Annotated in this window: 48 protein-coding genes and 10 pseudogenes (1 of these 58 cut by a window edge); 41 read left to right on the forward strand and 17 right to left on the reverse strand. The window is 59.9% G+C overall.

What is annotated here, in order from left to right:
* Positions 1-100: 100 nt before the first annotated feature.
* Positions 101-1,120, forward strand: a pseudogene (locus KHO23_RS24215) (tyrosine-type recombinase/integrase); the annotation flags it as partial.
* A 690-nt stretch (positions 1,121-1,810) separates the two neighbouring features.
* Complete coding sequence (locus KHO23_RS24220) at positions 1,811-2,395, forward strand: DUF7713 domain-containing protein (RefSeq protein WP_093644103.1); 585 nt, start codon at positions 1,811-1,813, stop codon at positions 2,393-2,395.
* 437 nt (positions 2,396-2,832) lie between these two features.
* Here the strand turns inward: KHO23_RS24220 and KHO23_RS24225 are convergent.
* Positions 2,833-3,465 (reverse strand): annotated as a pseudogene (locus tag KHO23_RS24225) (ISNCY family transposase); the annotation flags it as partial.
* A gap of 438 nt (positions 3,466-3,903) precedes the next feature.
* On the opposite strand from KHO23_RS24225, the gene KHO23_RS24230 reads away from it, so the two are divergent.
* Positions 3,904-5,469 (forward strand): integrase, encoded by a 1,566-nt coding sequence (locus KHO23_RS24230; RefSeq protein WP_211613883.1) that lies wholly within the window; start codon positions 3,904-3,906, stop codon positions 5,467-5,469.
* A gap of 539 nt (positions 5,470-6,008) precedes the next feature.
* Here the strand turns inward: KHO23_RS24230 and KHO23_RS24235 are convergent.
* Positions 6,009-6,998, reverse strand: a pseudogene (locus KHO23_RS24235) (IS256 family transposase); the annotation flags it as partial.
* 54 nt (positions 6,999-7,052) lie between these two features.
* Positions 7,053-7,439 (reverse strand): annotated as a pseudogene (locus tag KHO23_RS24240) (ISKra4-like element ISBusp5 family transposase); the annotation flags it as partial.
* A gap of 476 nt (positions 7,440-7,915) precedes the next feature.
* Between KHO23_RS24240 and KHO23_RS24245 the strand changes: the two are divergent.
* The 4 genes from KHO23_RS24245 to KHO23_RS24260 all read left to right on the forward strand — a co-directional run bounded on the left by KHO23_RS24245 (position 7,916) and on the right by KHO23_RS24260 (position 11,794).
* Positions 7,916-9,268 carry an MFS transporter gene (locus KHO23_RS24245; RefSeq protein WP_211613885.1) on the forward strand — a complete coding sequence of 451 codons (1,353 nt, stop codon included), beginning with the start codon at positions 7,916-7,918 and terminating at the stop codon, positions 9,266-9,268.
* A 33-nt stretch (positions 9,269-9,301) separates the two neighbouring features.
* A complete protein-coding gene (locus tag KHO23_RS24250; RefSeq protein ID WP_236066971.1) occupies positions 9,302-9,961 on the forward strand; it encodes an RraA family protein in 660 nt (219 codons plus the stop codon).
* Positions 9,962-10,068: 107 nt separating this feature from the next.
* Entirely contained in the window at positions 10,069-10,845 is a 777-nt protein-coding gene (locus KHO23_RS24255) for a class II aldolase/adducin family protein (protein WP_211613889.1), read from the forward strand.
* 22 nt (positions 10,846-10,867) lie between these two features.
* On the forward strand, positions 10,868-11,794 hold the full coding sequence (locus KHO23_RS24260) for a 2-hydroxyacid dehydrogenase (RefSeq protein ID WP_211613891.1): 927 nt from the start codon (positions 10,868-10,870) through the stop codon (positions 11,792-11,794).
* A gap of 21 nt (positions 11,795-11,815) precedes the next feature.
* On the opposite strand, the gene KHO23_RS24265 is transcribed toward KHO23_RS24260, so the two are convergent.
* On the reverse strand, positions 11,816-12,769 hold the full coding sequence (locus KHO23_RS24265) for a LysR family transcriptional regulator (RefSeq protein ID WP_236066972.1): 954 nt from the start codon (positions 12,767-12,769) through the stop codon (positions 11,816-11,818).
* A 141-nt stretch (positions 12,770-12,910) separates the two neighbouring features.
* Here KHO23_RS24265 and KHO23_RS24270 point away from each other — a divergent pair, with 141 nt between their 5' ends.
* The 3 genes and pseudogenes from KHO23_RS24270 (at position 12,911) to KHO23_RS24280 (ending at position 16,476) form a co-directional block, all read left to right on the forward strand.
* A complete protein-coding gene (locus KHO23_RS24270; protein ID WP_211613893.1) occupies positions 12,911-14,143 on the forward strand; it encodes a Zn-dependent hydrolase in 1,233 nt (410 codons plus the stop codon).
* Entirely contained in the window at positions 14,140-15,042 is a 903-nt protein-coding gene (locus tag KHO23_RS24275; RefSeq protein ID WP_211613895.1) for an HpcH/HpaI aldolase/citrate lyase family protein, read from the forward strand. The genes KHO23_RS24270 and KHO23_RS24275 overlap by 4 nt, the downstream gene beginning before the upstream one ends.
* Positions 15,043-15,164: 122 nt before the next feature.
* Positions 15,165-16,476 (forward strand): annotated as a pseudogene (locus tag KHO23_RS24280) (MFS transporter).
* Positions 16,477-17,067: 591 nt separating this feature from the next.
* Here the strand turns inward: KHO23_RS24280 and KHO23_RS24285 are convergent.
* Entirely contained in the window at positions 17,068-17,499 is a 432-nt protein-coding gene (locus KHO23_RS24285) for an Lrp/AsnC family transcriptional regulator (protein ID WP_211613896.1), read from the reverse strand.
* 195 nt (positions 17,500-17,694) lie between these two features.
* On the opposite strand from KHO23_RS24285, the gene KHO23_RS24290 reads away from it, so the two are divergent.
* From KHO23_RS24290 to KHO23_RS24310, 5 genes and pseudogenes are all read left to right on the forward strand, one after another.
* Positions 17,695-18,771, forward strand: a complete 1,077-nt coding sequence (locus KHO23_RS24290; protein WP_211613897.1) for an ornithine cyclodeaminase — start codon at positions 17,695-17,697, stop codon at positions 18,769-18,771.
* Between the two features lie 58 nt (positions 18,772-18,829).
* Positions 18,830-19,759, forward strand: a complete 930-nt coding sequence (gene ctlX, locus KHO23_RS24295; RefSeq protein WP_211613898.1) for a citrulline utilization hydrolase CtlX — start codon at positions 18,830-18,832, stop codon at positions 19,757-19,759.
* A gap of 67 nt (positions 19,760-19,826) precedes the next feature.
* Positions 19,827-20,980: pseudogene (locus tag KHO23_RS24300) on the forward strand (branched-chain amino acid ABC transporter substrate-binding protein).
* A gap of 186 nt (positions 20,981-21,166) precedes the next feature.
* The gene (locus KHO23_RS24305; protein ID WP_211613899.1) at positions 21,167-21,541 is read left to right on the forward strand and encodes a hypothetical protein; all 375 of its coding nucleotides are present in this window, start codon (positions 21,167-21,169) and stop codon (positions 21,539-21,541) included.
* The gene (locus tag KHO23_RS24310) at positions 21,538-22,266 is read left to right on the forward strand and encodes a hypothetical protein (protein ID WP_211613900.1); all 729 of its coding nucleotides are present in this window, start codon (positions 21,538-21,540) and stop codon (positions 22,264-22,266) included. Before KHO23_RS24305 ends, KHO23_RS24310 begins: the two co-directional genes overlap by 4 nt.
* A gap of 42 nt (positions 22,267-22,308) precedes the next feature.
* Here KHO23_RS24310 and KHO23_RS24315 read toward each other — a convergent pair whose 3' ends face one another.
* The 6 genes from KHO23_RS24315 to KHO23_RS24340 form a co-directional block, all read right to left on the reverse strand.
* Entirely contained in the window at positions 22,309-22,542 is a 234-nt protein-coding gene (locus tag KHO23_RS24315) for a hypothetical protein (RefSeq protein ID WP_211613901.1), read from the reverse strand.
* Between the two features lie 532 nt (positions 22,543-23,074).
* Positions 23,075-24,055: an IS110 family RNA-guided transposase gene (locus KHO23_RS24320; protein ID WP_211613904.1), complete on the reverse strand. Its 981-nt coding sequence runs from the start codon at positions 24,053-24,055 to the stop codon at positions 23,075-23,077.
* A 215-nt stretch (positions 24,056-24,270) separates the two neighbouring features.
* A complete protein-coding gene (locus KHO23_RS24325; RefSeq protein WP_211613906.1) occupies positions 24,271-24,525 on the reverse strand; it encodes a hypothetical protein in 255 nt (84 codons plus the stop codon).
* An 89-nt stretch (positions 24,526-24,614) separates the two neighbouring features.
* The gene (gene catA, locus KHO23_RS24330) at positions 24,615-25,550 is read right to left on the reverse strand and encodes a catechol 1,2-dioxygenase (protein ID WP_211613908.1); all 936 of its coding nucleotides are present in this window, start codon (positions 25,548-25,550) and stop codon (positions 24,615-24,617) included.
* Between the two features lie 77 nt (positions 25,551-25,627).
* Positions 25,628-25,918: a muconolactone Delta-isomerase gene (gene catC / locus KHO23_RS24335; RefSeq protein WP_211613910.1), complete on the reverse strand. Its 291-nt coding sequence runs from the start codon at positions 25,916-25,918 to the stop codon at positions 25,628-25,630.
* 28 nt (positions 25,919-25,946) lie between these two features.
* Complete coding sequence (locus KHO23_RS24340) at positions 25,947-27,083, reverse strand: muconate/chloromuconate family cycloisomerase (RefSeq protein WP_211613912.1); 1,137 nt, start codon at positions 27,081-27,083, stop codon at positions 25,947-25,949.
* 444 nt (positions 27,084-27,527) lie between these two features.
* Here KHO23_RS24340 and KHO23_RS24345 point away from each other — a divergent pair, with 444 nt between their 5' ends.
* The 4 genes from KHO23_RS24345 to KHO23_RS24360 are packed head-to-tail and all read left to right on the forward strand — an operon-like array spanning position 27,528 to position 31,386.
* A complete protein-coding gene (locus KHO23_RS24345; protein ID WP_236066973.1) occupies positions 27,528-28,883 on the forward strand; it encodes an MFS transporter in 1,356 nt (451 codons plus the stop codon).
* A gap of 34 nt (positions 28,884-28,917) precedes the next feature.
* Complete coding sequence (locus KHO23_RS24350) at positions 28,918-30,135, forward strand: acyl-CoA dehydrogenase family protein (protein WP_211613916.1); 1,218 nt, start codon at positions 28,918-28,920, stop codon at positions 30,133-30,135.
* Between the two features lie 19 nt (positions 30,136-30,154).
* On the forward strand, positions 30,155-30,679 hold the full coding sequence (locus KHO23_RS24355) for a flavin reductase (protein WP_211613918.1): 525 nt from the start codon (positions 30,155-30,157) through the stop codon (positions 30,677-30,679).
* 2 nt (positions 30,680-30,681) lie between these two features.
* Positions 30,682-31,386: an EthD domain-containing protein gene (locus tag KHO23_RS24360; RefSeq protein WP_211613920.1), complete on the forward strand. Its 705-nt coding sequence runs from the start codon at positions 30,682-30,684 to the stop codon at positions 31,384-31,386.
* Positions 31,387-31,491: 105 nt separating this feature from the next.
* Here KHO23_RS24360 and KHO23_RS24365 read toward each other — a convergent pair whose 3' ends face one another.
* Positions 31,492-32,811: an IS701 family transposase gene (locus KHO23_RS24365; RefSeq protein WP_211613922.1), complete on the reverse strand. Its 1,320-nt coding sequence runs from the start codon at positions 32,809-32,811 to the stop codon at positions 31,492-31,494.
* A 397-nt stretch (positions 32,812-33,208) separates the two neighbouring features.
* On the opposite strand from KHO23_RS24365, the gene KHO23_RS24370 reads away from it, so the two are divergent.
* From KHO23_RS24370 to KHO23_RS24380, 4 genes and pseudogenes are all read left to right on the forward strand, one after another.
* Positions 33,209-34,129 carry a LysR family transcriptional regulator gene (locus KHO23_RS24370; RefSeq protein WP_201085391.1) on the forward strand — a complete coding sequence of 307 codons (921 nt, stop codon included), beginning with the start codon at positions 33,209-33,211 and terminating at the stop codon, positions 34,127-34,129.
* Positions 34,130-34,270: 141 nt separating this feature from the next.
* Positions 34,271-34,417, forward strand: a pseudogene (locus KHO23_RS35680) (MFS transporter); the annotation flags it as partial.
* Positions 34,418-34,543: 126 nt separating this feature from the next.
* Positions 34,544-34,754: pseudogene (locus tag KHO23_RS35685) on the forward strand (MFS transporter); the annotation flags it as partial.
* 222 nt (positions 34,755-34,976) lie between these two features.
* Entirely contained in the window at positions 34,977-35,948 is a 972-nt protein-coding gene (locus KHO23_RS24380; RefSeq protein WP_211613924.1) for a PDR/VanB family oxidoreductase, read from the forward strand.
* 18 nt (positions 35,949-35,966) lie between these two features.
* Here KHO23_RS24380 and KHO23_RS24385 read toward each other — a convergent pair whose 3' ends face one another.
* Positions 35,967-36,887, reverse strand: a complete 921-nt coding sequence (locus tag KHO23_RS24385; RefSeq protein ID WP_211613926.1) for a LysR family transcriptional regulator — start codon at positions 36,885-36,887, stop codon at positions 35,967-35,969.
* 168 nt (positions 36,888-37,055) lie between these two features.
* Here KHO23_RS24385 and KHO23_RS24390 point away from each other — a divergent pair, with 168 nt between their 5' ends.
* From KHO23_RS24390 to KHO23_RS24425, 8 genes and pseudogenes are all read left to right on the forward strand, one after another.
* Positions 37,056-38,339, forward strand: a complete 1,284-nt coding sequence (locus tag KHO23_RS24390) for an aromatic ring-hydroxylating oxygenase subunit alpha (RefSeq protein ID WP_211613928.1) — start codon at positions 37,056-37,058, stop codon at positions 38,337-38,339.
* Positions 38,336-38,836 (forward strand): aromatic-ring-hydroxylating dioxygenase subunit beta, encoded by a 501-nt coding sequence (locus tag KHO23_RS24395; RefSeq protein WP_211613929.1) that lies wholly within the window; start codon positions 38,336-38,338, stop codon positions 38,834-38,836. The genes KHO23_RS24390 and KHO23_RS24395 overlap by 4 nt, the downstream gene beginning before the upstream one ends.
* A 62-nt stretch (positions 38,837-38,898) precedes the next feature.
* On the forward strand, positions 38,899-39,273 hold the full coding sequence (locus KHO23_RS24400; protein WP_211613930.1) for a tautomerase family protein: 375 nt from the start codon (positions 38,899-38,901) through the stop codon (positions 39,271-39,273).
* Between the two features lie 60 nt (positions 39,274-39,333).
* Complete coding sequence (locus tag KHO23_RS24405) at positions 39,334-39,714, forward strand: hypothetical protein (protein WP_211613931.1); 381 nt, start codon at positions 39,334-39,336, stop codon at positions 39,712-39,714.
* Between the two features lie 4 nt (positions 39,715-39,718).
* Positions 39,719-40,234 (forward strand): nuclear transport factor 2 family protein, encoded by a 516-nt coding sequence (locus KHO23_RS24410; protein ID WP_211613932.1) that lies wholly within the window; start codon positions 39,719-39,721, stop codon positions 40,232-40,234.
* Entirely contained in the window at positions 40,231-41,391 is a 1,161-nt protein-coding gene (locus tag KHO23_RS24415) for an amidase (RefSeq protein WP_211613933.1), read from the forward strand. The genes KHO23_RS24410 and KHO23_RS24415 overlap by 4 nt, the downstream gene beginning before the upstream one ends.
* A gap of 29 nt (positions 41,392-41,420) precedes the next feature.
* Positions 41,421-42,164 (forward strand): SDR family NAD(P)-dependent oxidoreductase, encoded by a 744-nt coding sequence (locus KHO23_RS24420; protein ID WP_211613934.1) that lies wholly within the window; start codon positions 41,421-41,423, stop codon positions 42,162-42,164.
* 206 nt (positions 42,165-42,370) lie between these two features.
* Positions 42,371-43,549: pseudogene (locus KHO23_RS24425) on the forward strand (IS3 family transposase).
* A gap of 55 nt (positions 43,550-43,604) precedes the next feature.
* Here KHO23_RS24425 and KHO23_RS24430 read toward each other — a convergent pair.
* The gene (locus KHO23_RS24430; protein ID WP_211613935.1) at positions 43,605-44,489 is read right to left on the reverse strand and encodes a LysR family transcriptional regulator; all 885 of its coding nucleotides are present in this window, start codon (positions 44,487-44,489) and stop codon (positions 43,605-43,607) included.
* A gap of 283 nt (positions 44,490-44,772) precedes the next feature.
* Between KHO23_RS24430 and KHO23_RS24435 the strand changes: the two genes are divergently transcribed.
* From KHO23_RS24435 to KHO23_RS24470, 8 genes are all read left to right on the forward strand, one after another.
* Complete coding sequence (locus KHO23_RS24435; RefSeq protein ID WP_236066984.1) at positions 44,773-45,627, forward strand: transporter substrate-binding domain-containing protein; 855 nt, start codon at positions 44,773-44,775, stop codon at positions 45,625-45,627.
* 220 nt (positions 45,628-45,847) lie between these two features.
* Positions 45,848-46,576: an amino acid ABC transporter permease gene (locus KHO23_RS24440; protein ID WP_211613939.1), complete on the forward strand. Its 729-nt coding sequence runs from the start codon at positions 45,848-45,850 to the stop codon at positions 46,574-46,576.
* Between the two features lie 9 nt (positions 46,577-46,585).
* On the forward strand, positions 46,586-47,269 hold the full coding sequence (locus tag KHO23_RS24445) for an ABC transporter permease subunit (protein ID WP_211613941.1): 684 nt from the start codon (positions 46,586-46,588) through the stop codon (positions 47,267-47,269).
* Positions 47,266-48,000, forward strand: a complete 735-nt coding sequence (locus KHO23_RS24450) for an amino acid ABC transporter ATP-binding protein (RefSeq protein WP_054042205.1) — start codon at positions 47,266-47,268, stop codon at positions 47,998-48,000. The genes KHO23_RS24445 and KHO23_RS24450 overlap by 4 nt, the downstream gene beginning before the upstream one ends.
* Before the next feature lie 187 nt (positions 48,001-48,187).
* Positions 48,188-49,384 carry a pyridoxal phosphate-dependent aminotransferase gene (locus tag KHO23_RS24455; RefSeq protein WP_236066974.1) on the forward strand — a complete coding sequence of 399 codons (1,197 nt, stop codon included), beginning with the start codon at positions 48,188-48,190 and terminating at the stop codon, positions 49,382-49,384.
* 99 nt (positions 49,385-49,483) lie between these two features.
* Entirely contained in the window at positions 49,484-50,269 is a 786-nt protein-coding gene (locus KHO23_RS24460) for an SDR family oxidoreductase (RefSeq protein ID WP_211613944.1), read from the forward strand.
* Between the two features lie 20 nt (positions 50,270-50,289).
* On the forward strand, positions 50,290-50,988 hold the full coding sequence (locus tag KHO23_RS24465; protein ID WP_236066975.1) for an RraA family protein: 699 nt from the start codon (positions 50,290-50,292) through the stop codon (positions 50,986-50,988).
* A gap of 472 nt (positions 50,989-51,460) precedes the next feature.
* Complete coding sequence (locus KHO23_RS24470; protein WP_211613945.1) at positions 51,461-51,664, forward strand: hypothetical protein; 204 nt, start codon at positions 51,461-51,463, stop codon at positions 51,662-51,664.
* A 33-nt stretch (positions 51,665-51,697) separates the two neighbouring features.
* Here the strand turns inward: KHO23_RS24470 and KHO23_RS24475 are convergent, their stop codons facing one another.
* Positions 51,698-52,597: an NADP-dependent oxidoreductase gene (locus KHO23_RS24475; protein WP_328821999.1), complete on the reverse strand. Its 900-nt coding sequence runs from the start codon at positions 52,595-52,597 to the stop codon at positions 51,698-51,700.
* A gap of 528 nt (positions 52,598-53,125) precedes the next feature.
* Positions 53,126-53,324, reverse strand: a pseudogene (locus tag KHO23_RS35575) (acyl-CoA dehydrogenase); the annotation flags it as partial.
* A gap of 192 nt (positions 53,325-53,516) precedes the next feature.
* On the opposite strand from KHO23_RS35575, the gene KHO23_RS35145 reads away from it, so the two are divergent.
* Positions 53,517-53,774, forward strand: a complete 258-nt coding sequence (locus KHO23_RS35145) for a hypothetical protein (protein WP_236066976.1) — start codon at positions 53,517-53,519, stop codon at positions 53,772-53,774.
* A 438-nt stretch (positions 53,775-54,212) separates the two neighbouring features.
* Here the strand turns inward: KHO23_RS35145 and KHO23_RS24485 are convergent, their stop codons facing one another.
* Positions 54,213-55,460, reverse strand: a complete 1,248-nt coding sequence (locus KHO23_RS24485) for an MFS transporter (protein WP_236066977.1) — start codon at positions 55,458-55,460, stop codon at positions 54,213-54,215.
* A gap of 638 nt (positions 55,461-56,098) precedes the next feature.
* On the opposite strand from KHO23_RS24485, the gene KHO23_RS24490 reads away from it, so the two are divergent.
* Positions 56,099-57,358: the 5' portion of an amidohydrolase gene (locus KHO23_RS24490; RefSeq protein WP_211613948.1), read on the forward strand. Its footprint extends 207 nt past the window's final position; 1,260 of the gene's 1,467 nt are visible here — the first part of the coding sequence; it begins with the start codon at positions 56,099-56,101; the stop codon falls past the right edge of the window.

Below are 57,358 nucleotides of genomic sequence, written 5' to 3' on the forward strand. Positions count from 1 at the left end.
TGGTCGTTCGTCTTGCTGTCATCGTGCAGATCCTCTGCTGTGTTTGTGCGGGTGTCCGCTTTAACACAGCCTGCGAGTATTAGAGAATCGTTACCGACTTGCGCATAAGGCATGGCTTGCGTTGCACGAATCCCCGGCCACGCAGCGCGCCTACCGTAAGGAAGCCGAACGGCTGATCCTCTGGGCCATTGTTGCCCGCGGCAAGGCCCTGTCGTCGCTGACCACGCGGGATGCAACTGACTACAGGGCATTTCTGCGCAGACCCACCCCGCGCGAGCGCTGGGTTGGACCGCCGCGGCCGCGCACATCAACAGACTGGAGACCGTTTGTCGACAACCTCTCGGCGCGTTCGATTGCGCACGCGCTTGCCGTGCTCAGCGCCATGTTCCGCTGGCTGGTGGAGCAGCGCTATGTTGTGGCCAACCCCTTTGCCGGCATCAAGGTGCGCGGCAGCAAGCGCGCCATCGCCGTGGAAACCGCGCACGCCTTCACCGAAGGAGAATGGCTGCTCACACGCACCATCGCCAACGGGCTTGAGTGGTCGTACGGCTGGCAGGCAGCCGCAGCGCAGCGACTTCGTTTCATGCTGGATTTCGGTTACGCGACGGGACTGCGGATCAGCGAGTTGGCCAATGCGACTCTGCGAAACGTCGAGGTCGACGCCGCAGGTGATCACTGGCTTCACGTCACCGGCAAAGGCGGCAAGCCAGCCAGGGTGACCTTGACACCGCTCGCTCGCGCGGCGCTGGACCGGTATCTGCAGGAGCGGGGCCTGGCGGTAAGCCGGGCGCGCTGGAACCCAGTCACGCCGCTGATCGGTAGCCTGGACGACGGCGATGCCGGCATCAAGCCTCTGCGGTTGTGGGAAGTCATGCGCAGGTTTTTCCGGCAAGCGGCGCAGATTATTGAAAACGACCATCCGCCGCTCGCCGAGAAACTCCGTCAGGCTACGCCGCACTGGATGCGGCACACGCATGCCACTCACGCTATCGCCAAGGGCGTCGAACTCAGCGCCGTCCGCGACAACCTTCGTCACGCATCGATCTCGACCACGTCGATTTACTTGCATGCTGACGATGTAAAGCGGGCGAGGCAGTTTGCGCAGGCCTTTACTGACTGATTCCGTTATTCCAAAACCAACGGAAACCTCGTCACCCTTATAACCTCAAGGCTTATGATCGCAATTCGACCGAATCTTGGTCAGGGGCCTTATTGAGCGGTCGTGCTTTTCTGCTTGGATTGCAGACGCATGACCGCGTTCGCGGCCCGATCCGTAAGTGTGGAACTTCGCTGGGCGTCAGCCGCGGTGCGTTGCTGTCAATCGCTTCTAATTTACCAGAGCACGCTCGGCGGCAGACCGCCCGGCGGCAGTAGAGACGACGGATGTGGGGTGCACGGTTGGGGCTCGCCCTTTGTAGACTCGGGTTTGGTGTTGTGTGTTGTGAGCTGATTCCAGACCGTTAGTTGCATTTACAAATCATGGGAACCGTTGCATTTCTCTACGAGAAAGACAGCCAGCGACCTTTCAACGGCATCAGTCCCTGGCATTCGCGAGTGACGTACCGATACCTTGATTGTTCGCGCCGGTTGCAGCACTCGAGGCGTAGATCCGGGATGCGACCGCGTCATCCGACAGATCTCACGAAATCACCCGGGCAAGTTCGTCGTGCAACTCTTTTCCGGGCGGCACGCCATTCTGAAGGCTGCGCTGTCGCGCATCAAATCATCTTTGAGCGGCCCGACGCGCGACCTGGCGCACATGCGACAATGATGCAACGTCCTTGCGGGACGATACTGTGATGGTGCATTGATGACCGAGCAAACCTGCGTCCGTTGCGGCGCGAGAACGCCACCGTACGATGCCGTGAATGCCGCGTCATCAGACGGCACCTACCGCCTGCTCTGTAGCCGGTGTTTCAACGAGGACATGGCGCAGTGGGCTGACATTGTCGGCTTCGAACATCCGCAGTTCACGCCGGTTCGTCTGCTCGACATGGATGGCGGCTCGCACGAATTCCACTTCCGCAGCCTTCTGCTCGGGGACCAGCTCTCGCTTGAAGCGTTCGAACTTGCCGGCAACGACGAATCAGAAGGATACCGGTTCCAGATTCTCGACGAGCCGCGATCAGATCCCTTCGTGCTGCTCGGAAAGCTTGTGCAGAAGATGATGCGCGCATTGGCAACGAAACACCTACGCGAGGACGCTGATGGCCTGCAGGTCGCTGACACAATGGTCAGAGGCCGTATCGAGTGGAATGGGGTCGAAGACGTCCGCCAACCGTGTGTCGTCATAGATGGCCGGCGTGTGGAATGGAACGATTTCGGTGCGATCCTGATGGCCTTCGAAGGATGGCAATTCAGACTCGAACTACTCGATCCGAGTGACGAGGCATGATTCCGGAGATATCGTCCAGCCCTACTCTGCAGGAGCACCGCAGCGAGGATGTCCGTCGTTCACCGTGCCGACGATTCGCCGCTAGCAGGCTGCCCCTGACTGGTCGTTCAATGACGCAACGGGGGAGCAGACGGTTGCCCGGTGACAGTCATCCCCATGCTGGTGCCGAACAGCGAGGATGCTCGTCGTACTCGCCTCCTCAACCTCGAACAGAACAGGTGAAGGGAATTGCCCAAGGACGTTGGCAGATTTTCACAACGCGTCCGGCGCGCTCCGCGGAACAGCATATACCCTGTCGAGGCTTTTTTGAAATGTCGGGGTCTGGGCTAATTAGAGATGTCTGATCTCAGGGGTTGGTGTGGAGTCTGTCTTTCACGGGTTTCAACTCATGCGGTGTTGAAGGACTGCTTATGAATGGGCAGGGCGTGTCAGTCCGTTCAGTGTGCCCTTGCAGACCGACGGCCTGGTTTTGATGCTGCCTTTGGCTGTTTTGTGTGTTGCGTGGCGAGCTGCAGGATCGTTTCATTCAGATCGGTCTGCGTGAATGCGCGCGGCTTCTTCGTGCCGGGCGAGGCTGCCGGTTTGCGTACCGCCGCACCGCGATTCGTGCGTGACGGCGAGCCCGATACACGACGGTTATCGCGTTGGGCCTGCATCGCCTGCGCGACCTGCAGCGTATAACCGAGCCGCTTGTGCTCAACGACCGCCCCCTGGTCGATCTCCGCGAGCTTGTCGTACGGCACACAGGGCAGCGCCACGCCACCGGCACGCAGTTCGATGCGACCGTCCGGGTACTCCCAGACGTCGATGTAGTGGCCGATCAGCCGGCGCGTAGCCGGTGTGTCCTCCAGCAGCCAGATCATGAGGTCATTCAGCACCGTCAGCGATTCCGACACCTTGCGCATCACCCGCCAGGTCAGGATCGCGTCGAGATCCTCATCGTCACGCAGCGGCCGGTGCGCGTCGAACGTGCTCCGCGGCGGCTTCGCGAAGTGCGCGTTGTAGGCGGCCATGAAGGCGGGCGCCCAGGCATTTGCCGCTTCCATGGTCTGGATGCCGCGCAGCCGCAGCGCGCAGCAGCTCTTTTTCGCCGTTCAGCGTGATCATGTCGAATGCGTCGGTTTGGCTTCTAGGGGCTCGCGCCGGGAGCGTCTCTCGCGCGCAGCGCAGCACTATAATTGTCCGGTGAACACAGCGGTGACGGCGTGCGCTTGCAAGGGAGCCGGTCAAGGCTTCTGAGGGAGTTACCTTGGGGCGGCGCTAATGGCGGCGGTAGTGGCATGACAACCGATTTTCCCCGTCTCGATCGGTCCCCTAATCCGTCTCGTTCATGGAAGAAACTGTACGTGACGAACGAAAAAAAGCCCCACATCACGTGCGGGGCTTTTAAGAACTGGGGGCTTGAGCCGTTCGGATTAAGCAATCTGAGATTGCAGCCTCCGATTGGGTCGCGCCCCACTAGACTGTAGACCAGCATTTCTGCTGACCGAATTACAATATTAATACGCATGCTCAACCTTGTCAATCCCGCCCAGCGGATCGCTTTTGCACGATTGCACGAGTTCTTCTCGGAACAAAAACACTGGTACCGGTCGCTTTGGGGTATCGGCACAGTGCTGGCCATGGACGAACTGTTTGAAGCGTGCACGGTCATGAAGCAAGGCCATCTCAGCGAAGGATCTGTCAAACGAATCGCCTCGTCATTGCAAAAACGCTGCGCGTTACACCCCGGCTTCACGACTGCCGAGAAGCAGTTACTCAACGAACAGGTACGGCAGGTTCCTCGCGCGGATGGTGTTGCGCACTTCACCATTCGTGAACTGGGCCAGCGTATCTCCTCAGATTATCTATCGCGCTGGGCAACTGCAGTCGCCGGAAACAATTTCCGCGCTGAGCACTTTGCCCGTCACGTCGGCGCGCATCTACTGGATGCGGGATTCTCCTCCCAATTTTTCCACGACTGGATCGCAAACCGGCGCGATGCTCCCGAGTCGATCACCCTGGCGGAACTCTGCGAGGAGTTGCAAGACGTGATCCGGTCAAGCCCGCCGCGACCCTTCGAAGTGTTGATCGCGGTCAAAAGTATGCCGCGGCTGAACGACGTTACGCACACACCATGGTTGAAGGCCGCCGCCGTAACGGAATGGCTGAGACAGAATGGCTTCGAGACGAGAGGCGTGCGAGCGGCGGCGGCGTTGATCGTGACGGTCACGGCAAGAGATGAGGTCGGTGCCGCACATACAGCACGTAATGAATCAGATCGCTACTCGGCTCGAGCGCTGCTGGCGACGGGCAAGCCGCTCGATCTCCTTCCCAGTCTCTGGGTGCGAGGCGGCTCAAAGGAGTTCCCGATGAGAGCCAATTCGCGCGGCGTCGCGGTGAGCGAACTGTTCCGCGGCGATCGGATTTTCGCGAGCGATGTCGGTCAAGACGTCGATGCTGCGCTTGAGTTACTCGCACATCTTGAAGACAGTTCCCCACCCGCCGCGATCGCCGGTGGGTGGGGAGCGATCGAGGGCTTGCTCGCTGATCCCAGCGACAGGGCTTCGGCAGCCGACAATCTGGCGACCCTCGTGACCTGCTCATTTCCCCGCGCAGAACTCACCGCACTTTCGCGGCGGGCGGAGAGAATCTTCCCCAACGAATGCGCCGAGCTGACTGGTATCGAAACCAACCGCGAACGTTCCCGCTTGCTGGCGCAGATGATCCTTGAGAATCGCATGCCTGTGATGCCTTCTGTGGCCGATCAGGCCGCCGTTGCTCGGATGAAAAAGTTGCTCTCGAATCCAAATTCAGAACTGCAGACCATCAAAGATCTTATTGCTGAGTCGTTTCATCGCCTTTATCGGCAACGCAATCTCATCCTTCATGGCGGCCGGATGGATAGTGTTGCGCTTCATGCCAGCCTGCGCACGGTAGCCAAGCTTGCCGGAGCTGGCATGGACCGGATCACTCACGGTCATTATGAACAAAAGCTCAGACCGCTTGAACTGGTCGCAAAGGCAAATATGGCACTCGCGGTAATTGACAAGGCCTCGCCTCTCGACTGCGTCGACTTGCTGGAAGCGACGTGAACGCCTCGCTGCACAGCGCCATCGGGAATACAAATCGCATTACGACGAAACGACAACATCAGGTCGAAGCGGGCCTGTCTCAACAACCGCTCGATGTCAAAAGGTCTTCTGGCCCAACAACGTGGAAGTCGCCACACATTTTTTTTCAAAGGACGCCAATCATAGAAGTGTGGTGCGCCTCAATACCCACGACAGTCATGTCGAGATCGCCTACTCAATCGAACGTCACGACCATACCATTGTCATTGATGCCGTCGTGAATGGCACGCTGTCCAAGGTGCCCTTCTCCACCACCCCTATGGCAATGCCTATTGCGGAGGGCTCGAGGACGCAACGGCAGGAGCCAAACGTGCGGGCGAATGGCTCGCTATGGATTTGCTGGGATGGGAGTACGCTATTTGGCGCTGGAGGTCGTATGAGTTTCGGTTCTTACGTCGAGGATAGCCTGCTACTGCACGTCCGCCTAGATCCACGTTGGCGGCGATCCGTCAAACAAAAGCAGTGGATTGTCGCGAAAAGAAGGGAATCACGCGATCCTAGGCCCGACGCCAGGCGGCTACTACCGTCGGGAATCGCTTACCCCATTCGCCCTGTTCGAACGCGTCCAGTTCGGCTTGTGCGGCTTCAGCCCCTGCGGCTGTGTAGATCGGTTTGATGGCAGCCGCCAGCCCCCTTCGATCCTTCCAGCTCGCGTAGTCCAGCGAGTTGCGGATCAGGTGCACGATGCACGTCTGCAGGGTGGTGGCTGGAAACACCGCACCCAGCGCTTCAGGCATGCCCTTCAGTCCGTCGGTGACCGCGATCAGGATGTCCTGCACGCCACGCACCTTCAGGTCGCTGAACACCTTCATCCAGAACTTCGCGCCTTCCGTATTCTCGATCCACAGTCCCAAGATGTCCCGTGTGCCGTCAGGCAGGATGCCCAGCGCCAGATAGATCGCCTTGTTGCGCACCAGTCCTTCCTCGCGGATCTTCACGCGCAGTGCGTCGAAGAACACCACCGGGTACATCGGCTCGAGCGGGCGTGCCTGCCAGGCACCCACCTCGTCCATCACCGCATCGGTCACCGTGCTGATGAATTCCGGTGACACTTGCGTACCGTACTGCTCGGCCAGAAACCCCTGGATCTCGCACACCGTCATGCCGCGCGCGTACATCGCGATGATCTTGTCGTCAAAGCCCGTAAAACGCCGCTCGTGCTTCGGAATCAGGATCGGGGAAAAGCTGCCGTCGCGGTCGCGCGGTATCTCCAGGCGTAGCGGACCGTCGTCGGTCAGCACCGTCTTGCCGCTCTTGCCGTTGCGCTGGTTGGTCGCATCTTCGGGCCGCACGGCGCCGGCCGGATAGCCCAGATGGTGTCCAAGTTCAGCACCCAGTGCGCGCTCGATCAGTGCCTTCTTGAACGCGGCTGAAGCGGCGTGCACCGCCTCGGCCGTCATCGGCCCCTTCACGAACTGGTCAATCAATTCCTTCGGAATCGACGGCAACGCCGTCTGGGCTTCGGTGGCCGTCTTCGGTTTGCGTGGCATACATGCTCCTTGAGCTACATGTTATGCCTTACACACAAAATTTATGACAGGCCCCAGTTCACCGGTACTTGCCTCCGTCAGGTAGTTCTTGAGCGGAGAAACATATCTTGCGCCGTCAGCTCCGCAATTGCAGGCCTTCCATCGTTCGTGGCAATAGTAAACTTTCCCAGCGCGGTCTTCAGCTCCGAGCAATGATTATCATGCAGGCGACGCTGGACGCAGCAATCCACACACGATCTACGCAAGGTGAAAAAAACGTTCGATCTGCTCGACGACGAATTCCTGCTGCACACAATTGAGCAAAGACTTGCCTTCACTGAGTGACAGTCCCACGTCTCCGGGCGTCTAGTCTTCGATGGGCCTGTGCAACCGCATGACCTCAACCCGCTTTACCACACTCCCATCGCCGTTATCGAACTCAAGAACGATCGTGCATCGCATGGTGGCTCCTAGTCTCGTCGTTAGGGATACGATACCCCGCTGTGCGCTCGTCTCCCAGGCTTTTTAACGGCTTCCACCAGCAGCATGACCGGTTCACGCACTGCGTGATAGGCGAATCGATGGAAATCCTGAAGCCCCGTAACGCACCTCCTTTGAACGCTGACCTAACATTTGGCCATCCACTACGCACGTACAACGTTACCGAAGCCGCCGTATTCAGTCCTGGTAGCCCTGACAGCAGCGGCTACAACGAGATTCGTTTCTTGTTCACATCGCATTTGTGGGGAACAGTTCGGCGGACAGCGCGGACGACGCAATCCCCCCTCATTCACTGCCGGCGATTATTCGTGGCGTTAATACAAAGGATTAGAAAACAGACTTTTACTTATTGTTTTTGGCTTCCGATAAAGGCACCAGGCCATGCGCACAATGGCTGCGTTCATCCACCGAAACCGCCATGCCTCAAGGAGAAACCCATGACGCCCTATCGCCCCGCGGACACGCCACCACCGCCAGACGGAACCCAAACCAACATGAAAAAGATCGCGGTAGCGAGTGTGATCGGCACGACCGTCGAATGGTATGACCTGTTCGTTTTCGCCACCGCCTCGGCACTCGTCTTCAACAAGGTGTTCTTTCCCGGCTTTGTCCCGCTGGTCGGCACCTTGCTGGCGTTCGGCACGTTCGCCTCCGCCTACCTCGCGCGCATTGTCGGGGCCGCCCTGTTCGGCCATTTTGGCGACCGCCTCGGACGCAAGGCGATGCTGCTGGTCTCGCTCATCATCATGGGCATCGCAACGTTCTCGATTGGCCTGCTGCCGAACTACACATCGATCGGCATCTGGGCACCCATTCTGCTGCTCGCCTTGCGCGTCATTCAGGGACTCGCGCTCGGTGGCGAGTGGGGCGGCGCCGTGCTGATGGCGGTGGAACACGCACCCGCCGGCAAGCGTGGACTGTATGGCTCGTGGGTGCAGATCGGCGTGCCTGCCGGCACCCTGATCGCCAATCTGGCCTTTCTGTTCTGCAACGCCACACTCTCAAACGACGCACTGCTCTCCTGGGGTTGGCGCATTCCGTTCCTGGCGAGCGCATTGCTCGTGGGGGTCGGGCTTTATATCCGTCTGAACACATCGGAAACGCCGTCGTTCCGCGAGATCAAGGAAGCCGACGCGCAGGTCAAGTTGCCGATCGCCGAAGTCCTAACCCGATACTGGAAGCAGGTTCTGCTCGGCGGCATCGCGACGATGTCGACGGGAACCTCATTCAACCTGATCGTCGCTTTCGGGCTCACCTATGGGACGCAGACACTGGGCTTCTCACGGAACGCGATGCTTTCTATCGCGCTGATTGCCTGCGCGCTCTGCATCGTATTGCTGCCGGCCTTCGGCAAGCTATCCGATATCGTGGGCCGCAAACCGGTGATCATCGGCGGCATCGTCACGGAAGCTTTACTCGCCTTCCCGCTTTTCTGGCTGCTGGATACGCGCGAGTTTCCGTTCGCGCTGCTCGGCTATCTGCTGATGATGACCGCCTTCGCCGCGAACTATGGACCCATCGCAACTTTCCTCGCGGAGTTGTTCGGCACCGAGGTTCGCTACTCCGGGCTGTCGGTGAGCTATATGTTGTCGGGGCTGCTCGGCAGCGCGGCCACGCCGATTGTCACCACCGCGTTGTTGTCGGCTACGGGACGCGGTTCGTCGGTGGCGTGGTACATGGTGGGGTCTGCTGCTGTTTCGGTGCTCGCGCTCGTGCTACTCGCCGAGACGCTTCGCCGCGATATCTCGTCTGCGTCGCGCGCCAATGCCGCTACGGCGAGCCTTTCGTGAAGGTCTGATATGGGAACGGAAAAGATGTCTCTTATGCCAGCCACACCCGATTCATCCCTACTGCGCAGCCTCGAGGCCGTCAGCTTCCCCACGCTTGGACATTTTCTGGAAAACGGCTTCGCGGATCATCGCCTTCGCGCGATGGTCCCCAACGTGAAGATAATCGGGCGCGCGGTGACGCTCAAGCTGCTGTCGCCCGACGCGATCCCCGTGAACCGCGCGCTGTCGCAACTCAAACCCGGCGACGTACTGGTGATCGACATGAGCGGTAACCATACGCATGCGCCGGTCGGTGCGGTCACCGCATGCGCTGCGCTCAACGCCGGCGCGAAGGGTGTCATAGTCGACGGCGTGGTGACCGATCTCATCGAATTACGCAGCGCGGGGCTGCCGGTGTTCGCGCGCGGAACGTCGTTGCTGACGAGCAAAAAACGCGACACGATGTCGAGTCTGTTCAACGAATCAGTGGTGTGCGGCGGGGTCGTGGTGCGTCCAGGCGACATCGTGCTGGCCGACGACAACGGCGTGCTATTCGCCGAAGCGCCGGCCCTCGCCGCCGTGATCGATCTGGCGCTGTCGTCCGACCTCGCGGAGCCCGCCATACTGGCTCGGCTTAACGCAAGGGAGCCGCTTCACGAGGTCCTCCAGTGCTTCATGCCGGCAAATATTCGCGGCGCTAATGATCAGCATTAGAACAAGGAAATTGACGGACACTGACGCGCTAACGAACACTACGCGCACTACAGCAAGTGAGAACCTGGGAGACTTCTGAAATGCAATGCACGCCCACACCCGATCGCATGAGCGACAAACCGGCGCCGCAGGGTGCCGAACAACAGGTACGGGAGGAACTAGCGGCGCTCTACCGGCTGGCCGCTCACTTCCGCATGACCGACATGATCGACACGCACATCACGGCGCGCCTGCCCGGTTCGCCTGGCGAGCCGCCGGCGTTTCTGATCAACCGCTATGGCGTGCTGTTTCACGAGATGCGCGCGTCGGACCTCGTGAAGATCGATCATCTCGGCAACGTCATCGACGAGCGGGCGCACAGCGAGCCGGCGCTGTTCCGTGTGAACGCCGCCGGGTTCACGATTCATTCAGCCATCCACGCGGCACGCGACGATCTGCATTTCGTGATCCACACGCACACCGCCGCCGGAACGGCCGTATCGGCCCAGGAGCAGGGGCTGCTGCCGATCAGTCAGCATGCGTTGAAGTTCTACGGCAAGCTCGCCTATCACGATTACGAAGGCATCGCGCTCGAACTCGGCGAGCGCGAGCGACTGGTGCGCGATCTCGGTTCCTGCAAGGCGATGATCCTGCGCAATCACGGGCTGCTTGCGGCAGGCGCCACGGCAGCCGAAGCGTTCCACGAGATCTATTTTCTCGAGCGGGCCTGTCAGGCACAAATCCAGGCGCTGGCCGGCGGCAGCGCGCTGCGCATCCCGCCGCGAGAAGTGTGCGAGTTGACCGTGAGCCAGTTCGCTCGCGATGACTCCGCGGGAATTTCGGAGTTGGCGTGGCGCGCGGCGTTACGGTTGATCGACGACCCGCAATCCGACTATCGCAGCTAGGCCCGGTTTCCGATTCGATGCAATGACCAAATTAGTTCTGATGAGCCGTGACTACGACATGTCACACCTGGTGCAGCCGATTCTGCGCGCCGCCCCTGAATTCGATGTCGTGATGCACGGCGAGCGATCCGCTGCCGATGCTGACATCGCCGTGTGCTGGAACCCGCCGGCCGGCGCGCTGGCGGCGCTGCCGAAATTGCGGCTCGTGCACAGCATCGCCGCGGGCGTCGACAACATTCTGTCCGACCCTGCCCTGCCCGCCGTGCCGCTGTGCCGGGTCGTCGATCCGCAACACGCACGCGGAATGAGCGAATTCGTCACGTGGGGGGTGCTGCACTTTCATCGTCAACTCGACCGTGTGCTCGCCAATCAGCGTCTTAACCGCTGGTTCCGCGACGACCAGCGTGACGCTTCCGAATGCTCCATTGGCATCATGGGACTCGGAGAAATCGGCAGCCGCGTCGCGACGGATTTGCTGCGCTTCGGCTTCGCGGTGCGCGGCTGGGCGCGCAAGCCGCGCGAACTGCCGGGCGTGACGACCTTCGCCAGTCCACAGGAATTCAAGCCATTCCTTCAGGGGACAGACATCCTCGTGTGTCTCCTGCCGCTCACGCACGAAACCCGCTTGATTCTCAACGCGAACACGTTCGAACACTTGCGGCCTGGCGCGAAGCTGATTCACGTCGGTCGCGGCGAACATCTGGTGCCCGCGGACCTGATCGCGGCGCTGACGAGCGGGCAGATCGGCGGAGCGATCGTCGACGTGTTTCCGACCGAACCGTTACCGCCCGAAGATCATTTATGGCGCGCGCCCAATCTGATCGTGACGCCGCACATGGCGTCGGTGGCAAGCTCGGAAACGATCGGTACGCAAGTGGCGCACAACGCGCGCAGGCTGATCCGTGGCGAACCGCTGCAGAACGTGGTGGACGTGACGCGCGGCTATTGAGCGAGGCTGTTGAGCGCGGCGTTAGAGGCCAGTACTTTCCGCCTGACCGTCGATGAACACATTCAGAGCATCGATAAACGCGGCTTCAGCAGCGCTCAACTTACGGTCCTGTGACCACAGCATGTAGATATCGAGGTCAGCCACACCTTCATCCGGTGGCAGCCGCTGAAGGCGCCCTTGAGCGATATCATCGCGCACAACGTGTTCCGGCAGGCAGCCGATACCGAAGCCCGCGAAGATGAAACGCCTCACCTCGGTCATGCTCGACGATGAGCCGACCACGCGCCCCGTGAAGCCCATCTCATCACGAAAGAACGTGAGCGGCGACAGGTGGTCGCCCACTTTGTCGCCGGTGAAGGAGACGAACTTCTCGCCCGCGAGGTCGGCGACCCGAAGGTCGTCGCGCCCAAAGAGCGGATGATGACGTCCGCAGAAAAGCGCATACCGTTGACGCAAAAACACACGGCTGTCGACCCGTTTGGGTAACGCGCGGCGCGGCGTCAGTCCGAGCGTTGCGGACTTTTGCTGGAGGCTGTTCACCACATCGGCGCTGCGCATTTCCTGGCTTTCGAGCTCGATACGCGGATACGTGCGATGGAACTCGGCGAGAAACGTGTCGTAAGCCGGAAAATCGATTCCGCTGACGGTACTCACGCGCACCATGCCGGAGATATCGTGTTCGCGATCCGCCTCGGCAAGCGACAGCCGCGAGATCGTGCCGTACACGTCTTCAGCAATCTGCTTCACTTCGATGCCGGCCTGCGTGACCTCGATACGCGGACCGTGGCGATTCACGAGGCGCAGTCCCAACTGCTCCTCCAGCCGGCGCAAGGCCTGGCTCACAGCGGGCTGCGTCAAATGCAGCTTCGCCGCCGCGCGACTCACGCTGCCTTCTTTCGCGATGGCAAGAAAAGTCCGCAGCAGATTCCAGTCAAGGCGGTCGTTCAGGTAGGTGTCCGGGCGGTCTTTGCTCACGATGAGCCTCACTGGTTTCATCATCCGCTAAAATTATACTTAGGATTAGAATTAGAAATTAGACTTATCATTTTTGATTACGGATAAAGGCATCACGACGAACCCGACGCGGTCAGTACGCCGCGACTTCAGGAGTGTGTGATGCTAAAGATCAATGGTGAGCGGCTCTGGACGAGCCTGATGAAGATGGCCGCTGTCGGCGCCACGGCAGGCGGCGGTGTCCGGCGCCTCGCATTGACCGAACAGGACGCGGCAGGCCGGGCGCTTTTCTCGCAGTGGTGCGTCGAGGCGGGGTTGACGTTGTCCGTCGATCAGGTCGGCAATCTCTTTGCGCGGCGCGCCGGCAAACGGAACGACGCCGCGCCCGTAGCAAGCGGAAGCCACCTTGACACGCAGCCCGAGGGCGGCCGCTTCGACGGGGTCTATGGCGTGCTCGCCGCGCTCGAAGTCGTCCGCACGCTGAACGATGCGAACATTCAAACCGACAAGCCCATCGAAATCGTCGTGTGGACCAACGAGGAAGGCGCGCGCTTCACGCCGGCCATGCTCGGTTCAGCGGCCTTCACAGGCGTCATGCAGCTCGCCCAGGCGTTGAACACGCGTGACGCAGCAGGCACATCGGTCGAGCAGGCATTGCAAGCGACAGGCTATGCCGGCGCGCGCGCCGTGCCCGGCATCGTCTTCGACGCCTACTTCGAAGCGCATATCGAACAGGGTCCGGTGCTCGAGGAAAGTGGCGTGCCGATCGGCGTCGTCACCGGCGGCCAGGCGATTCGCTGGCTCGATGTTCGTGTGCGTGGGCAGGCCGCGCACGCAGGCACGACGCCGATGCAGTACCGTCGCGATGCGCTGTTCGCGAGCGCGGAAATGGCGGCGGAACTGGAGAGCATCGCGACAGATTTCTTCCCACAAGGCCTTGCCACCGTCGGCGAGCTGCACATACGCAATGCATCGCGCAACACGATCGCGGCGGACCTAGCGTTCACGGTGGATCTGCGCCACCCCGACGATGCGATGATCGAAAAAATGGAAGCCGCGCTGTGCGAGCGGTTCGACACCATCGCGAGAAGGCGGCGCCTGACTGTCGAGGTAGGGCAGCATTGGGTCAGCCCGGCTACGCCCTTCGATCCGCACTGCATTGCGGCTGTCAGCAACGCGGTAGAGATGCTGGACTATCCGCATCAACGCATCGTCAGCGGGGCCGGTCATGATGCGATCCATCTCGCGAAGCATTGTCCGACCGCGATGATTTTTATTCCCTGCGTTGACGGCCTGAGCCATAACGAAGCCGAAGACGCTTTGCCGGCAGACGTCACGCGTGGCACGGATGTGCTGCTTCACGCGATGCTGGCACGCGCTGGGCAGGCCGTATGAGCGCGCATCAAACGCCGCGTCCGCCGGGCATCCGGCGCACGTGGCTCTTTGTACCCGGCAACCATACCGAGGCCCACGCGGTCGCGCTGCAAAGCGGTGCGGATGCAATCGTCGCCGACCTCGAGGAGATGACTTCGCCGCAAGACCGGCCGCAGGCACGCGAACGCATCGTCACGCTATTGCGCGAGGCGGCTCGCACCGGCACGGTCGGCTCGGTACGGATCAACAAACTGGAGCGCGACGGCCATGCCGATCTCGAAGGCGTCATGCCCGGCACCCCACGGGCGATTTTTCTGCCACACGCGGAGAGCGCGGCTCAACTGGCCGCGCTCGACGATGCGCTGGCCGTCATCGAGCACAAGCTGGGCATTCCGGATGGCTCGACGGAGGTTGTTCCAGTTATCGAATCCGCGAAGGGCCTGGTCCATCTGGGAGCGCTACTTCAGGTGGGTGCACGGATAAAGTGCTGCATGCTCGCGGTCGAAGACCTGGCGGCGAATCTCGGCGCGCGCCGCACTCCGGGCGGTAACGAACTGCTTTACGCACGCAGCCGCTTTCTGATCGAGTGTATTGCCGCCGGCTGCGTGCCGATCGATCTTCCTTGTACGTACCAGTCGGCGCAGGTGCTTGGGCAGGACCTCGAGATCTCCACGCAACTCGGATTCGCATCGAAAAGCGTCGTGTTTGCTGAACACGTGCCCGCGATTCACCACGCGCTGACGCCATCCGCGGAAGACGTGCAGGCAGCGCGCGCGCTCGTCGACGCGCATGCAGCACAGCAGGCGAATCCGCCCCCTGCCGGATCGGCATGGATCGACTACCCGGAGCGCAATAACGCGCAACGGCTGATCGCGCGTGACACGCTGCTCCGCGCCTTTGACGAAAGCGGCAACGCATAAGCGGGGCGAACATTAGCCGCCTTGATAGTGAAGATTAAAAATGCGAATTTTGCGGGCGTATTTCGGCGACCGATAAAGACGGCAGTCAAGCCAACGCTGCTCGTCCATCAACGGGATTCCCCATGTCCCATTCTGAACAGACTCATCAGCCGGTGCGCGCCGCCACCGCGGCTTTTATCGGCACAGCCGTCGAATTCTACGACTACTACACCTATGCGACCGCCGCCGCGCTCGTTCTCGGCGAGGTGTTCTTCCCGAGCAGCAATCACTTTCTCAGTACGATGGGTTCGTTCGGCACTTTCTTTGTGGGCTTCATTGCGCGCCCATTGAGTGGCGCGGGTATTCGGGCATCTCGGCGACAAACTGGGCCGCAAGAAGATGGTGCTGCTCACCATGTTTCTGATGGGGATCGCCACGACCGGCATCGGCTTGCTGCCCGGCTACAGCAGTATCGGCATCTGGGCGCCCATCTCGCTCGTGCTGTTGCGGATTCTCCAGGGCATTGCCGTGGGCGGCGAATGGGGCGGCGCGGTCCTGCTGGCAAGCGAGCACGCGCCAACCGGCCGGTAAACGTTCTTCGCATCGTTCCCGCAGATGGGCAGCCCGGCCGGCCTGATTCTTTCGCTTGTGTCGTTCCGGCTCGTCACTTCGCTCGATCACGAAAGCTTCGTTGCCTAGGGCTGGCGCCTGCCGTTTCTCGCCAGCTTCGTGTTACTCGTGATCGGCATGGCGATCTGTCTCGGCGTAAAAGAGTCGCCCGAGTTCGAGCAGCTTCGCAAGAATCGCGAGGTGCTGAAGTCGCCCGTCAAGGAAGTGCTGAGGACGGCGTGGTATCCGATCGTCATGGCGGCGATGGCCACGACGATCGGCTCCGCCTGGTTCTTCTTCACCAACACGTTCATGATTTCGTATGTCACGGCTTATCTCGGCATGTCGAAATCGTTCATTCTCGATTGCCTGTTTGTCGTCACCATTATCCAGTTGGCGTCGCAGCCGATTTCGGCGCTGTTGGCCCAGCGTGTTGGAGAAACCCGCTTTCTGACCAGCGCCGCCCTGCTATCCATGCTCACGCCCTACCCGATGTTCCTGCTCGTCCAGACACATAACCCGGTCGCGATCGTGGCGGGTATATCGCTCGCGGTGGTGGTTCTATCCGCTATCTACGCAGTCATCGCCGGGTTCATGACGCCGGCATTTCCGACCCATGTTCGATATTCCGGTATTTCGATTGCGTATCAACTGTGCGCGACGATCGCCGGTGGGACGACACCTTTGATCGGTACGATGCTCGCGCAGAACTACAAGGGCGAGTGGCTGCCGCTGGCGGTTTTCTTCAGCGTGCTTTCGGCAGTGTCGCTGGTTGGAATCGTGGGGCTCGGGCGTTATCGCAAAGGGATACGCGCGGAGGGAGCGGCTGCGATGCTCATGAATTAGTGTGTACGGGAGGCGCAGTCGCGCCCTCCTGCCGTTGATGTCAATCTCAGTTGGAGGGAAGCATCGGCTTTACCGATGCCTGAATTGGAATTTATGAATTTGAGTATCTTGGCCAACCCGCGCGGGACGTACATCACAGACAGCTTGGTTTCTTCCGAGGGGCAGACCGATGAGCTACCCGTCGACGCCATCAAGACCGCTCATCGGTCGGCGGCGGGAGCCTGACAGGAATGGACATTCATACGTTGTTCGATAGGCCAAGTAAGGACCCGGAACTGCGTTTGCGAACCGCTCGACAACTGGGTTACGCGCCCATATCTCGCAGCCGGAAATCGGGACGTTCAAACATCGTTAACTTGCCCTATTGAGATTTCCTCTGTCCAGCAAAAAACCTATTGTCACGCGCCATCAATTCAACAGAAAGATCGCAGATTGTGCAAAGCCGCGGCGCAGTTTGCGCAGCGTACTACAAGTAGGTGACATTTCGCTAGTTACGCCGGCAGCCAGTCTGTCATCCGGTTAATCGAGGTGCGACGGAGAGCTTCGGAAACTATCTCCTTACCGCTGGTCTGGCAATCGCGCACTGTTTGCTCATAGCTTGTGCGTCGAAAGGAGAATGCTTGTTTCCGTATTGGCGATTCCGTCAATCAACCGGATCGCTCCGAGCACGCGATCGAAGCTCTCCAGCGTATCAGCTCGCAGCTCTGCAATCATGTCCCAACGTCCATTGGTACTATGGATGGTCGCCACGTTAGGGTGTCCGCGCAGCACGGTCATCACCTCTTTCGCTCGATTACCTTCAACCGCGATCGTCATCAACGCGCGAATCTGATGCGGCTCTGCCGCCGGTTTCAGCCGCACGGTATACCCGACGATAACCCCGCTTTTCTCGAGCCGGGTTATACGGTTTTGCACCGTTGCGCGTGCGACGCGCAAGTGCTTTGCGAGCGTCACCACGGACATGCGAGCGTCCTGCCGCAGTAGTGCGAGCAACTGCTTGTCGACATCATCGAGATTGACCACCTTCCCCACCGATTTGAATGCGCCGGCGCAGACAAGCCGCCGTGAAAATGAGCAAATTGTCGCCTGCGGCTAGCATTTTGCTATGCAAGTCGCCAAAACTGCAACCTTTGCCATCTTTTCGTTGGCTGCAGGCCGGTGAATAATTTCTCCAGCGTTTTCGACATAGCGGCCACTAATAACCTGGGAGATTCGGCAATGACCTGCTTTCTAGACGTACCCGCAACCTATCGACTCGTCGCGGACATCGGCGTCCCGCGCTTCCTGAGGGAACTCGCCGACACGATTCGCGCCGATTACCTTCGATGGCAGGAATTCGACAAATCGCCACGCGTAGCCTGTCATTCGAACGTGGGCGTCATTGAGTTGATGCCCGTCGCGGATTCAAGCCTGTTCGCCTTCAAGTACGTAAACGGCCATCCCGTCAATGCGGAACGCGGCATCCATACCGTGATGGCTTTTGGCGCGTTGGCGGACGTCGACACGGGCTACCCGACTTTTTTGTCCGAGTTGACCTTGACGACCGCGTTGCGCACCGCCGCAACGTCGGCGATGGTCGCGAAAGTGCTCGCACGGCCCGACTCTCGCACCATGGCTTTGATCGGCAACGGGGCACAGAGCGAATTCCAGGCGATCGCCTTCCACACCATCCTCGGCATCGAAGAGATCCGCGTGTTCGACGTCGATCCTCGCGCAACCGACAAGCTGATTTCCAATCTCGCAGGGTACCCGCAGTTGCGAGTGGTGCGCGCAAGCTCGACGGCTGACGCCGTGCGTGGTGCCGACATCGTCACAACCGTCACTGCCGATAAGGCGTACGCGACGATCATCACGCCCGACATGATCGATCCGGGCATGCACCTCAACGCAGTCGGAGGCGACTGCCCTGGAAAGACTGAACTGCACGCAGACGTGCTGCGCGCGGCGACCGTGTTTGTTGAGTTTGAGCCGCAGACCCGCATCGAAGGGGACATCCAGCAATTGCCAGGTGACTTCCCGGTCATCGAATTCTGGCGTGTGCTTCGGGGCGAAGCGGCTGGCCGGGAACGCCCCGACCAGGTCACGGTGTTCGACTCGGTGGGCTTCGCGCTCGAAGATTATTCCGCGCTCCGCCATCTGCATAGTCTCGCGCAGAGCCGGAAAGTCGGCACACAGGTCGCTTTGATACCGCCTTCTGTCGACCCCAAGAACCTGTTCGATACGCTGGCCAGACCGAACGTGCCCGCGGACGACTCAATTGCGCCCAATAACGAGGCCATGGCACTGAGCCAATAAGAAGCGTCGTCGAAACTCGAGACGACATACATAACGTACTCGTTCTACCCTCACTGACATGAGCACTATTTCGATTCAGGCGCCCAGCGCTGTCGTCGTAATCCGGCCGCACTGTTTTCACCCCAATCCCGAAACGGCGGCTGACAACACCTTTCAGCGGGCCGGGCGCGAGCAGGATCATGCGGCACTTGCCGCCGCTGCGCGAAATGAGGTCACGGCGGCTGCAGCAGCTTTGGAGAGGGCCGGAATCCGCACCCACGTTTTTGACGATCACGGAGAAAATCAGACGCCCGACTCCGTGTTTCCGAACAACTGGCTCTCAACCCATGCAGGCGGTCATATCGCGCTCTATCCGATGCATTGCGCGAACCGTCGGCGCGAGCGACGTGCCGATGTCGTCGAGATGCTCAAAGCGGAATATCGTGTCCAGGACGTGATTGATTACTCAGGTCTCGAATACGACGGTGTTTTCCTCGAGGGCACTGGCGCCATGGTACTCGACCACGTCGCACGCGTCGCCTACACCGCGCGTTCGCGTCGCGCCAACCCCGTTGCCCTGGAGCGCTTCTGTACGCATTTCAACTTCGAGCCCATGTGTTTCGACACGGCTGATCGCTCCGGCCGTGCCGTGTACCACACCAACGTCATGATGAGCATCGGCACCGAATTTGCACTGGTGGGACTCGAGTTGATTTCCGATGCGTCGCGCCGCGAGGAAGTTCAGCGGCGACTGCTCGAAAGTGGACGGACCGTGATCGCACTCGATCACGAACAGATCGAAAGCTTTGCCGGCAACGCACTCGAACTCACCGGAGGCAACGGTCGTGTGCTTGCGTTGTCCGAACGCGCGGCTGAAAGTCTGAGACCGCCACAACGCGCACAGCTTGAGCGATCCGCGCGCCTCCTGCCACTTCATGTGCCCACCATTGAAATGGCCGGCGGCTCTGTGCGCTGCATGCTTGCCGGCATCCATCTCGCGCGACGCTAACGCGTGTAACCGACCCTCCCTAAATGCAGCGTTTCACCTACAACATCCGATAACCGGAGAGGGACACATGCGACATTCACTCAACAAACGTGCCCAGTTCACGATCTCCGCCGTGCTTTGCGTCACGTCACCATGCGTCGCACGGGCGGCCCCAGACAACATCGTCGTGAAGATCGGGCATGCAGCGCCGCTGACCGGCGGCAGCGCACACTTGGGAAAGGACGATGAAAACGGCGCTCGCCTGGCAATTGAAGAGATCAATGCCGCGGGGCTAACCGTCGGCGGCAAGAACGTCATGCTTGAACTTCTGTCGGAGGACGATGCGGGCGATCCGCGCCAGGCGACTCAGGTTGCACAGAAGCTGGTGGATGACAAGGCCGTTCCTGTCATCGGGCATTTGAACTCCGGCACGTCGATTCCCGCCTCGCGAATCTACAACGACGCGGGCATCGTTGAGATATCACCGTCGGCGACGAATCCGACTTACACGAAGCAAGGCTTCAAAACCACCTACCGGTTAGTTGCAACCGATGCACAGCAAGGTCCGGTGCTCGCCGACTATGCATCGAAGGTGCTGAAGGCAAAGACCGTTGCGATCATCGACGACTCCACCGCGTACGGCCAAGGACTTGCAAACGAGTTCGAAAAGCGGGCGAAAGCAGTCGGTCTCACCGTTGTCTCGCACGATGCCGCAACGGACAAGTCGATCGACTTCCGGGGCATCCTGACAAAGATCAAGGGTGAGCGCCCGGACGTCATCATGTACGGAGGCATGGATGCGACGGGCGGCCCGTTTGCCAAACAGGCCACGCAGCTGGCAATACCCGCGAAGATACTCGCGGGCGACGGAGTATGCACGCCCAAGGTAGCCGGACTCGCCGGCACTGCAAGCAAAAACATCATCTGCTCGATCGCCGGCCTGCCGCTCGAAAAGATGGAGCGAGGCAAGGATTTCGAGAAGCGGTATGTGGCACGTTTCAACAAACCCATCGAAGTCTACGCCCCGTTCACCTATGACGCGGTGTACATCATCGTGGACGCGATGAAACGCTCGGGGTCGATTCGGGCCAAAGATATTCTCGCGGCAATGCCATCCACTTCGTACACCGGATCATTGGGCCGACCCGGTTTGATGCCCAAGGCGACCTCAAACAAAGCGCGATATCTCTCTATCAGTACGTCGACGGAAAACGGAGTTTGCTCGACGTTGTAAAAATGTGAACGTCGGGCAGCGTGCTTCAGATGCGTGCGTGAGGTGTGTGACGTCGCTGGCAGATTGGACAGTTTCGGCGAGCAGAACGAGAGAAGTCTGTGCGCCCTCGAAGCGACCCAGCATGGCAAAATTTCAGCACCGTGCGGCACCCGCTGCGCGGCCGTATCGGCCGGCAGCCGACGGCCGGACGATAGATGACCGAATCGAGCGCTACCGCAGAAATGAGCGACTCAATATTCGAACATGAGATGTTCGATGCTGGAAACATAAAATCCGGATATATGCTCGAGGCGATCCGTCACATCGAAGCGACCTGGGCCTTTTCGTCCTCAGACATTGCTGAAGAGCTTCACCGCATGGAAACCGAATGTCTCGTTCTTCGACGATCCGGTTTCGGTGGCGATGTTGGTGAATACTGGGAAGCGACCTTGGCCGGCAGGGTCGCACGCGAAATACGCTGGCAACAACGTGGAATGCGCACCCCGCGCTTTCGGCACAAACAGCCCCTGCTGAGGCCCTGGTCATCGCCGTGGTGGCGAGTGGCGGCAGCCTGGACGACGCCGAAGTGACTGCTGGCCTCGATGCGGAAGCATTGGCCGTGTACCTGGCTCGTCTCGGTGAAAAAGTTTGTGAAACGACACCGGAGGCACTGATCGCGCGCGGCTTTATTCAGCGCGAGGACGGGGACATATTCGGCTGGCCATTCCGCTTAATGGTGACTGCTGACGGACGTCACCAGTACGCACACGACGTGGTGCCACAGCTCACGCTTCAGCCTCCAGCGACCATTCTCGCGCCCAACCAATCCGATCCGTTGCCATTTGATGACCTCGGTCTCGATCCGATCCTCGCCGATAACCTTCGGTATCGCTGGGAAGAAGCAGAAAAATGCGCGGGAGCACGTGCATGGCTCGCGGCCACCGCATTGTATGGTTCAATTCTAGAAGTTGTACTGCCAAGCTGGCTTGCGCGGGATGTTGAGCGCGCTATGGCTACGTGCGCGGCGCCACAGGACCGGAAAAATCAGGTGCGCCCCCTCGAAGCCTGGTCGCCAGCGCCGCTGATTAGCGTCGCGGTGGAACTCGGATACATCGACGGAAGTCTCGGACGACACGCCCATGCCCTGCGCGAGTCACGCAACATGATTCATCCGGATCGGCAGATCCGCGAGCGTAGTACGCCGGATGGAGGCACCACCGCGATATCAAAACAGGTTGTGCAGGCCGTACTGGACACGCTGGCTCGTAAGACACGAGCGTGCGAGATTTCGAACAGCCTCGTCAGCAAAGCGTAATTCGACCGATGTCCGCTATTCCAGGCGCGCGTCATGCCCATCTCAGCCATAGTCGGGCGATTCCGTATCATACCCATCCAGAACCACGCGAAAATTCGCCAATTCATTCAGGCTTTCCTGAAACGGACGATCGAGGTATGCCGCAACTCCGTCAGACGTCAGCCATTTCGCTTCCTCCAGTTTCAGTTGATCCGCCGCACTCTCCCCGGTCCCCATTTTCTCCAATCCGTCCCAAGCTTGCACTAGCTCTGCCTTTGCAGCCTGATAGGCCGACATGCAGCCCTCAAACAGATCGAATTTCGGCTTGTCGCGCGCAGCCCGCCATTGCCGAAACCCAATGGTCCAGCGAAACTGTACCTGTCGACTGCCTGCTACATGCCTGAGGTAACGGCACCGCGATTTAACCTACCGCGCAGGCGGGTAGCAAGTGCCTCCCGAGCAGTCGCTGGTAACCACATCCGGCAGATCCTCGCGTCACAAAGCGCGCAGCAGACGTCGAAGCCCGTGGTGTTAGGGGTTGACGTACTTTTCGTGCATGTATGGACCCGGCGCCTTTTGCAACCTTCTTGTTCGTGATGTCGAAACGGGCTGCATGCATGTATCCGGCTTGCAATTGGACGATAGCCGAAGCACGCCCGCAGCCTTGATGAGATCCGCGCACCCTGTCCTTAGCAAAATCGCGGCTTGCCTAAAAGAGCAGCCGGCACGAAAAACAGGCTTCAGGATGCTGGTTCAACCAATTTCGTCATCGCTTTTGAGAAGCTTCGCAAACCAACGCTGGTGGTACTCTCCTCTGAAAACTGTTTGCCTACGCCGTGGTGCCCGGCGAAACATAACTGGCTTCGCCGCTGAGCAGCGCCTGGATGATTCGCGCGTTCTTGTTGGCCAGTGCGACCGCAGTGCAATTGTGTCCGCGTCGGGCGATCATCTGTTGCAGCCAAACGCTATGTGGATCGGTTTTAACCTTCACATACCTCAGGATTGCGCGAGCGCCATGGATCAACAGCGTGCGCAGGTAGGTGTCACCGCGCCGACTGATCCCCTGCAGCCGTGACTTGCCGCCCGAGGAATACTGGCGCGGCACCAGACCGAGCCACGCCGCAAGATGCCGGCCATTCCTGAATTGCGTGGCATTGCCGACGGCACCGACGACTGCCGTGGCGGTAATGGGACCGATGCCCGGGACGGCAGCAATCTTCTTGCATAACGTGGAATGCTTCATGAAGGTCTGGATCGACGTGTCGATGAGATGAATGCGCTCTTCAATCGCAGTCAGTTCGTCGGCGCTCGTTCGCAGCAGTTCCGGAATTGCACGTTTGAAGGCTTCCGGCGACCGTGAGATGGTGAGCCCGCGCTCTCCGAGCAGGCCACGCTTCTGGTTGATCAGCGCGGTGCGGTGGCGAATCAGGATGGCGCGCATGCGGTGCGCGGCCAGGATATCCTGCTGTTCGACCGATTTGACGGTCACGAAGCGCATGGTAGGCCGGCTCGCGGCTTCCACAATTGCCTCTGCATCGTTGCGATAGCTCTTGTTGGTCTTGACGAACGGCGTCACGTACTGCGGGCTGATCAGGCGGACCTCGATGCCCAGAGACTGGAAACGCCGTGCCCAGTGATGAGCGGTGCCGCACGCCTCCATCACGACCACTCCGGGCGCGAGTGTGCGCACTGCTTCGAACAGCGACCCACGCGATACCTTCGCCCGGTGCACTGCTCGTCCGCGACGATCGGCCCCGTGGAGCTGGAATACCTGTTTGGCGAGATCAATGCCGAGAATATAGATTTCCATGATGAACCTCCATCCAGACGTCCGGTTGAGTCCGTCAGTGTCCCCCGAAGGGAGGCGTCGGGTCCATCTCAGTAATTTCTGGCGGTTTGTTTCCAGAAATCCTTATCGATCAACGATTTGTGCATCCGTCTATTGCGCGAAAGCCGTGCGTCGCAAAGCCTTGCTGCGAGCGGCTCTGCGTGCGGCCACCGCCAGATCTTGCACGAATCGCACGATTACCCCAACCAGCGCACGCCGTGATGCATACTGTCGGCTAGGCTCACGGTCTCGCGCTTGTCGGCGACAGGAAAGATGTCCAGGCCGATCAGTTCATTGAGCAACCGGCTTTTGCCGTGGTTGTATTTTCCGACCACCGTAACGACAGACATCCCGCCAGCATTCAACACTTGCAGGCGGGCCAGATCGACGGCGCAATGCGGCAGAACGGCCACCATATCTTTCGCAGTCTGAATGAACTCGTCGCGGTACACCCTTCGCTCCTTACATCGAGGAACGCGCTTATCGGAGAGTCACATAACAGCGCGGCGGCGACGCCTGGTCGCCGCCGCTCCCCTCAATATTAAGCGGTAGCAGATGCGCGCAGACGGCTCACAAGCTGGTTATCCTTACCCTCGACCAGACGCGTCAGCGCGATGTTGAACTCGATTTCCTTATATGCGTCCGCCTTCAGGCCCAACTCCGTGCCACCGGTCTTCTCGACCACGTGCGGAATCAGATCTTCGCGCGTAGCATAAGCGAAGTCGTCCCAGATCAGCGGATCGCCCTCGATGTTGATTTGGGTGGTGAGCTTGCGGTGATTGTCGCTGACAACGAAAAAGTGAACATGGGCCGGACGATTGCCATGCCGGCCGAGTACGTTCAACAGTTGTTGAGTCGCACCGTGCGGCGGACAGCCGTAACCCACCGGCATCAGTGTCCGAAACTCATACTGGCCATCGGCGCCCGTCTTCACCGCACCGCGAAGATTGAAGTCGCTCTGTGCGCCTGTCGGATCGAAGTGCGAATAAAAGCCCTTTGAATTGGCGTGCCAGCATTCGACCACGGCATCGGCCACCGGCGCGCCGTCTGGACCCGTCACCGTACCGCGGATAACGAGCGGACCCGCATCCTCATCCGCATTGATGTCGATTTTGGCAACGCCGTCGTGCACCGGCGCACCGGCCACGTACAACGGGCCTTCAATAGTGCGCGGCGTGCCGCCGTCGATCTCCGCGGCCTTGTCTGCGGCATCCATGCGAATGTCGAGATACTTCTCCACCCCGAGGCCGGCCGCGAGCAGGGCCGCTTCACCGTCCTGCCCCAGCTTGTTGAAGTAATTCACGCCGGCCCAGATTTCGTCGGGCGTCATATCGAGGTCGTCAACGGCCTTGAAAAGATCGCTCAAGAGGCGCTGGGTAATCTGTTTGGTACGGGCATTGCCACCCTCGCTGCCAGCATTGGCAGCGGCTTTCAACAGGTCCTGGACTTCCTGTGTCTGGAATACTTTGACGCTCACGATTTTTGTCTCCACTTGGTATTGGGGGAAAAAACTCAGGGTGCGCTGGTTTGATTTAAACGCCCTGTCAACCGAACTCATGCGTCGCCATCACGAACCGACGACGGGTGACGGCACAATGGCGTCACCGAAATTTTCATGTAAGGGAACAGCGGCAGCGCAGTGAGAATCTCGTGCAGTTCAGCATTGCTCTCGACATCGAAGATGCTGTAGTTCGCATACTCTCCAACCAGGCGCCAGATGTGGCGCCATTTGCCGCTGCGCTGAAGTTCCTGCGAATACGCTTTTTCGCGCAACTTGATTTCGTCGGCGACTGCAGCGGGCATGTCGGCTGGAATGTTCACATCCATACGTACGTGGAGGAGCATTTTTCTTTTCTCTCGTTGAAGGTTCAGCTTATTCGACGACGTTCATCAACCCGTCGCGAGTGAAGCGCCTGATCTTCGCTTCATCCAGTTCGATGCCAAGACCTGGGCCCGTCGGTACGGTCAGTTGAAAGTCGCTGTAGTCGAGCGGCGTCGTGAGAATTTCTTCGGTAATCAATAGCGGCCCGAATAATTCGGTGCCCCACGGCAGATTGGCGAAGCTCGCGAACAGGTGCGCCGACGCGATAGTGCTGACCGCACCTTCCAGCATCGTGCCGCCGTACAGTTCGATACCTGCCGCATCCGCAATCGACGCAACGCGCTGCGCGGCGAACAGGCCACCACTTTGTTCGATCTTGATGGCGAACACATCGGCGCCCTCGTTTCTCGCGATTTCGAACGCGCTTTCAGGACCCTGGAGAATTTCGTCGGCCATCAAGGCAACCGGGCTGCTGCGCCGCAAGCGCGCCAACGCGCCGGCGGACGCTACCGGCTGCTCGACCAGTTCACAGCCGGCATCGGCCAGTGCCGGGATGGCCCAGGATGCCTGCGTTTCGCTCCAGGCCATGTTGACATCGACGCGCACCGCACCCCGATCTCCGATGGCTCTCTTGATCTCGGCAACGTGTCTGATATCCGTCTTGAGCTCTTTCGCGCCGATCTTCAGCTTGAATACCTTGTGGCGCCGCAACTCCAGCATCTTTTCCGCTTCGGCGATGTCTTTGGACGTGTCTCCCGATGCCAGTGTCCATGCAACCGGCAGGCGATCGCGTCGCCGCCCGCCGAGCAATTCGGTCACCGGAACACCCAGGCGCTTGCCATGTGCATCGAGTAATGCGGTCTCCAACGCGCTCTTCGAGAAGTGATTGACCTTCACCAGCTTGCCGATGTGGGCCATCAACTCCTGGACACGGGTAGCGTCCTTGCCGATGGCCGCGGGGCCGAGGTAAGCGTCGATTGCCAGCTTCATCGATTCGGGACTTTCCGGACCGTAGGCCATGCCGCCGATAGTGGTGCCCTCGCCTATTCCGATGACCCCGTCGCTGCAAAAGACCTTCACGAGCACCAGCGTCTGGCCGTGCATGGTTGCGACCGAAAGCTTGTGAGGGCGGATCGTCGGAAGATCGACGAGACTGGTTTCGATACGTTCGATCGTCGCTGTAGTCATGGGAAATTTGATTTGAGCGAGTTGTTGAAACTAACCCGGTATGACGCGCGCTGTGTGTGCCTTACCGACTCGTTGTGGCCGAAAATCGCGACGCCTTGGCGCGTGTCTCCGTTATTCGATTGAGTACTTCAACTTCGGCCACACAGTAAAGAACGCTGAAATATTCGTCAAATAGATCAAATGTAGGCTCTGCCATTCATCCCACTGATTCACTTGCCGACAGTCCGTAAAAGCCGTTTCCACCGACGCGGGTTAACTCTCATCCCTCATGCACCAGATTCATAGCGTGCATTTTTGGCTCGAATTTGACCGGCCTTTTCGCGGGCCATATTGTGGTGCCATGTCGTTGAGACCTGTCGTCCGGCCTCGCCGTAACGATGTTCGCGCCGCTTCTTCAGCCCATCCGGAAGCGGGGACCATAACTTCAATGTTCTTCCCCAATCCATGAATCCTGACGCTTTGCACCCCGAACTCAGCCCGCCCCTTGCATCGCCGCGATCCGCGCGTCCAGTGGGAACCGTACGCCGCGCCGTGACGACTGCGGTACTTGGCCAGATTCTCGAGTGGTACGACTTTTTCCTCTACGGCACCGCTGCGGCACTAGTGTTCGGTAAGCTGTTCTTTCCGGTGGGCAGCGATCCTCTTACGGGCACCATCGCAGCGTTTGGTGGCTTCACCGTGGGCTTCATCGCGCGTCCGTTTGGCGGCGTGCTGTGCGGCCACATTGGCGATCGTTATGGCCGCAAGCTCGTGATGATGCTGACCCTTCTGACGATGGGCACCGCCACCGTTCTGATGGGCGTGCTGCCTACGTATCACCAGATCGGCCTTGCGGCACCCGTCATGCTGGTCTTGCTGCGCATTCTTCAGGGGCTCGCCGCGGGCGGCGAATGGAGCGGCAGCATTCTGCTCATCCACGAAAACGCGCCGCCCTCGAAGCGCGGTGCGCTCTCGGCATGGAGCCCGTGTGGCGCCGCGCTCGGCTTTGTTCTATCGACGGGGGCATTCCTGTTGGTGCACAACCTTGCATCCGATGACTTCATCAGCTGGGGCTGGCGCCTTCCGTTTCTCGGCAGCGCCGCGCTCGTCGCACTCGGTTTGTGGATGCGTCGCTCGGTCGGTGAAAGTACTGCCTTCGCCGAGGTCAAGGCAACGCGCCATGAAAGCCGCATGCCGGTCGTCGAGGTGCTGCGCCAATGTCCGCGCCAGGTGCTGACTGTATTCGGCCTGCGTTTCGGCGAGGGCGGTGCGTCATATATCTTCTTCGCGTTCTCGATCGCCTATGGCCAGTTCCTCGGCGTGAAATCGAACTGGATTCTCGGCGGCCTGACCATCTCCATGCTGCTGATGATCCCCGTCTCGCTGCTCTCCGGCTACGTCACGGACAGGATTGGCCGCAAGCCCGTCTATCTCGCGGGCGCCATCGCGCTGATGCTGGTTGCGTGGCCCTACTTCGCGCTGCTCGGCTCGGGAGAATACTGGAAGGTCATCACCGCGCTCGTGCTCGCCAACAGCGTGACGTTGGGCATTCTCGAAGGAGCGCAACCCGCTTTCATCAGCGAGATGTTGCCGGTCCACCTGCGCTTCTCGGGGCTCGGCATCGGACGCGAGGTTTCGTCGGTGCTCGGCGGCGGTCTTTCACCAATGATCGCCACTGCCCTTCTCGCGCATTACCGCAGCGCCGTACCGGTTGCGATCTATCTCGGCGTGCTCGGTCTCTTCACTGTCGCCTCGACGCTGCTGGCTCGCGAAACCTACCCTAAAGCGATGCGCCTCAAGGCGCGTCAGATGTCGGCATGACATCGTCCATCTCTATCGACAAGGAGTAACCCGCATGCACGCCGCCCATAGCGCCAACGCCGGTGCAGGCACCGCCGAACAACGGTTCATCGATGCACAGGAGCACTACCCGCAATACGCGGGACCGCTCTCCCTCGATGAACTCATCATTGAAGTCGAACGCCGCCGCGACGAGTTCGATGGACTATCGCACGTGCCGCCCGACATGGTCGGCAAGATGAAGCGCGCCGGCATTTTCCGCGCGAGTACGCCGCAGCGTTTCGGCGGCGACGCACTCCCTCCACCGCGTTTTCTCGAAACGCTGGAACGGATAGCGATAGCAGACGGGTCGACTGCCTGGGTCGCCGCATTCGGCTCGGCCAACACGTACCTGGCTTCGCTGCCCATCGAAACTCAGGCCCGCATTTATACATCCGGTCCCGACCAGGTTTTCGCGGGCGGGTTGTATCCATTGCAGAAAGCCGAGCGCGCGCCGGGCGGCTTCCTCGTCTCGGGGCAATGGCATTTCGCGAGCGGCTGCAAGGGCGCCGACTGGATCGGCGTGGGGATTGGCGGCACACCGGCCAACGCGGGCGATACCAATGCGGGCAAACCCTTCACGGCCGTGTTCCCGGCGAGCGAAGTGGAGATCGTCGACAACTGGAACGTAGTCGGCATGCAGGGCACGGGCAGTCACGACCTGCGTCTGCAGAACAAGTTCGTCGATGAAGCGTGGACGTTCGTTCGTGGCGGCGCAGCGTTGATCGACGAACCGCTCTACCGCTATCCGGCCGTCGCCTATCAGGCGCAAGTCCATGCTTCGGTCAACCTCGGCCTCGCGCGCGCGGCGCTCGACCTGCTCGCGTCGATGTCGGGCGTCACCAAAACGACCACAGGTGCGCCGCGTCTCGCGGATCGCGCGTACTACCGTTCGGGCCTGGCGCAAGCCGAGGCCAGTCTGCGCAGCGCGCGCGCCTTCTTCTTCGAGGCCGCGGAAACGTCCTGGCGCACCATACTTGCGGGCAATCCCGTGTTGCCGGCAGAAGCCAACCTGCTGCGTTTGTCGGCGACCCATGCCGCGCACGCGGGCGCCGAAGTCGTCATGCAGGCCTACAAGATGGCGGGCATCAACGCGATCTACCGCGAGAGCCGCATGCAGCGCCTGGTGCGCGATTCCATCGTGGTGACACAACATGCGTTTCTTGGCGAAGGCACCTATGACGCATCGGGCGCGATCTTCGTCGGCATTCCGCCTGTCACGCCCTTTCCCTGACATGCGAGGAGCAATCGCTATGACGAACGATGAAGATCAGACCCGTACGCAGTTCCGCAATGCGATGGCCGCGCTGGGCGCGGCGGTCAACGTCATCACGACCGATGGTCCGCGTGGCCGCTGCGGCATCACGGCAAGCGCGGTCTGTTCAGTAACGGACTCTCCGCCGACCATGCTCGTGTGCATCAATCAATCGAGCTATGTGCACGACATTCTGTCTGGCAACGAGCGCGTGTGTATCAACGTACTGGGCGCCGATGCCGAGGAGGCTGCGCGCGTGTTCGCGGGCATGACCGGCTGCTCGATGGACGAACGCTTCGAGCAGTGCGCGTCGCGCTCGGGCTGCTCGGACGTCCCCGTGCTCGACAACGCGATTGCGACGCTCGAAGGCAGAATCGCCGACAGCAAGACTGTTGGCTCGCATTCGGTCTTCTTCGTGCGGGTCGATCACATCGGCACGCGCGAGCATGGCGACGGTCTCGTCTGGTTCGGCAGGCAGTTCCATCGGCTCGCGCGAACGAGCGCATCCTGTGGGGTGGCCTGATCATGCAAGCTTGTCTCTTTCTGATTGGGCAAAGCGGACCGGAGCCGCAAGTCGACGTGCAAGCGCTGCAACGCGCGGCGACGGGGATCGACGGCTTACGGCGGTTGATCGTTCACGAGCCGGTGTCCGGGCAGATCGATCCGCGGATCGCCGCTCCAGACGATGCGCCTTCGTGCGTACTTCAGTGCTACTTCGACGAACTCGCGCCCCTTGAAGCCGCGTTGCGTTTCGATGGCGCGATACACAGCGCGCTGCGGACAGCGGCGCGCGCCGAGTTGCAGCGCGATACCTTCAGGCAGCAGATCATGGCGGTGCGCAAGTTCACGCCGCCGGCCACTCCGACCGAAGACGAAAAGCGCACGCAGCGGTGCACTTATCTCGTCGCTTACGAAGGCCCAGCCGAAGACCTCAACGCGTGGCTCACGCATTACTTGCAGGGGCATCCGCCGCTCATGCTGCAATTGCCGGCAATCCGCGAGGTCGAGATCTATTCCTGCCTCGACGGCACGAGCGGCTTACCCTTCGTGCGAGCGCAGGCAATGCAGCGCAACAAGGTCGTATTCGACGATCCAGGCGCCCTCGCGAACGCACTCGCCTCACCCGTGCGCGACGAGATGCGACGCGACTTCCATACCCTGCCCCCCTATCAGGGCGCCGCGCCGCATTTTGCAATGCACAGCAAGTGCGTTAATCTCGCAACACGCTAATACTACTGTGTCACAAAATCAGTTGCGCGCTCTATTGTTGTACAGGAAGAGTGCCATCGTTGCATGAGCCTTTGTCCAAGCAGGATTCGCAACGTAGTAATCGAATCAGGAACGTGGCGTTGAGCGCGCTGGACTGCCCCGGGGGATGTAATCCGAGGGAAGGGCAGGCAGCGCGCGTTCAAGGAAGTTTTTTTTACCACATGCATCTGATTGCATTCTGAGTCGCTGAGCCATCAGAAATCCATACGCGGCGATACTCAGTGTGGCGTGATGGTGAAAGCCACGCCAGCCTCGCCCTTCATAATGACCGAGCCCGAACTCCTGCTTCAGGTCCTGATAGTCGCGCTCGATGCGCCAGCGCATTTTGGTCACGAACACAAGCTGCTCGAGGGTCGCCTCTTCGGGGGCGGTAGTGAGAAAATATTTGAGCGGCTCCGTATCGCCATCAGGCCATTCAACAAGCAGCCATTCTTCGTCGCGAACGGTACTTCGCCAATAGTCGTGATGTGCGGGACGAACCCGTACGGCGGCAAAGCGTGAGGAAAGTGCGGCGTTGCTGCCTTCCCGCCAGGTTACGGTTTGCCAGGCGTTCCTGGGTAATTGCATGGCCAGTTCCTTCACCACGAGCGGTTTATGGCCGGGCGCACGGCGCAACAATTTCGGTGGCTGACCGCGCCCACTCCAGGGTTTGGGCGGCAGCGGCGCCGTACCGGGCGCCCATACAGAGGTGCCCGGCCGGATCCCTATCGCATACAACAAACCCATTTCAGTTACGCTTTCCCGGAAAGCGGTTTCGTCGCCGTAGCCGGCATCGGCGAGCACAATGCCCGGCGCAATGCCGGATGCTACAGCCTCGCGGAGTTGGGCCAGCGCAATCTGCGGCTTGGTCTCGAAGGCGAGATCGTCGGGAATGCCTGCACGACGCGCTCGTTCCCGGTCGTCAATCCATTCCTTGGGCACATACAGCTGCCACGCAATTGGCAGGCTGCCGCGTTGCGTCGCGATCGACAGGCTCACGGCGATCTGGCAGTTATCCTGTTTGCCCAATTGCCCACAGTATTGCCGCGCTACGCCGACCGAATGCTTGCCTTTCTTCGGGAAGCCCGTGTCGTCAATAATCCAGTAATAGCCAGCCTCTTCGGCAGCGTGCAGGCCCAACGCGGGCATCACCCATTCGCGTACCCGCTGCAGGACCGCCCGATCAGACCATTCTGCCTTGGCCACAAAATGATGAAGTGACTGGTGTTTCGCACTCGCGTGAAGGGGGTCAATATGCGCAGCCATCGGCTCGACGCTCTTGCGTGACAACGGCATTACCAAGCCCGAACAGTAACCCTTGAGGCCAGAATGGCGATCGGCGTGCCCCAACGCCTGCGCCAGATGATTCAGATACGCGTCAAATTCGTCGACGTCTTCTCTCCTCACGGTCGCCCGAAGTCTGTATTATTCAATACTACGTGCGACACGTGTCGCCGTCCGCCGGACGTAAAACGGTGATGTGGTTGACGGCAAAGCCTTATCTTGCCTTGTCACATTCGGGATCTGTCGAAATGTGACCTGTTGTACGACCAACAGTTGCCTATCCGGACGTGCGCGATTGGTAACGATCGGGTGCGAAGCTTCGGAGACAACGTACCCTTCAGTAGACGGTTCACCGTGGCGACACGGCAGGAATCGACACTGCCAGCAGCCGTGCGGTGTGGGGGCAAGGCAAGTTCCGCAAGCGTAACGTATGTGAACCGCTGTACAACCCTCGTAAGAATAGACGAGCTAACCGGCCGTTGAGCGCAGCGCGGCCCACTTTCGTCCGCGAGTAATGGGCATGAACAAGCCGAACCTCGGCATCGCCGACCTCAACCTGCTGCGCGTGTTCCTTGCTATCTGGGACCTGCGCAGCCTCACCGCAGCTGGCGACCGGCTGGGACTGACACAGCCCGCCGTCAGTCACGCGCTGCGCCGCTTGCGTAACCTGTTCGAAGATCCGCTATTCGTGCGCAGGCCCACCGGCATGGTACCGACCGAGGCCGCCTTCCGGCTCTATCCACCACTCGCTCAGGCTTTGTCGATCATCAACGACGCGGTGCAACAGCATGCGAAGTTCGATCCCGCCACCGCGCGCCGCGAGTTCCGCATCTCGATGTCGGACATGTCGGAGTTCTTTTTTCTTCCGCCACTCATCGCGCTGCTCGATCGCGACGCGCGCGGCATTCGCATCGAAGCCGCCAATATTCCGGTCGAGTCGGTGAGCGCGGCAATGCGTGCCGGTGAGATCGATCTTGCGCTCGGCTACGTTCCGGGTCTCGACGCGGGCTGCGTGAGCCAGACGCTGTTTGTCGACGAACATGTCTGCATGGTGCGCGCGAGTCATCCGTTACGCAAATCGAAGCCGAGCCGCGAAGACCTCGCCGCGCTACGTTATGCGTATGCCAGCACCAATGCCACCGGTCATCGCATGGTCGAGCAATGGCTCGACGAGTTGAACTTCAAGCGCGACGTCGTGCTCCGTCTGCCGCATTTCGTCGTGGCACCCGAGATCGTTATGAACACGGACCTCGCGGTGATCTTTCCGAGGAGCATTGCGCGCCGTTTCAATCGCGGCAAGGCGTTTCGCATCGTGCCCTTGCCGTTCGCCCTGCCACCCATCGAAATCCAGGTTCATTCGCACACCCAATTTGCCGCCGATCCCGGCATTGCCTGGCTGCGCGGGGTCATCCATAGCATGTTTCATCAGCCGGTCGCATGAAATCGGCAACCCGCATTTGCGGCGCTGATACCGCAACGTCTTTTTTGCCAATTTGACGGCTGCCTTGCGCCACTCGACACTCTCTGCCATGCGAAGCCTCGTGAAAGGCTTCCTGCCCTCATTACAACGATGCGATCAGACATCGCAACCCATCAATGGTCGTCCACAGCCGAGCGCAGCACGGCACCCACGGACCGCGTACTCAACCGCATCGTCATCGCGTCGGTCGCCGGCAATCCGATGGCGTGGTACGACTTTTTTGTCTACGGTACGGCTGCCGCCCTCGTGCTTTACGCGGCATGGCGTCGACTCGGCGTGGGTGGCGGATTCGTGCTTTCGTCGGCCGCGTTTCTCGCGGCGCATCCTGAAAGCCGCGACTTCGGGAACGCCAAACAATCCGGCAAGACTTCGCACATGCCTGTGCTCGCCGGCGAACTGTCCAGCACCGAGGTGCGCTATTCGGGCGTCGCGCTCGGGCATGACGTGGCGTCCATCTTCGCGGGCCGGCCTCTCCCCGCTCCTCGCCACGGCATTGTTGGCGCATTACCACGCGTCCTGGCCAGTTGCTCTGTTTCTCATCGTGCCAGGTCTCGTTGCGGTCGTGACGCTCAAGTTCACGCACGAACGCGGCACCGGCAAGTACTCTTTAATTCCACGCCCGTCGATTCGGCCGCTGTCAACCGCGCGAATGCTTCGGCACGATATCGTTGGCTTCATTGCGGTTGTTGCGAAGGTAGTGAAATTAATGTCACTGATGCCTGAGAGACTTTTTAATCTATTTCTCTTATTCATTGCTTGAGGCTAATCTCGACCCATCGTCCCCAGGAAAAGTCACACGAAGATAATCATGCAAGCTCAAACCCTGAAAGTCCGGGTCGACGCCTTGCGCGAAGAAGCGCATGGCGTGCGCTCATTCATCATTTCGCGCGTCGATAGACTGCCGTTTGAACGTCACGAACCCGGCGCACATATCGATGTCACGAGTCCCTCGGGTGTCGTTCGACAATACTCCCTGTGCGGCGACCCTGAATGCCTCGAATCGCAAACCTTCGCGGTGAAGAAGGAAGGACAGTCGCGTGGCGGGTCCCGCTCGCTTCACGACGAAGTCAACGTTGGCACCGAGTTGTCCGTCGGTGCGCCGCGCAATCTTTTCCGGCTCTCCGAAGACGCGAGCGAACACATCCTGATCGGCGCGGGCATCGGCATTACGCCCTTACTTTCGATGGCGTATCGCCTCTCCGCAAGGAATGCGCGCTTCACGCTGCACTACTTCACGCGAAGCAAGGAGCATGCAGCTTTCATGGCGCTGCTCGCCCGTCCGCCGTTCGATGCACACGTGCAGCTTCATTTCGGCGTTGAGCGGGAAGACCTTCCCGCACGGCTCGATGCCTGTACGCGTGAGGCCGGCAGCGACGCGCATGTCTACACCTGCGGCCCGGGTCCATTCATGGACCTGGTGGTACAAAGCGCGCAGACGCGCCTGCCGGCCGACGCGATTCATCTTGAGCGCTTCAAGGCCGAGCCCGCCGCGCCATCAAGCGACGCGTCGCTCGACAGCTTCGACGTTCAGATCGCGAGCACCGGGCAAACCGTGCATGTGGACGCGAAGCGTTCGATCGTGGATGCGCTCGCATCGATTGGCATCGAAGTGGATACGTCGTGCGGCGAAGGCGTGTGCGGCACATGCATGGTCGATGTGGTGAGCGGCGAGCCGGAGCACCGTGACCATTGCCTGAGCAAGGCGGAGCGCGCGAGCAACAGCGTGATCTGCTGTTGCGTCTCGCGTTCGCGTTCGCCGGTGCTCGTGCTCGACATCTGAGCCGCGAGACTGCACGTTCTACACTTTGGTGAAATCCGCGAGGACGTCGGTCATGAGACCCCGCATCGAGGCGATGCCTTCGTCCTCGTGAAAATGCTCGTGCCAGTGCATCGTGACGGCGGCCTTGGGTAAGGAAACCGGCAGCGCGTAAATGCGAAAGGTGTCGCCCTGATTGAGGATGTGTGCGAGCTTCTCGGGCAGCGTGGCGAAAAGATCCGTTGCGGCGAGTACGCCCGGCACCGCCACGAAGTGCGGCAACGCCAGGGCAATGTTGCGTCCCACGCCTTGCGCGCGCAAGGCGTCGTCGAGATTGTGGTGACTATGCTCGAGCGACCGCACCTGCACGTGCGACGCGGAAAGAAACTGCTCCAGCTCGAGCTTGCTTCCCGCTGGCAGACCACGGCGCTTGCGCGTCATGCACACATACGACTCCTCGAACAGCAGCAAATGGCGCGTGCGCGGCAATAGCGACGGCAGGTTGCCGATCGCAAAGTCCAGCCTGCTCGAACGCAGCGCTTCCTCGATCTCCTCCACCGGCAGTGGTTCGATCAGCAGCTTCACGCGCGGCGCCATGTCGTGCAATGCGGCGCAAAGGGCCGGCAAATAGGCCATTTCGCCCGCGTCCGACAGGGACAAGCGAAACGTGCGCGTGCTCGTTGCCGGATCGAAACGCTCGGCATAGCGCAACGCCTGGCGCACGGTATCCAGCGCGCGGCCGACGATCTCCGCCAACTCCAGCGCAACCGGCGTGGGCTGCATGCCCGAACGCGTGCGAATGAAGAGCGGGTCATCGAAAAGCGTGCGCAAGCGTCCGAGCGAATAACTGACCGCCGGTTGCGACAGCGCGAGGCGCTCGCCAGCGCGCGTCAGACTGCGCTCTTCGACGATCGCCTGAAAGACGCGCAAAAGGTTGAGATCGATGTGATCGATGGACGTCATGGGAACTCACAAGATATTGGCCGCACTTATTTGACGACCGTTTTTTAATCGATTTGACGCATGATCTTCGGAAAGCGAGACTGATGTCAACGAGAGGATGCGCTCATGTGGTTTCAGCATCCTCGTGTTAGTCACTCATTCAGCAACCCCTATTTCCCCACGAAAACGATGAGTACGCCGACCTACCAAACCATTGACACAAGCGCGCTCGCAAAGCGCGCCGAGTCGGATCGCATTGCGCCTTCCCTCTACTACGATCCGGAACTGTTCGAAGCGGAACTGGAGCGCATTTTCTACAAGACGTGGATCTGGGTCGCACACGACAGCGAACTGCCGAAACCCGGCGATTTCGTGACCACGACCATCGGCCGGCAGCCGGTCATCGTGGTGCGCGACAAGATCGGCGCCGTGAACGTGCTGCAGAACCGCTGCCGCCATCGCGGCGCCACGGTGTGTGAAGAGCACAAGGGCAACGCGAAGGGCTTCACGTGCCCGTATCACAGCTGGTCCTATGCGCTCGACGGCACGCTTCGCGCGTTGCCTTATGGCGACGGCTACGAAGGCGTGTGTGAAAAAAACGATCTGCCGCTCAAGAAGCTGCGCGTCGGCGTCTACCAGGGTTTGATCTTCGCAAGCTTCAACCAAACGATCGAACCGCTCGAAGACTTCCTCGGCGGCGCCAAGCCGTGGATCGATCTCTTCATGAAGCAGGGCGCGGGCTATCCGATCAAGGCCAACGGCGAGCACAAGTTCAAGTTCAAGGGCAACTGGAAGATCCAGCTCGAGAACACGACAGATTTGTATCACTTCCCGGTCGTGCACAAGTCGTGGATGAAGTCTATCGACGAGGAAACCGCCGCCGCGATTACCAGCTTCATGACCAGCGATCAGGCGTTTTGCCGCTCGCTCGGCAACGGTCATAGCCTGGCGGTGCTGATGCCGGAAATCGTCGATCTCGACAAAGACGACGGCGCGCCGATTCCCGAGCGCTTCCAGGAACTCGCCGCGCAACTCGCCGAAAAGCACACGCCGGAGGAAGCACGCCGCATTGTGCGTTCGCTGATGGGCGTCGGCTTCAATCTGAACCTGTTCCCGAACCTTGCGCTCTCGATGGCGTTCTTCCGCGTGCTGCGCCCGATTTCCGCGGAAGAAACGGAGATCCGTCATGTCGCACTCGCCATGGAAGGTGGTCCGGAAGAAGCAAACCGCGTGCGCCTGCGCATTCACGAACACTTCCAGGGTCCGTTCGGCTTCGGCAGTCCCGACGATGCCGAAGCGTGGGAACGCGTGCAGCGTGGCTCGTATGCGGGTCCCGACGTGCCGATTCTCGTAAATCGCGGCCTGAATCGCGAGACCACCGCGCCAAACGGCGAAAAGACCGCGCACTCGACGGACGAGACCGGCATGCGCGAAGCGTACAAGCAATGGCGCGCAATGATGGAGCAAGAATGATGGACGACCGCAACGAACTCTTCTCCCAGCAGACCTACGCACGCTCGATCGAATTGATCTGGCGCGAAGCCGAGCTTCTGGACCGGCGCGACTATCGCGCGTGGCTCGACATGTGGGACCCGAAAGGCATTTACGTGGTGCCAATTGATCCGGACACGACCGACTACGCATCGACACTGAACTATGCGTTCGACGATCAGCACATGCGTGAATTGCGCGTGCAGCGCATGACCTCCGGCTATTCGGCGTCCGCATCCGACGCCGCGCGAACGGTGCGTACGGTGTCGCGCTTCACCTTGTCGAGCGACACTGCGGATCTCGTCGGAGTGAAGTCCTCGCAGATCATCATCGCGTACAAGCGCGGCGTGTCGACGATTTTCGCGGCCGACCTCACACATAAGATCAGCATGGCGAACGGCGAGCCGCGTCTCGTCGAGAAAGTCATCCGCCTGATCAATTCGACCGAAGCACTGAACGCCATCGGCTTCCTGCTTTGATGTTAAATCGCGCATCGGCGGCAGCACGCGCGGACGCGCGCAATTTTTCGTGACACGTTTTTATGCCGACACTCGAAGTCTATCTTCCCCAAGGTCACGCCGACGACCGCAAAGCCTCGCTCATTCAGGGACTGACGCAGGCGACGGTAGATGCAATCGGTGCGCCCGCCGAGTCCGTGCGCATTCTACTTTCGGAGTTGCCCGCCGCGAACATCGGTCTGGGCGGTAAACTCACGCCGGCCGGGTTGCCCGTCATTATCGCGATCCTGATAGCGGGCCGCACGGATGCCCAGAAAGAAGCGCTGATCGCCGCGCTATCCGAAACGAGCGTCGCCGTGCTCGATGTACCCTTGCAAGCCACGCGCGTGATTATCAAGGACATTCCCAACACCAACTTCGGACTTGGCGGTCAAACCGCGCGCGCCCTCGGTCGATAAGCTCGCGAAGTCCTCGCCCTTCTAACGATAGCGCGGCGACGCGCAGCAAGGAAAAACACCATGACTGACACTCGAGTCCTGCCGTTGCGCGTGCTGTTCTGCTGCGGCGTCTCGCAGAACTTCTTCGATCTGCCCCGCGAGCAGATCGGCGATGTGTGGCAAGCCTACGGCAAGATGCTCAGTGCAATCGAAACGATGGAGAATGTGCGTGTGCTCGGCATCATGGACGACGACCGGCTCGTGGTTGGAAACGCCGACAGTGCGCCGTGGACCTTCTACATCATGGCCGATGTCGCCGATTTCGACACGGCAGTTGCGATCTGCAATCTGTATCGCACCACACCCGTCGGCGATTACAACCTGTGGCGCTACGGCAAGATCGAAGCGCGCGTGGGCCGCGCGCTGACGGTCCCGCCCGTCGAAAACAACGATGACGCGTGACGCCATGAGCGATTCCATCATCGAAACGCTGCAGGCGCGGCTTCGGGCACTCGAAGCACAAAATTCGGTGCGCAAGACCATGGCGCGCTATATGGCATTGTGCGACGTGCCTGCACGCGCACTCGTAGGCGAATCGCTCGCTGCGCTCTTTAGCGACGACGCCGTGTGGGAAGGCATCGGCCCGCAATACGCGCACAAGTTCGGCCGGCTCGAGGGCCCCGGTCCGATCGTCGGCATGTTGCAGCGCTATCTGCCTCCCACGCCGCATTTCACCACCAACGTGCATTTCCTCACCGCGGAGCACATCGAGGTCGACGGCGACCATGCCAAGGGACGCTGGATTATGCTTCAGGCGTCCGGCTATGTCGACTCGGAGGCGCAGTTGATCGCGGCCCGCCTCGGAGTGGACTTCGTGCCCTCGTCACATGATGATTCGGCGTGGCTGATACGGCGCTTCACCACCGAGCGCCTCTTCGATGCACCATGGAACGTCAATCCGGCCGTAGGGATTTCAACATGAGCGCCTTTCTGCAAGGGTTCGATCTCAGTGCTAGTACTGCCGATAGTGCCAATGACGCTAACCGCGCCGACCGGCCGACCATCGCGATCAAGGACAGCATCGACATCGCCGGCTATCCGACCACCGCGGCCAGCCGCGCGCTCGCCGATGCGCCGCCCGCGTCGCAGCATGCGCAAGTCGTCCAGCACCTGCTCGACGCGGGCTGGCGCATCACCGGCAAGACCAACATGCACGAACTCGCTTTCGGCATGACTGGCATCAACGATTTTTGCGGCACGCCGCAGAATCCGCAGGATGTATCGCGCATTCCGGGCGGCTCGTCTAGCGGTTCGGCATCGGCAGTGGGGCAGAAACTCGTCGACGCAGCGCTCGGCACGGACACAGGTGGATCTGTCCGCGGCCCCGCCGCATGTTGCGGCATCATCGGTCTGAAGCCGACTTTCGGACGCGTGTCGCGCGAAGGCGTCGCCCCCCGCGAGACCACGCTCGATTGCGTCGGTCCGTTCGGGCGGCACATGAAGACAATCGTCGACGTGATGCTCGCAATCGATCCTTCTTTCGACGCAAGTCGAGCACGTCGCGACGTTTCGAAAGCGCGGATCGGCATTCCTCGCGTGGAGGCCGACAGCGAGATCCTGCGTGCGATCGCAACGGCGATATCACGCACAGGCTTCGCAACCCACGACCTTCGTCTCACTTCGATGAACGACGCGTTCGCAGCGGGCCTCGCGGTCATCAACGCGGAGACATGGCGCGCGTTCGGTCATCTCGTGGACAGCGGCAAGCTCGGCGCCGATATCGAAGCCCGATTGCGAGCCGCTTCGAAGACGACGGCCGCGGATCTGGACGCAGCGGAACACGTGCGACGCGAGTTCACCGCTGAAGTCGACGCGGCGCTGAATGAAGTCGATGTCCTCGTGCTGCCCACCATGCCCGCTTTGCCGATTACACTGGACGCCGCGCGCGCTGGCGCGTCGGTGATCGCCATGTCATCGCTGATCCGGCCGTTTAATCTCAGTGGTCATCCCGCGCTCACGCTGCCGGTTGCCGTGGAAGGCTCCCCCCTCAAGGCCGGGTTGCAGATCGTCGGTTGCAAGGGCGACGACGAAACAGTGTGCGCCGTGGCGGCGCATATCGAAGCGATACTTGCAGGCTGAGAGGCAACGCATGAAGGGAAATCGACACGATGTCCAACAAAGTCGTGCTTGTAACGGGCGCCGCGAGGGGACTCGGCGCGGTAATCGCGCGCCGCTTCCATGCTGCCGGATACAACGTCGCGCTGGGCGATGTCTCGTTCGATGCCGCAGCCACGCTCGCACACCAGTTGAGCAGTGACGGGGAGACTGCTGTCGCGATCAAGCTCGACGTAGCGTTGAAGCGCGATTTCGAAAACGCGCGCGATGCGTTGCTCGCCCGCCGGAGTACGATCGATGCCATCGTGAACAACGCGGGCGCGTCCAAGGTGGTGCCCGTCATGGAAATCACCGCTGAGCAATTCGATCAGGTGATCGACGTCAATCTGCGCAGCGTGTTGTTCGGCTGCCAGATCTTCGGTCAGTACTTCGCGGATCGAGGCGTCGGGCGCATCGTTAATATCGCGTCGCTCGCGGGACAAAACGGCGGCTCGGCCACGGGCGCGCACTATGCAGCCGCCAAGGGTGGCGCGATCACGCTCACCAAAGTCTTCGCACGCGATCTCGCTTCGCGTGGCGTGACGGTTAATGCAATCTCGCCGGGGCCGCTCGATCTGCCGATCGTCCACGAGAGCGTACCCGCCGACAGGCTGAAGCAGCTCATCGCCGGGATACCCGTGGGGAAGCTGGGTTCGGCGGACTACATCGCGGATGTCGCCGTGCTGCTCGCCTCTGCCGGGGCCTATTTTGCCAATGGGGCGTGCTGGGACGTCAACGGTGGGCTGTTCATGCGTTGACCGAGCCCAGCCGCGGCTTCATTCGCACATCGCCGAACGCACGGCGGTTCGGCTCACGCGCGGCTCCATTGCATCGACAGGTCACCGTCGATCGTCCACGTTTGTCCGGTCAGGCATCTATTATTGCAACCACTTTATGGCTGACCGTGCCGCGATTTCACGTACAGCAGGAATTTCGTTAATCTCCTGCTTGTGCGGAGGTTTGGATGTCAGAGAAGCTAGTGCCAAAGCGGCAATACACCGACGAGTTCAAGGTCGAGGCCATCAGGCTTGCCGAATCAGTGGGGCAGCATGAAGCCGCGCGCACGCTCGGTGTTCCCGCGGCAACCGTGGGCAACTGGAGTCGACGTAGCCGCAGTTCCAAGGATATTGGCGAAGTCGACGGCCGCGAAGTGAAGAACACACGATCGACCCGCCCGATCAATGAACTGGAGGCGGAGAACAGCCGACTCCGCAAAGAGCTCGCTAGTGCAAAACACGATATCGAGATGCTTCGAAAAGCGACGGAGTACTTCGTGAAGGGGTCGCGTGAAGTACGCATGGATCGCCGAGCACCGCGACAGTACAGTGGTACTCGACTATGTCGCATCCTAAAGGTGTCGCGCAGCGGATATTGCCAGTGGCGTAACCGTGAGCCGAGTCAGCGAGCGAGGCCAGCGCCGCGCTCGATCGGGAGGTGGCGGCGATTCATCGCGCCAGTCGCGGGAGCTACGGCCCGTATCGTGCGGCAATTAAAGACCCAGGGCTAGCCGGTGAGCGCCGAACGCGTACGCCGTAGTCTGCAACGCCTGGGACTGCGTACGGTCTACAAACGCCCGTATCGGGTGACGACCGATTCGGCACATCGCCTACCGGTGGCACCCAAATTGCTTGATCGTCGCTTCGACGGGTGGCAGCCTGAGCAGGCCTGGGTCAGCGACATCACGTTCAGCAGAACCGGCGAAGGCTGGTTATACCTGGCTGCCATTCTGGATCTGGCAAGCGGGCGCATCGTAGGCTGGCCGATGTCAGAGCGCATCAACGCGGGACTTGCCTGCCAGGCACTGCGCAGCGCGTGCTGGCAGCGCAAACCGGCGCCGGGCCTGCTGTTACTTTCCGATCGCGGAAGTCAATACGCAAGCCGGGCGTACCGGAAACTGGCCAACGACTTCAGGATGAACGTTTCGATGATCCGCCGCGCTAACGCGTGGGATAACGCGCCGATGGAAAGCTTCTTCAAGACCCTTAAGGTCGAAGGAATCTATCAGGTTCACTACGAAACGCGCGCTCAGGCCCGTCTGGATATCGTCGACCAGATCGAGGGCTATTACAATCGACAACGTCTGCACGCCTCTATCGATTTCTTCACCCCAGTCGACTATGAGGCCAGGTTGATCGCTGCATGACTTGCTGTACGTGGAAACGAGGCTGATCAGTTCTTCGCCACTTTCTAATAGCCCTCTAGGTGGACCGCCCGTCAGCTTGCGCTTGCGCAGCCTCGAGAATCCGCAACGCCAACAAATTGGCGGCTGGCTGGCGGCTATGGGCAGGACGCTCGACCAAGCCAACTTCCCTGAAGAAGGTGGCTTCGCCAAGACTCAAAGCAACAACCTCGTCCGGAAGCGACAACGCAGATGTAGATGGAAGTAGCGCCACTCCCGCCCCCCGCCGAACGAGTTGAACAATCCCCTGAAGTTCGTCAAGTTCGATTGCCTCTTTCACGGAAATCTTCGAGCGGCGCAGAAATTGATCGACCAGCCTGCCGTCGAAAGCGTTTCGATCGTAGCGGATGAACGGCTCCGATTCCAGCAACGCTCGCCACGTGAAGCGTTGATGCGTCTTCGGTGCCAGGAGGAAGAAGGGCTCAGATAACAGCACTCTCCACTGTAGATCAGCGGGAAGGGTGAACCGGGGTTTGATTATCACCGCCATGTCCACCTCGCCGGAATCCACCTGTCCCAGCAAATTTAGGGAAACCCCTGGAACCAGCCTCACACGGCATTCCGGATTCTCAGATCGGAAGATTGACAGTGCATCCGCAAGGAAAGACGCCTGCGCCGAGGAAATGGCGCCGACCCGGATCAGGCCGGCACGGGAGCTTGCCGCGCTACGGCCAAGCTTTGAATAGGCCGCCATGATTTCGTCCGCTACGGCAAGAGCCTCGTAGCCGGCCGAATTGAGCACGGCGTGCCGGCCGCTGCGATCAAACAATGCGAGGCCCAGCTCTTCCTCGAGCCTGTGGATCTGCGCACTAACAGCCGATTGCGTGAGCCCGATATTGGCGCCGGCGCTAGCGAACGACCCGTAGCGCACCACGGCCAAGAAGGTCTGAAGTTCCCGAAGCATCGCGACTCATCAAAAAAAATGTTCACAAGGGCAAAAACATATCGTTTTCGGTGCTTTATTTTTCGCCATAGACTACCCCTAACGATCCATCTTGAGAAGTGAAGAACTGCACCCCGCGACCTTCTAGGTGTGAACCCTACGTGAGCCACAAACGGCATTGCGGCTTGTGCGTCCGTCTGCCTGCGCACTTCAGAAAAAGATTTTCAAGTCAAGACCAATGTAAAGAGGAGTATTAGTCATGCTTAAGACAATTAAGATTTTTTCCGGGATCGCTTTGCTGGCAATGGCTTGCAATGCCATGGCCGACGACCTGGGCCCCACCCTGCAGAAAATCAAAGACACGGGAATCATTTCGCTTGGCGTGAGATACGATTCCCCGCCGTTCAACTACAACCTGGGTGGCAATCAACAAGCGGGATATTCATACGATATCAGCACGAAGATCGTCGAAGCCGTCAAGCAGCGACTCAATATGCCGACGTTGCAGGTAAAGGAACTGAGCGTCACTTCCCAGAACCGTATCCCGTTGCTGATGAACGGAACAATTGATCTCGAGTGCGGCACGACGACCAACAACTTGGAGCGCGAGAAGCAGGTGGGATTTTCAACCACCATCTTCATCATCGGGACTCGCCTTCTTGTAAAGAAAGACAGCGGCATCAAGGATTGGTCGGACCTGAAGGACCACAATGTGGTTGCTGCAGCAGGATCGACTGGGGAGCGCCTGCTGCGAGACATGAACGACAAGAAAAAACTGGGGATGAACATCATCGGCGCCAAAGACGTTGGAGAGGCATTCTTGATGTTGGAGTCTGGCCGCGCGGCCGGATACATGGACGACGACGCAATCTTGTACGCTGAGCGCGCAAAGGCGAGATCGCCCCAGGACTGGATGATCGTCGCCAAGCCTTTCACCCGGGAAGCTTACGGCTGCATGCTCCGAAAGGATGACGCGCCGTTCAAGAAGTTGGTGGACAACGTCATTTCCCGAATGATGACGGATGGTTCGATCAATAAGCTCTACACCAAATGGTTTATGCAGCCGATCCCGCCAAGAGGATTCAACGTTGATTTCCCGATGTCTGCCGATATGAAGACGCTTATCGCCAACCCGAACGATAAGGCGCTTGACGAGTAGTCTGCGTGCCTTTATCGAATATTGAATACCGGAAGGCGGTCGCCTTCCGGCATGGCAAGGACCGGTACGCACAAACTCGTTACACAATCGGCGCGCAGGCGTGTAGTCATATCCAGTGACCAAACGAAGCGCAAGATCCACGTTTGACATCTGGCGAACGCCGAAAGACCGCGAACTAGCCTGAAGAGTTGCGCGGTCGGGACGCGGCCATACGGATACCATGCCTTACCTCTTCCATTGGGACGTATTTCTTGAAAGAGCCTCGGCCAGCGAGACGTATCTTGACTGGATAGTATCCGGGCTGAAGGTCACCATCGCGGTCGGGTCAACTTCCTGGATCATCGCTCTGTGCATTGGCTCCGTTCTCGGCGTGATGCGCACGCTACCAAACAGATGGGCATCCCGGTTTGCCAGTGCGTACGTTGAACTCTTTAGAAACGTTCCGCTGCTGGTCCAACTGTTTATCTGGTATTTCGTCGTTCCAGAATTGCTGCCATGGGGAACGGCAATCAAACAGATGAACCCCGTTACCCAGCAATTCCTGGCAGGCGTCATCTGTTTGGGAACATTCACGGCCGCGCGGATTTGCGAGCAGGTGCGCTCCGGGATTGGCAGCCTTTCACGTGGCCAGGGAAACGCAAGCCTCGCCTTGGGTCTGACTTCTCTACAGACATACCGCTACGTTGTGCTGCCGATGGCGTTCCGCATCATCGTGCCGCCCCTCACGACGGAGTTCGTCAACATCTTTCAGAATTCTGCAGTGGCCTCAACCATCGGTCTTCTGGATCTGGCCGGCCAGGGACGCCAGTTAGTCGACTACACGGCCCGTCCTTATGAGTCGTTTATCGCGGTAACGCTGTTGTACTGCCTCCTGAACGTGGCCATCATGATGTTGATGCGATGGATCGAGCGACGCGTTCGAGTTCCCGGTTATATCAGCTCCAAATAAGAGATCAATATGGCCTACGCATTCGATTTCAGCCTGATCAATTCCGCCAACCTCAAAGTGCTTGGCGAAGGCATGGTGGTATCCCTCGAGATTACATTGACGGCCGCAATCGTCGGCATTGTCTGGGGCGCCATTCTCGCGATGATGCGTCTATCCTCGATTCGGCCGTTGAGCTGGTTTTCGGAGGGGTACGTGACCGTATGCCGCTCCATTCCACTGGTGATGGTATTGCTGTGGTTCTTTCTGATCGTCCCGCAGTTGCTACAGAAGGTATTAGGCCTGTCGGCCGCCTCGGATCTCCGAATGACGTCCTCCCTGATCGCTTTCTCGCTGTTCGAGGCCGCGTACTGCTCAGAGATCATCCGCGCGGGTATTCAGGGCGTTCCACGTGGCCAGCTATTCGCCGCACAGGCGCTGGGAATGCACTATGGACAGGTCATGCTATTGGTCATCCTGCCGCAGGCCTTTCGCAATATGGTGCCACTGCTTCTGATGCAAGGGATCATCCTCTTCCAGGACTCATCGCTCGTCTACGTCAGTGCACTAGCAGACTTCTTCGGCCGAGCCTACGACATCGGTGAGCGCGATGGGCGCACAGTCGACATGCTGCTGTTCGCCGGCGTCGTCTATTTCGTGATCTGTTTCTTCGCTTCCCAATTGGTAAGGCGTCTCCAGAAAAGGGCTTCCATATGATCGAGATAAACAACGTATCCAAGCATTACGGGGCTTTCCAGGTGCTAACCGATTGCACCACTCAGGTCGCCAAGGGTGAGGTGGTCGTGGTATGCGGCCCGTCCGGATCAGGCAAATCTACGCTAATCAAGACCATCAATGGCCTGGAGCCCATACAGAAAGGCGACATCCTGGTGAACGGGACGCCCGTATGCAGTCCGAAGACGAATCTTTCCAAGCTTCGGTCGAAGGTAGGCATGGTGTTTCAGCACTTCGAGCTTTTCCCACACCTGACGATCACCGAGAACCTGACGCTCGGGCAGATCAAGGTGCTGGGCCGCGGCAAAGACGAGGCGACCGATAAGGGCTTAAAGCTGCTCGAGCGCGTCGGCCTCAAGACGCAGGCGAACAAGTACCCGGGTCAGCTATCGGGCGGCCAGCAGCAGCGCGTGGCCATTGCCCGCGCGCTCTCAATGGACCCGATCGCCATGCTGTTCGACGAGCCGACGTCGGCGCTTGATCCGGAGATGATCAACGAGGTGCTGGATGTGATGGTCGAACTTGCGCGTGAAGGCATGACGATGATGTGTGTAACGCACGAGATGGGGTTCGCAAAGAAGGTTGCACACCGCGTGATCTTCATGGACCAGGGAAGGATATTGGAAGACACCCCGAAGGATGAGTTCTTCGGAAACGTTGAGCAGCGAACCGACCGTGCGAAACAGTTCCTTTCGAGAATTCTCCACCACTAATCTGCTTTCGATGAAGGTTGCACGCTGCCGTGGTGATCTGATGACGGTTGAAGATTTTTGTTGATCATTCAATCCATCAAAATATTTGGTGAGTGGCAGGGATATATATTGATTTTCCTCTGAGCGACTTGCCACTACCATGATGATCATGCTGTAGGTTCATTTAGGAAAACGAATGTTATCGCCCATGCTTTCCCAACTTCTTGGTGCGGTGAAGCCTTCACCGACACTCTCCATTACCAAACGTGCGGCCGACATGCGTCGAAGAGGCATCGACGTTGTCAGCCTTTCTCAGGGAGAGTCAGACTTCCCTACGCCCGAACATATCTGTGATGCAGCGAAACGCGCCATCGACTCCGGTGTCACGCGCTACACGGACGTTGATGGCACCCCCGAGTTGAAGGAAGCCGTCGTTCGAAAGTTTTGGCGCGACAACAGCCTTTCGTACGATGTCAGCGAAATCAGCGTTGGCACGGGTGGCAAGCAGGTTATTTTCAACGCGCTATTCGCTTCACTTAATCCCGGCGACGAGGTCATTCTCCCCGCGCCCTATTACGTCTCGTACCCCGACATGGTCCGGTTGATCGGCGGTGTGCCTGTCGAAGTTCAGTGCGGTGAAGCGCAGGGGTTCAAGATCACCGCAGAGCAGCTTCGCGAAGCCATTACGCCTCGCACCAAGTGGTTGATCCTCAACTCCCCAGGCAACCCCACTGGGGCGGGTTATTCGCGCGCAGAACTGGGCGCCCTGGCAGCTGAGCTCCTCAGACATCCGCACGTTATGGTAATGACGGACGACATTTACGAACACATTCGTTATGACGGGTGGCAGTTCTCGACCATTGCCTCCGACGCGCCAGAGTTGCGGGAGCGAATCCTTACCGTCAATGGTATGTCAAAGGCTTACTCGATGACCGGATGGCGCATCGGATTCGCCGGCGGCCCAAGGTCGCTAATCGAGGCAATGGCAACCGTCCAGTCGCAAAGCACCAGCAATCCCTGCTCCGTCTCCCAGGCTGCCGCGCAAGCCGCATTGGACAGCCCGATGGATTTCATCAAGGGACGCAATGACGCGTTCCAACGCAGGCGTGACACCGCGTTAGAAAAATTGAACGCGATCGACGGCATTCGCTGCAGGCGCCCGGAGGGTGCGTTCTATCTCTTTCCGTCCTGGGAAGGACTGATCGGCAGGGCAACGCCGGAAGGAAAGATCCTGCAAAACGACGTTGACCTTTGTGACTACCTGTTCGACTACGCACGCGTTGCAGTGGTGCCTGGAATCGCATTTGGCACGGGTGGTCACTTCCGGATTTCGTTCGCCACGTCAGACGAGCGTTTGGCGTTGGGATGCGACCGAATCAGTCAGGCTTGCGAACTGCTGAGATGAAAATTTGGTGGGTTTCCATCTGCATAGCTGAAACCTGCACAAGCATCCTTGCCTGATTGCCAGGCACCTCCGAACCTATTGAACACTAGTGAGTTATCCATGGATCTGGGTATCAAGAATCGCGTTGCACTTGTCATGTCAGCTGGCGGTGGGCTGGGCTCCGCCATTGCGCTGGCACTCGCTCGTGAAGGTGCAATGGTTGCAGTATCGGACCAGAACAGCAAGGCACTCGAAGACACCGTATCACGCATTCATGCGGCCGGAGGAATCGCCCACGGTTTCCAGGCCGACCTTGCCGACCTCAAGAGCATTTCGGCCATGGTCGCAGATGTCAGGAGCACGATCGGCGACCCTGAAATCCTGATCAACAATTCCGGCGGACCGCCGCCCTCGCTGGCCGCAGGCGTGGCGCCGCAGCAATGGCGAAACCAGTTTGACTCAATGGTTGTGTCATTGATGCACCTCACGGACCTGCTGTTGCCGGCGATGAAACAGAAAGGATGGGGCCGCATCATCACCAGTACATCTTCAGGCGTCGTTGCGCCGATACCCAACCTGGGCATGTCCAACGCGCTACGTCTGGCCCTGGTTGGCTGGTCGAAGACGCTGGCCAATGAAGTCGCCGCCGATGGCATCTGCGTCAATGTCGTCCTGCCGGGACGAATCGCTACAGACCGCATCCGTTCACTGGACGAGGCGCGTGCGAGCCGTGAAGACAAGACCTACGAGGAAGTCGTTGCCGCGAGCACGGCGTCGATACCGGCAAGGCGCTACGGCAAACCCGAAGAATATGCCGACACGGTGGCCTTTCTCGCCAGCGAACGAGCTGCTTTCATTACAGGATCCGTCGTACGTGTCGACGGCGGCATGATCCCCAGCATTTAATCAACATTGATAAGGAACAGATGATGGAAACGACGCCAGCAGTACGAAGTGCCGCGGATCGCGAGGCTATTCGCCAACGCTTCCTGTTAGTGGATACGTCCAACGTCGCGGACGTGCTCGACACGCTCGGTTTGTTCAACCAGGGGCTCTCATCGGTCCTTACCCCGTATCCCGCCTCCAGCGGCAAGCTGGCAGGCTGGGCATATACGATTCGCGGCCAGATGTCGCCTTATGAACTCGGTGGCGACCCGGACAAGATGAAAGCCTGCTCAGGGGTGTCGACAGGCGACGTCACGGTCTGGAGCGGCGACGGAGAAGGCGTCTGCTATTTTGGCGAGCTCATCGCTATCGGCATGAAAGAGCGCGGCTGCGTCGGGTCGTTAGTCGATGGCGGCATTCGCGACATTCGCTGGATTGCCGAGCAGGATTTTCCGGTGTTTGCGCGCTATCGCACTCCGGTGCAGTCCATTGCGCGCTGGAAGGTCAATGGCTGGCAAGTGGCCGTCAGCGTGCGTGGCGCCACTTCTCAGTGGGTCACGGTACGTCCTGGCGACTTCGTGCTCGGAGACGAAGATGGCGTGCTGGTCATTCCAGACGACATGGTCGATACCGTGCTGGTTGAAGCAGAACGCCTAACGGAGAAGGAACGCCTTATCCGCACGGAATTGCAGCAAGGCCTTAGTCTGGCTGAGGCGCTGGCGAAGTACGGACACGTCTGATCATGTGGTTCAGCCCGGATAAACTGCCGAAGCATTCCGGACTGGCCCGTAAGAGTCGAGCTGCGGTCGTACAGCTCGACGCTACGACAGTCGCCTAGTGGTCGAACTCCGCTCGATGCAGACAAACCACGAAGAGTTTTCCAAAATCGCTCGATGTTCCTGGCCGATTCAGTGAGACGTGCCAGTCACGCGTCGGAGCGGCGCTCACGAAAACAGCGGCAAAGATTCGGTGGTGGTTTGGCGCCGACGTCGCGGGGACGTGGATCGACTGGGCAATGCAACAGATTTCTCGTTGGTCGAACCGAGCCGACGGTTAAGATCCCACAGCGCCAGACAGACGGACACACGAGCGGGAGTCCCCGTCAATGCCAGTTCAAGCCGGCCCAGCAGTTCCGGCAGACTCACTCCCCCTGCTCGCTTAGTTTCGAATGTTGATTTCCACCGAATTCTGACCCTCCTCGCGGAACTGCTCGTGAGTCGGGAGCGGTTATCCGTCCTCTCGCTCGTCGACTCCATTGCTGAAGCCGAGATTAGCCTCATCTACAGGCGCGCCGCACCGCTCAGCAACGCGGCCAAATGCATTGTGGAGCGCCTGGCCAGCGTGATCCGCACCTCCATGGCCTCCGACGTTCCTTTCAAGCGCCTGCTCTTCAACTCGGTCGAGTGCCTGCTATAGGGAGTACTCAGAGTACGCACGGCCGACCCGCAGTCAGGAATCGAAGCCCATTTCCAGCACGAGTCGGCCGCGCGTGACCTGCCTGGTTTCGAGTGCGCGGTGCGCCGCTGCCGTATCGGCAATGGGGAACACACCGGCAATCGCGGGCCGAAATATCCCCTGATCCGCAAGTTGCGCGACCGCGAGCAGAGCCTCGCGCTGATCCTCTACTGTCGCGCGTGTGACCGTTACGCCGAATTCAACACCTCTGTCCACTATGGAATCCGCGGTCAAATACACAAGGTGTCCGCCACGTCGCAAGACAGGATAGGAACGCGCATGCACGGTGCCGCCGATCAGGTCAAATACCGTATCCTGGTCGCGCAGCGTGCTGAAATCGTCGCGATCATAGGCAATCGCCCGATGCGCACCGAGACCCAGCACGTAGTCGACGTTGTCGGCCCGGCACGTGGCGCTCACGTGAGCCCCCAGATGTCGCGCGAGTTGCACCATCAAGCTTCCGACTGCGCCCGCCCCGCCGTGAATCAACACATGCGCATCGCGTGTGACACCCGCCGCTCGCACCACCGCACTCCATGCGCTAATGCCAGGCTGTAACAGCACCGCCGCCTGATGATCCGACAAATTGGCGGGTCTCAGCACGACGCGTTCCGCGGAGCAAACCATCATTTCCGCGCAAGTACCGCCGCGAGTCAGATCGGCCAGTACACAAACGACGTCACCGACCACCAGATCACGCACCCCTTCGCCCACCTGATCGACGACTCCGATACCGTCCCGCCCGGGGATCATCGGGAACGCGAGCGTAAAATGTTGCTGGAGCAATCCGGCCCTGAGCTTGGTATCGAGAGGCGCGACCCCTGCCGCCCGCATCCTGACCCGGACATCGCCTGGCCCGACAACTGGATCTGGATGCGTCACGCGCTCGAGCACATCGGGACCTCCGTAACGAGAATACTGTATCGCCTGCATGAGTTATTTTCGCAAATAGATAGTTACTTCTGAAAAAATCGCCGCGGCTGCCGGCCCCAGATCTTTCCGTCCTTGTCGACGTGGAGTATGTGGACAGAACTCGTGGCAGTACCTTCCCACCTCTCTCCGGCCAGCGAGGCATTACCCCCGTTTTCGGATATAGCGCCCCTCATCCGAGCGCCAGAGGGACTTCACCCCTCCTGAACAGCGCGCTGCTCAGCACACACTACGGACGACTCCGCCCTGTGCAGCGGATCGGTACTCAGGCTCTTGCACGGGCTACCTGCTTGAGCTTCTCCCTTCGCATCGCGACGACGGGTGCCTACGTTCTTCATCGAAGCCTGCGCCGGCGCCACGCCACCTTCGTCCCGGAGGCCAGAGAGTCCGTCAACAGGCTCCGTCTGTCCTTGTGCCGGCTCACTCATACTCCCCGGCTTTTAACGTCACATGGGGTTTCAACGCGCCAAGCGCGCTCATTGCTTCCGTTTAACTGCGCATCAACAGCAGCATTCGTCGCACGGCCGGATGCCGAATGATTGGTCCCGACGCCGCTCCCGTCTACGGGCTTCCCCTGCACTCGTTCACACGCGCAAATTACTGCCTGCTGATAAGCGCGTTCGCCGATCGCAGTACAGTCTTGACCACCAACGAAGCATGCTGCATTCATCATGAAAAACATGGCCTGCAAAACCGAGGCGTTGAAATTGGAGCCACACATGCTGCGCCATCGGCAAAACACCGAACTGTTCCGTCTGGGCGTGGACGATACAATCATCTCGAAGCGCGTCAACCGGCGTAGCGTCGTTCACAACTACGAGTACGGCGATCGCAGTCTTGCAGAAGAGCTCGACCAGATCGAATCCCGCAGGACATCAACGTCATGCTCGACGAGAAAGCCAGCACGATTTCCCGGCGCATCAAGGACAGCAATACCAACGGCCCGTTCGCTGATGCTTTCCGGCGCATTCAGGCAGCTGAGGGCAACGCTCTGCGGGCGGAAGCGGACCGCTTCCATGCCACGCCGTACGGACACTGCTTGAACTGGTTCATGGTTGACCGGTGCCCCAAACACTTCGAATGCTACGTAGATTGCCCCACCTCTCGGCAACTGATCTGCCGGAGAATCGGCAGAACCTGATCCAGCTCGAGGGCACGTTCAAACTCGTGCTGGAAACGACCAAGGCCAGGCCAATTAACCAGCATTGGACGGAGGAACCAGCTCGACCACCCGGAGACGCGGCTGGCGGGCGTACAGGGACTCCTTGCTGCTTCGCGTTTTTCATCTAGGCTCCAACACCATCGCGTGTGCACCCCATCTCCTCTGGCCACCACGGAGCGCTCGACCATCCAACGTGGGCTTCGACAGCAGGTCTTGCCCGCACGCTGCCGTTCACCCTGAATGCCACGAACACTGAGATCATGAGGCTACCCCGCACATGGGCAAGATCCCCATTCCGCATAGCAAGCGAATGAGCAAATACAGTTCTGGCGGCGGCCCAGCAACGCGTCGCTGCTACCCGACCGGTCTAAGGCAAAAGTGCGTCAGGTTGCGCCCACGCTCACATCCAACGCGCGACTACTGCGAAGCGCCGTCAGCGAGCCGTGCGCGGCGACGCCGATCGAGCACGAACACCGCTGCGAACGAGATCACATTGGCCCCTAACAAATACCACGCAGGCGCCATCGGGTTGGGCGTGACCATCGCCAGCCAGGCCACCACCAGTTGCGCCGTGCCCCCGAAAATCGTCGTCGGCACGCTGTAGCAAATCGACACGCACGTGCTGCGCACGGCCTGTGGAAAAATTTCGGGGATCACGCACAGGTGGAACGGCGACATCAGCACGCGCAGCAACGTCAGAAACGCGACCATGCCGAGAAAGACGCTGCCAGTGCCGGCCTGCAACACCCATGCGAACATGGGCAGCACTGCGAGAATCGAAAGGAACTGTGGAACGACCAGCAGGCGGCTGCGTGGAAAGCGGTCGAAATAGATCCCCGCGCCCAGCGACGCAACAATGCCAACGCCGCCCGTGACAAAGCCCACGAGCATCGACGTCGAAGTCGGCAGATGCAGCACGCGCATACCATACGTGGTCATGTAGTGGCCAACCACATACACGGTGATGGTTGGGCCGATCAGCACGCAACAGGCAAGCACCAGGTCCGACAGATGCGCATCGACGATGCCGCGCAGCAGTTCGCGGTTGCTCTTTACCGCGTGTTCCGCGTTGAGCGTCTCATGCAACCGGCTGCGAATGTAGATGCCGAGCGGCGCGATCAGCAGTCCGAGCATGAACGGAACGCGCCAACCCCATGCACTCAGTGCGTCGGCAGACAACACCGATGACACCGTATAGCCCACCAGTCCGCCGATCAGCGCGGCGATGCCCTGCGTAGCGAGTTGCCAGCTGGTATAGAGGCCGCGGCGGCCCGCCGCCGCGGTTTCGAGCAGATACGAGGTGGCGGGGCCTGCTTCGCCTCCGGCAGAAAGTCCCTGCAGCAGACGCCCAAGGACAACGAGCAAGGGCGCGAAGATGCCGATGTGCGCATAGGTCGGCGTGAACGCGATGATCGCGGTGCCCAGAGCCATCAGGCCAAACGTCAACGTCAGCGCAGCTTTGCGCCCCCGCCGATCGGCATACGCGCCGATAACCACCCCACCGAGCGGACGTGCGACAAAGCCGACGCCGAATACGGCCACGGACGCAATGACTTGTGTCGCCGGCGAGAACGATGGAAAGAACGCACGGCCGATGAATACCGAGAAGAATGCGTAAACCGTGAAATCGTAGAACTCTAGAGCGTTGCCGGCGACAACTGCCACGACATCACGCATGGATGGCGAAGCGCGAACCTCGGATCGCCCCACGGGCGCTGTCTGGGTACCAGCGGAAAGTTGCGGCACAAACTGTCTCCTCTTTCTCGAAGTGCCGACGACCCTTGCCGTCCGCGTTAAAAAATAGTGATATTCGGCGCGAATACTGTCAACGCAACGTCAAAATTCCTCACTAAAAGGAAACGATGGCGCAACTCTTGCATAGCGAGGCGAAAGTGGCTGTCAGTGGGAACTGGCAGAGCGCCTCGCGATCCATGTGACCGGCATGTGCCGCACAGCGCCGGTTGCGAGCGAACGTCTTTCTTCATGTGATCCTAGGCAATCACGTTCGATTCAACGGTGCTCTCCGCCATCGCGCGACGCGAGTTGAAGTTCAAGTGCATGCGCCGTTATGCACCCGCTGCATCACATCGCGAGTGGCGCTCCACTGCAGTCTGTTGTTACGTCACGCCAATTACGCCAAGAGCCGATTGTTCCACGCACAACCAAAAGTGAACAGCGCCACCGGAACAGTCCTTCCTCTTGTCATCATCACGCAATACGCTAGAAGAAAGACGGCGTCGACAACCCGTTCTTTTCCCTCATTGCATGTGCTGTGGGTGCGTGCAACAACACCAGGAGCCGTAGTGAAACATATTGCAAAAGTGGTGGAACTCGTCGAGTCGAAGAAGGACGACTACATCGCGCTAGCCAACGACATCTGGTCACTTGCCGAAATGCGCTATGCCGAATTCGAATCGGCCGAACGGCACGCGTCAGCGATCGAGGCGGCCGGCTTTACTGTCACGCGTGGCGTCGCCGGCATGCCGACGGCGTTCATGGCGCAAGCCGGCCGTGGCGGCCCCGTGATCGGCTTTCTCGGTGAGTACGACGCGCTCGCGGGCCTGAACCAGGAGAGCGGCGCCACGGCGTGCCGGCCCGCCGCGGACGCAGCAAACGGCAACGGCCACGGCTGCGGCCACCATCTGCTCGGCACCGCATCGCATCTGGCCGCCGTCGTGGCGCGCGACTACTTCGCGGCGCATGGCATCGAGGCCACCGTTCGTTTCTACGGCTGCCCCGCGGAAGAAGCCGCGGCGGGCAAGACCTTCATGGCCCGCGCCGGTCTCTTCGACGATCTGGATGTCGCGTTGTGCTGGCATCCGTCGGTGGCCAACTCCGTCTTCATGAACGCAACACTGGCCAATGTCCAGGCGTATTTCCGCTTTCACGGCAAGGCATCGCATGCCGCACTCGCGCCGCACCTGGGCCGCAGTGCGCTCGATGCAGCCGAGCTGATGAATATTGGCGTCAATTATCTACGTGAGCACATGCCTGACCAGGCTCGTGTCCATTTCGCCTACATCAACTCCGGCGGCATATCGACGAATGTCGTGCCGGCTCATGCCGAGACGCTTTATACGATTCGCGCGCGAACGAGCCCCGAAGCGATCGACCTGTTCGAGCGCGTGAAGCAGATCGCCGAGGGAGCCGCACTGATGACTGGCACGCGCGTCGAGATGGTGTTCGATAAGGCCTGCTCCAACGTGCTCCACAACGACACGCTCGACGCGGTTCTGGATCGGAACATGCACGCCATCGGCGGCATGAACGTGACGGCGAACGAAGTGGCTTTTGCCACGGAGATTCAGAAGACCATCAATCCGGACGACCTTGCGAATGCGTCGCGGCATTTCGCGGCGGCGCTGCGCGATCCTCGCCCCATCATTCCCGAAATCCTGCCGTATCGCCCGGATGTGGAACGGCCCGTTACGGGCTCGACGGACGTCGGCGACGTGAGCTGGGCGGCGCCGACGACGCAATGCCTGACAGCCTGCTATGCATGGGGTACGGGCTTTCATTCATGGCAGATGGTTTCGCAGGGAAAGCTTTCGCTGGCCCACAAG

The sequence above is a fragment of the Paraburkholderia haematera genome (assembly GCF_905220975.1).
Classification (GTDB): domain Bacteria; phylum Pseudomonadota; class Gammaproteobacteria; order Burkholderiales; family Burkholderiaceae; genus Paraburkholderia; species Paraburkholderia haematera.

What these genes read in the sequence shown, in the direction of transcription:
- KHO23_RS24220 (WP_093644103.1), top strand. Translation starts at nt 1,811, where the DNA reads ATGACCGAGCAAACCTGCGTCCGTTGCGGCGCGAGAACGCCACCGTAC.
- KHO23_RS24230 (WP_211613883.1), top strand. Translation starts at nt 3,904, where the DNA reads ATGCTCAACCTTGTCAATCCCGCCCAGCGGATCGCTTTTGCACGATTG.
- KHO23_RS24245 (WP_211613885.1), top strand. Translation starts at nt 7,916, where the DNA reads ATGACGCCCTATCGCCCCGCGGACACGCCACCACCGCCAGACGGAACC.
- KHO23_RS24250 (WP_236066971.1), top strand. Translation starts at nt 9,302, where the DNA reads ATGCCAGCCACACCCGATTCATCCCTACTGCGCAGCCTCGAGGCCGTC.
- KHO23_RS24255 (WP_211613889.1), top strand. Translation starts at nt 10,069, where the DNA reads ATGAGCGACAAACCGGCGCCGCAGGGTGCCGAACAACAGGTACGGGAG.
- KHO23_RS24260 (WP_211613891.1), top strand. Translation starts at nt 10,868, where the DNA reads ATGACCAAATTAGTTCTGATGAGCCGTGACTACGACATGTCACACCTG.
- KHO23_RS24270 (WP_211613893.1), top strand. Translation starts at nt 12,911, where the DNA reads ATGCTAAAGATCAATGGTGAGCGGCTCTGGACGAGCCTGATGAAGATG.
- KHO23_RS24275 (WP_211613895.1), top strand. Translation starts at nt 14,140, where the DNA reads ATGAGCGCGCATCAAACGCCGCGTCCGCCGGGCATCCGGCGCACGTGG.
- KHO23_RS24290 (WP_211613897.1), top strand. Translation starts at nt 17,695, where the DNA reads ATGACCTGCTTTCTAGACGTACCCGCAACCTATCGACTCGTCGCGGAC.
- ctlX (WP_211613898.1), top strand. Translation starts at nt 18,830, where the DNA reads ATGAGCACTATTTCGATTCAGGCGCCCAGCGCTGTCGTCGTAATCCGG.
- KHO23_RS24305 (WP_211613899.1), top strand. Translation starts at nt 21,167, where the DNA reads ATGACCGAATCGAGCGCTACCGCAGAAATGAGCGACTCAATATTCGAA.
- KHO23_RS24315 (WP_211613901.1), bottom strand. Translation starts at nt 22,542, where the DNA reads ATGTCGGCCTATCAGGCTGCAAAGGCAGAGCTAGTGCAAGCTTGGGAC.
- KHO23_RS24320 (WP_211613904.1), bottom strand. Translation starts at nt 24,055, where the DNA reads ATGGAAATCTATATTCTCGGCATTGATCTCGCCAAACAGGTATTCCAG.
- catC (WP_211613910.1), bottom strand. Translation starts at nt 25,918, where the DNA reads ATGCTCCTCCACGTACGTATGGATGTGAACATTCCAGCCGACATGCCC.
- KHO23_RS24340 (WP_211613912.1), bottom strand. Translation starts at nt 27,083, where the DNA reads ATGACTACAGCGACGATCGAACGTATCGAAACCAGTCTCGTCGATCTT.
- KHO23_RS24345 (WP_236066973.1), top strand. Translation starts at nt 27,528, where the DNA reads ATGAATCCTGACGCTTTGCACCCCGAACTCAGCCCGCCCCTTGCATCG.
- KHO23_RS24350 (WP_211613916.1), top strand. Translation starts at nt 28,918, where the DNA reads ATGCACGCCGCCCATAGCGCCAACGCCGGTGCAGGCACCGCCGAACAA.
- KHO23_RS24355 (WP_211613918.1), top strand. Translation starts at nt 30,155, where the DNA reads ATGACGAACGATGAAGATCAGACCCGTACGCAGTTCCGCAATGCGATG.
- KHO23_RS24360 (WP_211613920.1), top strand. Translation starts at nt 30,682, where the DNA reads ATGCAAGCTTGTCTCTTTCTGATTGGGCAAAGCGGACCGGAGCCGCAA.
- KHO23_RS24370 (WP_201085391.1), top strand. Translation starts at nt 33,209, where the DNA reads ATGAACAAGCCGAACCTCGGCATCGCCGACCTCAACCTGCTGCGCGTG.
- KHO23_RS24380 (WP_211613924.1), top strand. Translation starts at nt 34,977, where the DNA reads ATGCAAGCTCAAACCCTGAAAGTCCGGGTCGACGCCTTGCGCGAAGAA.
- KHO23_RS24385 (WP_211613926.1), bottom strand. Translation starts at nt 36,887, where the DNA reads ATGACGTCCATCGATCACATCGATCTCAACCTTTTGCGCGTCTTTCAG.
- KHO23_RS24390 (WP_211613928.1), top strand. Translation starts at nt 37,056, where the DNA reads ATGAGTACGCCGACCTACCAAACCATTGACACAAGCGCGCTCGCAAAG.
- KHO23_RS24395 (WP_211613929.1), top strand. Translation starts at nt 38,336, where the DNA reads ATGATGGACGACCGCAACGAACTCTTCTCCCAGCAGACCTACGCACGC.
- KHO23_RS24400 (WP_211613930.1), top strand. Translation starts at nt 38,899, where the DNA reads ATGCCGACACTCGAAGTCTATCTTCCCCAAGGTCACGCCGACGACCGC.
- KHO23_RS24405 (WP_211613931.1), top strand. Translation starts at nt 39,334, where the DNA reads ATGACTGACACTCGAGTCCTGCCGTTGCGCGTGCTGTTCTGCTGCGGC.
- KHO23_RS24410 (WP_211613932.1), top strand. Translation starts at nt 39,719, where the DNA reads ATGAGCGATTCCATCATCGAAACGCTGCAGGCGCGGCTTCGGGCACTC.
- KHO23_RS24415 (WP_211613933.1), top strand. Translation starts at nt 40,231, where the DNA reads ATGAGCGCCTTTCTGCAAGGGTTCGATCTCAGTGCTAGTACTGCCGAT.
- KHO23_RS24420 (WP_211613934.1), top strand. Translation starts at nt 41,421, where the DNA reads ATGTCCAACAAAGTCGTGCTTGTAACGGGCGCCGCGAGGGGACTCGGC.
- KHO23_RS24430 (WP_211613935.1), bottom strand. Translation starts at nt 44,489, where the DNA reads ATGCTTCGGGAACTTCAGACCTTCTTGGCCGTGGTGCGCTACGGGTCG.
- KHO23_RS24435 (WP_236066984.1), top strand. Translation starts at nt 44,773, where the DNA reads ATGGCTTGCAATGCCATGGCCGACGACCTGGGCCCCACCCTGCAGAAA.
- KHO23_RS24440 (WP_211613939.1), top strand. Translation starts at nt 45,848, where the DNA reads ATGCCTTACCTCTTCCATTGGGACGTATTTCTTGAAAGAGCCTCGGCC.
- KHO23_RS24445 (WP_211613941.1), top strand. Translation starts at nt 46,586, where the DNA reads ATGGCCTACGCATTCGATTTCAGCCTGATCAATTCCGCCAACCTCAAA.
- KHO23_RS24450 (WP_054042205.1), top strand. Translation starts at nt 47,266, where the DNA reads ATGATCGAGATAAACAACGTATCCAAGCATTACGGGGCTTTCCAGGTG.
- KHO23_RS24455 (WP_236066974.1), top strand. Translation starts at nt 48,188, where the DNA reads ATGCTTTCCCAACTTCTTGGTGCGGTGAAGCCTTCACCGACACTCTCC.
- KHO23_RS24460 (WP_211613944.1), top strand. Translation starts at nt 49,484, where the DNA reads ATGGATCTGGGTATCAAGAATCGCGTTGCACTTGTCATGTCAGCTGGC.
- KHO23_RS24465 (WP_236066975.1), top strand. Translation starts at nt 50,290, where the DNA reads ATGATGGAAACGACGCCAGCAGTACGAAGTGCCGCGGATCGCGAGGCT.
- KHO23_RS35145 (WP_236066976.1), top strand. Translation starts at nt 53,517, where the DNA reads ATGCTCGACGAGAAAGCCAGCACGATTTCCCGGCGCATCAAGGACAGC.